Origin of the sequence: Rathayibacter sp. AY1C6, assembly GCF_002931535.1 — a bacterium.
Lineage (GTDB): Bacteria > Actinomycetota > Actinomycetes > Actinomycetales > Microbacteriaceae > Rathayibacter.
In genome coordinates, this window is the sequence record NZ_PSWC01000007.1 from 56,129 (window position 1) to 111,181 (window position 55,053).

Sequence of the window (55,053 nt, forward strand, 5' to 3'; positions counted from 1 at the left end):
GCTCTACGAGCTGCTCGAGACCGAGGTCGTGCCGCGCTACTACGAGCGCGATCACGACGGCGTGCCCCGGCGGTGGGTGCGGTCGATCCGGCACACCCTCGCGACCCTCTCGCCCGAGCTCTCCGCCGAGCGGATGGTGCGCCAGTACGTCGAGGCGCTCTACTCGCCGGCCGCCGAGGCCGGGCGCGCCGTCGCCGCCGACCACTTCGAGCCGGCCAAGGAGCTGGCGACCTGGAAGCGGCGGGTCCGCGCCGGCTGGCCCGGGGTCGCGGTCGCGTCCGTCGAGTCCGGCGGGATCGACGCGGTGCCCCAGCGCGGGGACCGGCTCGCCGTGCGCGCGGGCGTGCGCCTGGGCGAGCTCTCGCCGGCGGACGTCTCGGTCGAGGTCGTGTACGGGACGACGGCCGCTGACGGCTCGCTCACCGAGGTCCGCCACCACGAGCTCGAGGTGGTCGAGGAGTCGGGTGCCGTAGTGCCGGCCGACGCGGTCGGGCGCGTGCCCTACGCCGGAGTGGTCACCCTCGACCGCAGCGGCTCCTTCGGCTACACCGTCCGCGTCGTGCCGCGGCATCCCCTCCTGGCCCGCTCCGCCGAGCTGGGACTGGCCGCCGCCGCCGGCTGACCCCGCCCGGTCCCTCTCCGCGAGATGCCGCTCCGGTGCGCCTTCCTCGGCGTCTCGCGGACCGGAGTGGGATCTCGCGGGAGGAGGACGGCGCATGGAGCGAAACGGCGCCCGGAGGAGGACGGCGGGGGAGCAGGGGTCAGCGCGCGATGTCGGCGAGGAGGGCGGCCGTCGCGGCGACGAGGTCGGCGGGGGCGAGCTCGATGTCGAAGCCCCGGCGCCCGCCCGACACGAGCACCGTGTCGTGGAGCTCGACGGTCTCGTCGATCACGGTGCGGTGCAGCGTCCTCTGCCCGAGCGGCGAGATGCCGCCGAGGACGTAGCCGGTCCGGCGCTGGGCCAGCACGGGGTCGGCCATCGCCGCCCGCCTGCCTCCGACCGCGGCCGCGAGCTCCTTCAGCCCGAGCGAGCCGGTGACGGGCAGGACGCCCACCACGAGCTCGCCGTCCACATCGACCATCAGGGTCTTGAACACGCGCTCCGGCTCGACGCCGAGCGCCTCGGCCGCCTCGAGCCCGTAGCGCGACGTGGCCGGGTCGTGCCGGTACTGGCGGGGAGTGAAGGGGACGCCCGTCGCCGTCAGCGCGACGGTCGCCGGGGTCCCCGGCCCGCTCCGCGCCATCAGGCGTCCTGCTCGGCCGCCGGCCCGTGCGCGGCGAAGAGCTGCATCGAGGTGCCGGCCACGCGGATGACCTGCCCCGGCTCGAACGACTCGCCGTGCTCCAGCGGCTCCGGCTCCTCGCTGTTCCACAGGCGCGTGTAGCCGGTGACCCCCTCGCCGTCGGCGAGCACGACCGTGGTGTCCTGCTCGACGCCGTGCACCACCAGCAGGACACGGTCCGGCTCGCCCTCGACCGGCGTCGAGGCCGCGAGGTACTGCAGCGTCCGGTTGGCGGCGGAGGTCCAGTCGTGCTCGCTCATCCCGCGCCCGTGGGCGTCGAACCACGTCATGGTCGTGGCGCCCGGCTCGCTCGCGTCGCCGCTGCCGTAGCGGGAGGGGCGCAGCGCCGGGTGCTCACGCCGCAGGCGCAGCAGGGTGCGCGTGTGCGCGCGGAGCGCGAGCTGCCAGTCGGCCAGGCCCTCCCAGCGCACCCAGGTCAGGTCCGAGTCCTGGCAGTAGGCGTTGTTGTTGCCGCGCTGGCTGCGCCCGGTCTCGTCGCCCGCCGTGATCATCGGCACGCCGGCCGACAGCAGCAGGGTGCCGAGGAGGTTCCGCATCGCCTTGCGCCGCGCCAGCGTGATCCGCTCGTCGGTGGTGGGGCCCTCGAAGCCGTGGTTGAAGGAGCGGTTGGTGTCGGCTCCGTCGCGGTTCGACTCGCCGTTGCCGATGTTGTGCTTGACGTTGTACGAGACCAGGTCCGCCAACGTGAAGCCGTCGTGCGCGGTGACGAAGTTGACCGAAGCGAGGGGTCCCCGCTCCGCCGAGAAGGTGTTGGAGGAGCCCGAGAGCCGGGTCGCGAAGCCGCCGATGCCGACGGGGGCCGTGCCGGCGCGGCGGGCGTAGTCGATGTCCGAGAGCCAGAAGTTGCGGGCGCGGTCGCGGTAGCGGTCGTTCCACTCCGACCACCCGGCCGGGAAGTTCCCCGTCTGCCAGCCGCCCATTCCCACGTCCCAGGGCTCGGCGATCATCTTCACGCCGGCCAGCGCCGGATCCTCGACCGCGGCCCGCAGCAGCGGGTGGTCGCTCCGGAAGTGCGCGATCTCGTCCCGGCCGAGGGTCGCGGCCAGGTCGAGCCGGAAGCCGTCGATCCCGACCTCGCCCGACCAGTAGCGCATCGAGTCCAGCGCGAGGCGCTGCGCCGCGGGCCGGCCGAAGTCGATCGTGTTCCCGCAGCCGGTGACGTCCACGTAGTGGCCCTCGGGCGTCTGGCGGTACCAGCCTGCGTCGTCGATCCCGCGCAGGCTCGACATCGGCCCGCCCGGCCCCTCCTCGGCGGTGTGGTTGTAGACCACGTCCAGGATCACCTCGAGGCCGGCCTCGTGCAGGAGCTTCACCATCCCCTTGAACTCGCGGAGCACCGCGGTCGGTCCGCCGCGCTGCGCGGTGGAGGAGGCGTACGCGGCGTGCGGGGCGAAGAAGTTCAGGGTGTTGTAGCCCCAGTAGTTGGTCAGCCCCTGCCGCAGCAGGCGCTGCTCCGACACGAACGCGTGCACGGGCAGCAGCTCGACCGCCGTCACGCCCAGATCGAGCAGCGCCGAGACCGTCGACTCGTGCGCCAGGCCGGCGTAGGTGCCGCGCAGCTCCACGGGGAGCGCCGGGTTCAGCCGGGTCAGCCCCTTCACATGCGCCTCGTAGATCACGGTGCGGTCCATCGGGGTGCCGGGCCGGGAGGAGGAGCCCCAGTCGAACGCGTCGTCCACGACGACGGAGCGCCACTCGTTCTCCGCCACCCGGTGCAGGCCGCGGGAGTACGGCTCCAGTAGGGCCCGGCGGGGGTCGAACCGGTGTCGGGGGCCCGTCGGCCCGTCGACGCGCAGGGCGTAGCGGCGGCCGGGGGCCAGCAGATCGGAGCGCGCGGACCAGACCGCGGCGTCGTCGCGCGCCAGCGGGACCGTGCGGGTCACCCAGGTCGGATCCTTCTCGTCGTACAGCAGCAGATCGACGGCGCTCGCGCTCTCGGACCAGACCCGCAGCTCACCGCCCTGATCGTCCACGGTCACGCCGAGCCGGGCCAGGGGATCGTGAGAGGTCATGCGACTTACAGTAGTGACGGGCACCGGCTCCCTCCGTGCCCCCGACGCGGGACGAAGGGCTGCTGTGATCTACCTCGACCACGCCGCGACCACCCCGCTGCGCGCCTCGGCGCTCGCCGCGTTCGCGGAGGCGTCCGCCCACGCCGGCAATCCCTCCTCCGTCCACGGCTCCGGCCAGGAGGCGCGCCGCCGGCTGGAGGACGCCCGGTCGGCGCTCGCGGGGGTGCTCGGCTGCGAGCCGATCGAGGTGATCCTCACCGCCGGCGGCACCGAGGCGGTCAACCTCGGGATCAAGGGCCTCTACTGGCAGCGCCGGAGCGAGGACCCGGCCCGCGTCCGGGTCCTGGTCGCCGAGGGGGAGCACCACGCGACGCTCGACTCCGCCGCCTGGCTCGCCGAGCACGAGGGCGCCGTCCTCGAGTCGCTGCCTCTCGACGACGAGGGCACCCTGCGGCCGGAGGCGCTCGCCGCGGCGCTGGAGGAGGACCCCGGATCGGTCGCCCTGGTCACGGTGCTCTGGGTCAACAACGAGATCGGGACGATCAACCCGATCGCCGAGCTGGCGGCCGCGTGCGCCCGCGCCGGCGTCCCCCTCCACGTCGACGCGGTCGCCGCCCTTGGACACGTGCCGCTGCGGATCGCCGAGATCCGCCGCGCCTCCGGCTCCGGGCGCGGCGCGGGACTGGCCGCCGTCAGCGTCTCGGGTCACAAGGTCGGCGGGCCGATCGCGACCGGTGCCCTCGTGCTCGCCCGCGACGCCCGCGTGGTCCCGGTGCTGCACGGAGGCGGACAGCAGCGAGGCGTCCGCTCCGGCACCCAGGACGTGCCCGGCGCCGCGGCCTTCGCCGCCGCCGCGGTCGAGGCGGACGCCGAGCTGTCGGCGGAGGCGCTGCGCCTGGCCGCCCTGCGCGACCGGCTCGTCGCGGGCATCCTCGCCGCCGTGCCGGGGGCGACCCTGACCGGGCCCGCCCTCGACTCCGGACGCCGGGTCGCCAACAACGCGCACCTCGCCTTCCCCGGTGCGCAGGGCGACTCCCTCCTCTTCCTCCTCGACACCGCGGGCGTCTCCGTCTCGACCGGATCCGCCTGCACGGCGGGGATCCCGGAGCCCTCGCACGTGGTCCTCGCGCTCGGCCGGAGCGAGGACGAGGCCCGCGGGGTGCTCCGGATGACGCTCGGCCACACCTCGACCGACGCGGACGTCGACGTCCTCCTGGCCGCGCTGCCCAGCGCCTACGCCCGCGCCGCCCGAGCCGGACTCTCGAACCGCGCGGTGCTGCCCGCCTGAACCCCTGCCGGCCGCGCCCGCGGGAAACGTAGACTCGCACGGTGAAGGTTCTGGCGGCGATGAGCGGTGGAGTGGACTCGGCGGTGGCCGCGGCCCGCGCGGTGGAGGCGGGGCACGACGTGGTGGGCGTGCACCTCGCCCTGAGCAGGATGCCCGGCACGCTGCGCACCGGCAGCCGGGGGTGCTGCACGATCGAGGACTCGATGGACGCGCAGCGCGCCGCGAACGTCCTCGGCATCCCGTACTACGTGTGGGACTTCTCCGAGCGGTTCAAGCTGGACGTCGTCGACGACTTCGTCGCCGAGTACTCGGCGGGCCGCACCCCGAACCCCTGCATGCGCTGCAACGAGCGGATCAAGTTCGCCGCCCTGCTCGAGAAGGCTCTCGACCTCGGCTTCGACGCGGTCTGCACCGGCCACTACGCCTCCCTCCGCACCGCCGCCGACGGCTCCCCGGAGCTCCACCGCGCGAGCGACGAGGCGAAGGACCAGTCCTACGTCCTCGGCGTGCTGACGGAGCAGCAGCTACGGCACTCGATGTTCCCGCTCGGCTCCACGCCGTCCAAGGCGATCGTGCGCGCGGAGGCGGCCGAGCGGGGCCTCAGCGTCGCGAGCAAGCCCGACAGCTACGACATCTGCTTCATCCCCGACGGCGACACCCGCGGCTGGCTCGCCGAGCGCGTCGCCCCCGAGACCGGAGCGGTCGTCGATCGGGACGGCGCGGTGGTCGGCTCCCACGAGGGCGCTCACGGGTACACGGTGGGCCAGCGCCGGGGCCTGCATCTCGGCGTCCCCGCGCCCGACGGTCGGCCGCGCTTCGTCCTGGAGGTGCGGCCGGTGAGCAACGAGGTCGTCGTCGGTCCGCGCGAGGCGCTGCGCATCGGCGAGATCGCCGGCGAGCGGTTCACCTGGGCGGGCGCCGCTCCCGAGGACGTGGACGCGCCCTTCCGCTGCGACGTCCAGATCCGCGCGCACGCCGACCCGGTCCCCGCCTCCGCGATGGTGTCGCACGTCGATGGCAGGGTGGAGCTCGTGATCACTCCGGACTCGCCGCTCGACGGCGTCGCCCCCGGCCAGACGGCCGTCGTCTACCTCGGCACCCGCGTGCTGGGCCAGTGCACGATCGACCGCACGGTCGCGGCCGACGCCGCGGTGCTCCGGTGAGCGCCGTCGAGCCCGCCGCCCGCGTCGAGGAGCTGCGGGCGCGGATCCGGTCGGCGAGCGACGACTACTACGCGGCCGACTCCTCGCCGCTGTCCGACGCCGAGTACGACGCCCTGGTGCGCGAGCTCGCCGCGCTCGAGGCCGAGCACCCCGAGCTCGCCGCCGAGGACTCGCCGACGCGGACCGTCGGCGGGATCGTCGGAGCGGGCCTCGCCCCGATCGACCACGCCGAGCGGATGCTCTCCCTCGACAACGTGTTCTCGGCCGAGGAGCTGCGCGAGTGGTGCGAGAAGACGGTGGCGTCGGCCGACCGCCCCGTCGCCTGGCTCACGGAGCTCAAGATCGACGGGCTCGCGATCTCCCTCCACTACGAGGACGGCCGCCTCGTCACGGCGGCGACCCGGGGCGACGGCCGCACCGGCGAGGACGTCACCGTCAACGCCCTCCGCGTCGCGGGGATCCCCGAGCGCCTCTCCGGCGAGGGCCACCCGGCACTCGTCGAGGTCCGCGGCGAGGTCTTCATCCCCGTGGCCGCCTTCGCCGAGCTGAACGCCCTCCAGGAGACGCTGCGCGACGAGGCGGTCGAGGAGGCGCGGACCCGCTGGTCGACCCGCCCGGCCGCCACCCGAGGCGTCTTCGAGGAGGAGAAGGCGCGCACGAGCGCGCTGCGGCGCTTCCCGACCTTCGCCAACCCGCGGAACGCGGCGAGCGGCGGCCTCCGCCAGCAGCTCGACAAGAAGTCGGGTCTCGACCTGCGCGCCGGCGAGGCGCGCGTCGGCTCCCTCGCGCTCTACGTGCACGGCATCGGCGCCTGGCCGGACCCGCCGGTCGCGACCCAGTCCGAGGTCTACGGGCTCCTCTCCTCCTGGGGACTGCCGGTCAGCGGCCACAACCGCGTCTCGGCCTCGGTGGAGGAGGTGCTCGCCTTCGTCGAGCGCTACGGCCGCGAGCGGCACTCGGTCGAGCACGAGATCGACGGCGTGGTCGTGAAGGTGGACGAGCTCGAGCTGCACGACGAGCTCGGCGCCACCAGCCGGGCGCCGCGCTGGGCGATCGCCTACAAGTACCCGCCCGAGGAGGTGCACACGAAGCTCCTCGACATCGTCGTGAGCGTCGGGCGCACCGGCCGCGCGACGCCGTTCGCCCAGATGACCAAGGTGAAGGTCGCGGGGTCCGAGGTGCGCCAGGCCACGCTGCACAACGCCGACGTGGTCAAGGCCAAGGGCGTGCTCATCGGCGACACGGTCGTGCTGCGGAAGGCCGGGGACGTCATCCCCGAGGTGCTCGGCCCGGTGGTGGAGCTCCGCGACGGCTCCGAGCGCGAGTTCGTGATGCCGACGCAGTGCCCCGAGTGCGGCACCACGCTCGCTCCGGCCAAGGAGGGCGACGTCGACCTGCGCTGCCCCAACGCGGAGTCCTGCCCCGCGCAGGTCCGCGGACGCGTCGAGCACATCGGCAGCCGCGGCGCGCTCGACATCGAGGCGCTCGGCGAGGTCAGCGCCGCCGCCCTGACCCAGCCCCTGGTGCCCGCCGAGCCGCCGCTGCGGACCGAGGCCGGCCTGTTCGAGCTCACGGTGGCCGATCTCTTCCCGATCGAGGTCGTCGTCCGCGACTCCGAGACGGGTCTGCAGAAGCTCGACGCGAAGGGCGATCCGAAGGTCGTCACGCCCTTCAAGCGCAAGCGGCAGCTCGCCAAGGACGGCGCCTTCGACCCGGAGGCGGGAGCCTTCGCGGGGGACGCCGCCTCCGTGCCCTCCACCAACGCCCTCCGGCTGATCGAGAACATCGAGCGGGCGAAGACCAAGGAGCTGTGGCGTCTGCTGGTCTCGCTCAGCATCCGGCACGTCGGCCCGGTCGCCGCGCGCGCGCTGGCGGGCTACTTCGGCTCGCTCGACGCGATCCGCGTGGCGAGCCGCGACGAGCTCGCCGCGGTCGACGGGGTGGGCGGGATCATCGCCGACGCTCTGATCGCCTGGTTCGAGGTCGACTGGCACGTCGAGATCGTCGACCGCTGGGCCGCGGCCGGAGTGCGCTTCGCCACGCCCGGCCACCCCGGTCCCGGTGCCGCGGACGCCGCCGGCGGGGTGCTCGCGGGTCTCACGGTCGTGGCGACCGGCAGCCTGGAGGGGTACTCCCGCGAGGGGGCGCAGGAGGCCATCCTCGCGGCCGGGGGCAAGGCCGGCTCGAGCGTCTCCAAGAAGACCGACTACGTCGCCGCCGGTCCCGGCGCCGGCAGCAAGCTCGGCAAGGCCGAGGCCCTGGGGCTCCGGATCATCACCGCGGCCGAGTTCCACCTCCTGGTGACGGAGGGACCGGACGCGATCGCGCTGCCGGAGGAGGCGTCCGCCGACGCTCCGGAGGAGGCCGCTGCCGGCCCGGACGGGGACGTCGCCGGCGCATCGCGCTCCGACGCCTCGCCGGAGGACGACGCCGTGCCGGAGACCGACGCCGTCCCGGACGCGGCCGCCCCGAGCACGGAGGAGCCGACCGGGCCCGATGCCTGACTCGGGCGGCGGGGAGCGGCGTGCGTTCCTGCGCCGGTCCCTCGCCGACGCGGCGTCGCTCGCGCTCGACGCCGCGGCTCGGCCCACCGCCGCCGAGCGTCGGACCGCCGAGGCGCTGGGCCGGATCGACCACCTGGTCGTGCTCTCCTTCGCCGGCCGCAGCCGCGACCAGGTCCTCGGCGCGCTCGACGATCCGGACGGCCCGGTATTCACCGGTGATACGGACGCCGTGATGACCGCGCCCGGCCCGGACGATCCTCCGGGCGCGCGCTTCGCCCCCGAGATGCTGCCGGTGCACGCGCTCCTCGCCACGGCCTTCGCGCGGGCCGACCACTGGCGCGCCGACGGCCGCGATCCGCTGCCGGCGGCCCTGCGCGCGGCCCGGGAGACCGGCACAGGCTGGGCTCTCGCGGTCGACGAGCGGCAGGGCGTCTCGATCACGCTCCTCGCCGATCCGGAGTGGCCCCACCGCGATCCGGGCGCCGCCGGCTCCCGCGGCGGGCGCCTCCTTCCCATCGACGCGCTGGCCGCCGAGGCCGCAGCCGGCACCCTGCCTCCGCTCGTCCTGGTCGAGCCGCGGTCCCTCGTCGATCCGGCCGACTTCGCCGACGCCGCAGCCGCCGGCACCGATCGATCCGCTGATGCGCGCCTCGCGGAGCAGCTGCTGCACGTCGTGTTCGACGCCGTCCGCGACGGGGAACGGGCGGGGCGGCGGATGCTGCTCCTCGTCACCGCGCGGGGGAGCGCGGAGCGGCCCGGCACGGTGCCGGCGCTCGTGCTCGCCTCGGCCGTCCCCTCGGGTGCACGGATCGGCGTGCCGCTCGGTCCGGAGACTCCCGCGCAGCTCGTCCGCGCCCGGGCGGGCGGGCGCCGGGCCCTCGTCGATCCGCAGGTCCGAGAGCTGGCCGCACTCCTCGGCGGTCCCGACCGGTCCCTCGCGCGCTGGCCCCGCACGGCGCCGGCGTTCGCGCCGCCCGCGCCGGTCGGGCGGCGCCTCCGCGACGCGGCCCGCCGCGCGCACGTCGACCCCGAGCCGGAGGCCGGACTGCTCGCCCGCGTTCGAGCCGCCGTCCCGGGCGCGTCGCTACACTCCGAGCAGGCGCAGGCGGCGCAGGAGAGGCGGCGGAGATGACCAGCGAGCGGACTCCCTCGGAGCACGACGACGGAGCTCCCCGCTCCCGCTCGCGCCGCCGCTTCCTGGCCGGCACCGCCGCCGCCGGAGTCGGAGCCGGAGCCCTCGCCGGCGGCGCGATCGGCGCGGCCGTCGCCTCCGGCCCCCGCCGCGAGGAGGAGCCGCGACTGCCCGCCCGCACGGAGCCGGGCTTCGACCACGTCGTCGTGATCATGTTCGAGAACCGCTCCTTCGACAACGTCCTCGGCCGCCTCTACGGACCGGACGATCTGCCCGCGGGCGAGAGCTTCGAGGGCCTCCTCCCCGACGAGCGGACGAACACCAGCGCCGGCGGACTGACCGTCGGCACGCACGTCTACGAGGGCGCCACCGACTCCGTGATGCGCCAGCCCGACCCGGACCCGGGCGAGGAGTACCCGCACGTCAACACCCAGCTCTTCGGCACGGTGGATCCGCCCGAGAACGCCGGCCGCACCGTCGGCGCCATGACCGCGCCCTTCAACGCGCCCGCCGACGCCGCCGCCCCGACGATGAGCGGCTTCCTCGAGGACTACGTCCAGCACCTGAGGGTGATGAAGAAGGGGCAGGAGCCCACGGCGGAGGAGGCGCGGACGATCATGGGCGGCTTCTCGCCGGAGATGCTGCCCGTCTTCTCCACCCTCGCCCGCGAGTTCGCCGTCTTCGACCAGTGGTTCTGCGCCGTCCCCTCCCAGACCTTCTGCAACCGGTCCTTCCTGCACGCGTCGACCTCGCACGGCTTCGTCACCAACAAGCAGGGCGGCGGCTACGAGAAGTGGCTCGCGGACGACCTGGCCGACGCGCCGACGGTGTTCAACCGCCTCGAGGAGGCGGGGAGGACCTGGCGCGTCTACTTCGACGCGCTGCAGGTGGTCTCCTACACCGGCTTCCTGCACGCGCCGGTGCTCGAGAAGTACTGGAAGACCCACTTCTCGACGATGGACCGCTTCTACGCCGACGTGGAGAACGGCGAGCTGCCCGACTACGCCTTCCTCGAGCCGCGGCTCGTCTTCGACCACAACGACATGCACCCGCCGACCGGCGTCCTCCACGAGGACGAGGTCGACGGCACGCCCGTCTACGACAGCGCGCTGTCCGACGTCCGCGCCGGCGAGCTGCTGCTGCACCAGGTGTACTCGGCGATCCGGGAGAGCGCGAGCACGACCGGCTCGAACGCGGTGAACACGCTCCTGCTGGCGACCTTCGACGAGCACGGCGGCCTCTACGACCACGTCCCCCCGCCGTCGGCGACTCCGCCGGGCGACGGCCGCGAGGGCGAGATGGGCTTCGCCTTCGACCGGCTCGGCTGCCGCGTGCCGGCGATCGCGGTCTCGGCGTACACGAGGGCCGGCACGATCGTGCACGACGAGCTGCACCACGGCGCCGTGATCCGGACCCTCAGCGCCCTGCACGGCCTCGAGCCGCTGACCGCTCGCGACGCCTCTGCCCCCGACCTCTTCGGGGTGCTGACCCTCGACGAGCCGCGGCAGATCGGCGACTGGCCGACCACGGTGCCGCAGTACCTGCCCCCGAACCCCGAGGCGGCGCCCGCGCATCCGGCGCACGTGAACCGCGACAAGCCGCTGAGCCCGCCCGCCGTCGGCCTGATGGGCCTGCTGCTGGCCCGGTACGGCGAGCCCGGCGAGGACCTGCCGACCACCTACGAGGGGGCGTACAACGCACTCCTGAAGCACGGCGCCAGCCTCTTCGGCGGCTCCTGACGGGCGGGCGGCACGGGCGGAGGCGGTGCGGGCGCGCCGAGTAGACTGGCGGCCGGAAATCCCCCCGAACCACCAGACGGAGACGCATGTCCGAGATCACGGCCGACACGGTCGCCCATCTGGCCCAGCTGGCCAGGATCGACCTCACTTCCGACGAGATCGGGAGCCTCACCAGGGAGCTCGGCCAGATCGTCGACTCCGTGCGCGCGGTCCAGGCCGTCGCCACGCCCGAGGTGCCGGCGACCAGCCACCCGATCCCGCTCGAGAACGTCTTCCGACCCGACGTGGTCGGCGAGACCCTCACGCTCGAGCAGGCGCTCTCCGGCGCGCCCGAGCACGACGGCAGCCGCTTCCAGGTCTCCGCGATCCTGGGGGAGGAGCAGTGAGCGCGCACGGCGACGAGCTCGTCCGCCTCAGCGCGTCCGCCCTCTCCGAGAAGCTGGCCGACGGCTCGGTCTCCTCGGTCGAGGCCACCCGCGCGCACCTCGAGCGCATCGACGCGGTCGACGGAGCGGTCCACGCCTTCCTCCACGTCGCGCGCGAGGGCGCGGTCGCGTCCGCCGAGGCGATCGACCGCCGGCGCGCCGACGGCGAGTCGCTGCACCCCCTCGCCGGAGTGCCTCTCGCCGTCAAGGACGTCATCGTCACGAACGACATGCCGACCACGAGCGGCTCCCGCATCCTCGAGGGCTGGCGCCCGCCCTACGACGCGACCGTCATGCGCAAGGTCCGCGAGGCCGGGCTGGTCCCGATCGGCAAGACCAACATGGACGAGTTCGCGATGGGCTCGACCACCGAGCGCAGCGCCTACGGCCCCACCCACAACCCGTGGGACCTCGACCGCATCCCCGGCGGCTCCGGCGGCGGATCCGCCGCGGCCGTCGCGAGCTACGAGGCGCCCCTGGCCCTCGGCTCGGACACCGGGGGATCGATCCGCCAGCCCGCGCACGTGACCGGCACCGTCGGCGTGAAGCCGACCTACGGCGGCGTGTCCCGCTACGGAGCGATCGCGCTCGCCTCGAGCCTCGACCAGATCGGCCCCGTCTCCCGGACGGTCCTCGACTCCGCGCTGCTGCACGACGTCATCGCGGGCCACGACCCGCGCGACTCGACGTCGCTGCGCGACTCCTGGCCCTCCTTCGCCGACGCGGTGCGCCGCGCCGACGTGACGGGCCTCCGGATCGGCGTGGTCAAGGAGCTCGACGGCGGCGAGGGCTTCCAGCCCGGCGTGCTGGCGCGCTTCCACGAGGCGCTCGAGATCCTGCAGGGCGCCGGAGCCGAGGTCGTCGAGGTGAGCCTCCCGAGCGTCGAGCACGCGGTCGCCGCCTACTACCTGATCCTCCCCGCGGAGGCCTCCAGCAACCTCGCCAAGTTCGACTCGGTCCGGTTCGGCCTCCGCGTCACGCCGGAGGGCGGCGGCACGGTCGAGCAGGTCATGTCCGCGACCCGCGAGCAGGGCTTCGGCCCCGAGGTCAAGCGCCGGATCATCCTCGGCACCTACGCCCTCTCGGCCGGCTACTACGACGCCTACTACGGCAGCGCGCAGAAGGTCCGGACCCTGGTGCAGCGGGACTTCGACGCGGCCTTCGCGGACGTCGACGTGATCGCCTCGCCGACGGCGCCGACGACCGCCTACCGCCTCGGCGAGAAGCTCGACGACCCGCTGGCGATGTACCGCGGCGACGTCGCGACCATCCCGGCGAACCTGGCCGGCATCCCCGGCATCTCCGTCCCCGCCGGCCTCGCCGACGAGGACGGGCTGCCCGTCGGCATCCAGTTCCTCGCTCCCGCCCGGGAGGACGTGCGCCTCTACACCGTGGGCGCCGCGCTCGAGGCGCTGCTCGAGGAGAAGTGGGGCCGTCCGCTCCTCGCGCAGGCCCCCGACCTGACCCACTCCGTGCTCTCCGCGACCGAGGAAGGTGCCGTCTGATGGCCTCCGCGCACACGTCCGCTCCCGAGCTGATGGACTACGACGAGGTCTTCGAGACCTTCGAGCCGGTGCTCGGCTTCGAGGTGCACGTCGAGCTCAACACGAAGACCAAGATGTTCTCGGACGCGCCGAACGAGTTCGGGTCCGAGCCCAACACGAACGTGACCCCGGTCGACCTCGGCCTCCCGGGCTCGCTGCCGGTCGTGAACGAGCAGGCCGTCCGCTACTCGATCAGCCTCGGCCTCGCCCTGGGCTGCTCGATCGCCCCGTCCAGCCGCTTCGCGCGCAAGAACTACTTCTATCCGGACCTGGCGAAGAACTACCAGATCTCGCAGTTCGACGAGCCGATCGCCTTCGAGGGCTCGGTCGAGATCGAGTTGGCCGACGGCTCGCTCGTGCAGATCCCGATCGAGCGCGCGCACATGGAGGAGGACGCCGGCAAGCTCACGCACGTCGGCGGCGCCACCGGCCGCATCCAGGGCGCCGAGTACTCGCTCGTGGACTACAACCGCGCGGGGGTCCCGCTCGTGGAGATCGTCACGAAGCCCATCTACGGCGCGGGGAAGAGCGCGCCCGAGTACGCGAAGGCCTACGTCGCGACGATCCGCGACATCGTGCTGGCGCTCGGCATCTCGGACGCCAAGATGGAGCGCGGCAACCTGCGCTGCGACGCGAACGTCTCGCTCCGCCCGATCGGTCAGGAGAAGCTCGGCACCCGCACCGAGACCAAGAACGTCAACTCGCTCCGCTCGGTCGAGCGCGCCGTCCGCTACGAGATCCAGCGCCAGGCGGCGATCCTCGCCGCGGGCGGCACGATCACGCAGGAGACGCGCCACTGGCACGAGGACACCGGCCGCACCTCCGCGGGCCGGCCCAAGAGCGACGCCGACGACTACCGCTACTTCCCGGAGCCCGACCTGCTCCCGGTGGTGCCGAGCCCCGAGATGATCGAGGATCTGCGCGCCGCGCTCCCCGAGAAGCCCGCCGACCGCCGCCGCCGCCTCAAGCAGAAGTGGGGCTTCACCGACCTCGAGTTCCAGGACGTCGCCAACAGCGGCCTGCTGGTCGAGATCACCGAGACCGTCTCCGCGGGAGCCGCTCCGCAGGCGGCCCGCAAGTGGTGGACCGGGGAGATCGCGCGCCTCGCGAACGCGGCGGGCGAGGACCCGGCCTCCCTGGTCACTCCGGCGCAGGTCGCCGAGCTCGCCGGTCTGATCGAGAGCGGCACGCTGACCGACCGCCTCGCCCGCGAGGTCCTCCAGGGCGTCATCGCCGGAGAGGGCACCCCGCAGGAGGTCGTCGACGCCCGGGGACTCGCGGTCGTCTCGGACGACGGAGCGCTCATCGAGGCGATCGATGCGGCACTGGCCTCGCAGCCCGACGTGCTCGCGAAGATCCGCGACGGCAAGGTTCAGGCCGCCGGTGCCGTGATCGGTGCCGTGATGAAGGCCATGAAGGGGCAGGCCGACGCCGCCCGCGTCCGCGAGCTCGTGCTGGAGCGCGCGGCCGGCTGAGCCGGTGCGCGGGGAGGTACGGTCATGAGCGGTGGAACCGGCGACGCGCCCCTTCCCGCGCGGCTCGAGCTGCCGGCGGGCGCCCTCCTGCGTCCTCTCGTCTCGAGCGATGCGGACCTCCTGCACGCGGTGATCGGCGAGCAGCGACCGTGGCTCGCGGCTCTCCTCCGCGGAGACGATCCGGCCGCCCTGCCGTCGGTGTCCCTCGGTGACGACGTGCGCGGTCTCCTGCGCCTCGAGGAGGAGTCGCGTGCGGGCAGAGCGCACGCGTTCCTGCTCGTCGGCCCGGACCGCACCGAGGCGCTGGGCGCTCTGAGCGTCCGGCCCGGCGGCGGCGACTCCGCCGAGGCCTCCTGGTGGGTCGTCCCCGCCGTCCGGGGCTCGCGGCTCGAGGAGGAGCTCGACGCCTACGCGCGCCGCTGGCTCCAGCAGCACTGGCCTTTCGACACGGTCACCACGCCCGACAACCACCCCGACGATCCCGCCTCCCTGGCCGGGGCGAACATCGTGGCGCTCGTGCCCGCCGCGCCGGAGCGCACCGCCCTCCCCGACACCGACGCCGCCTCGGCGGCGCTCCTCTGGGCGGAGTACCGCTCCGCGCATCCGGGAGTCAACGAGGCGCTCCCGCCGGTCGAGGCGTTCGGCGACAGCACGGCGATGGCGGACGAGCTGCTGGGCCTCGTGCGGCGCGGAGTGAAGACGGCCACGGCGTCCCTCGCCGAGGAGGGGGCGCCCGTCGCGGGTGACCACTGGATCGTCTGCGACGGCGCGGGAGCGGCGCGTGTCGTCCTCGTGACGGACGACGTGCGGACCGGTCCGCTCGACTCCGTCGACGACGCGTTCGCCTGGGCCGAGGGCGAGGGGGACCGCACGCGCGCCTCCTGGTTCGACGGCCACCGCCGCTACTTCGCCCGCGTCTCACCGGGCGGCATCGGCGACGTGGTCTTCGAGCGCTTCCACGTGGTCTGGCCGGAGGCCGACGCCGAGCGCGCCGCCGCCTTCGCCCGCTCGGTCGGAGCGTTCCGGCCCGAGGAGCTCGACGGGACTCCGGCGCAGACCTAGGGGGTTTCCCGGATGCCCCGCTCAGGCGCCCTGCGCCAGAGTGGAGTCATGGCTACTCTCGTGCGCCCCCGTCGGGGCAGGATCATCGCCGGCGTCTGTGCCGGTCTCGCCCGCCGATTCGGCTGGAGCCCCTTCGTGGTGCGTCTCCTGTTCGTGCTCTCGTGCCTCCTCCCGGGGCCGCAGATCATCGCCTACCTCGTGATGTGGGTGGTCATCCCGAAGCAGAAATGACCGAGGCCCCCGCTCCGAGCAGCCTCTGAGAGAACGCTCAGCACCCGGAGCGACGAGGGGCCTACGGTGGCGGTGTGCGTCCGTCGGGCGCCGAGGAGGAGATCATGGGATTCCTGGACCGACTGCTGGGCCGCGACGAGCAGCCCGAGAGCGCACGCCGCTCGACGTACGCGCCGCCGCAGGCCGCGGACCGCAGGCCCGAGTACGGCTCCCCTCCGGCGACGTCTCCGCGCACCGACGATGAGCGTGCCATCGAGCGCTACCGCTATCTCCTCCGCACCGCGCCGCCCGAGGCGATCGAGCAGGTGCACCGCGAGGCCTTCGAGCAGCTGACCCCGGAGCAGCGCCAGCAGGTCTTCCGAGAGCTCAGCGAGGGGGCCCCTGTCGGCGACGCGCCGAAGGACGACGACCCCCGCACGCTCGCCCAGTCCGCCACGAGGAGCGAGCTGCGCCAGCCCGGATTCATGGAGCGGCGCTTCTCCGGCGGCGGAGGCATGGGCTTCGGCGGCGTCCTCGCCTCCTCGATGCTCGGCACGATCGCCGGGTTCGCGATCGGCTCGGCCATCGCGGGCGCGTTCCTCCCCGACGCGGGAGGCGACTACGCCGGCGGTGACGGCGGGGGAGACGCCTCGGCCGACGGCGGAGCGGATGCGGGAGGTGCGGACGCCTCCGGTGCGGACGCCGGAGACGGCGGCGGCTGGGGCGACTCCGGCGGCGGCGACTTCGGTGGCGGAGGCGACTTCGGCGGGGGCGGCGACTTCGGAGGCGGCGACTTCGGCTTCTAGCCTCGTTGCAGAGGGCCCCCGATCACGGACAGTGGTCGGGGGCCCTCGCTCGTTCCGGGCTAGTCCTCGTCGGTCAGCATCGCCTTCACCTGGCGGCGGAGGACCTTGCCGATCATGCTCCGCGGCAGCTCGTCGACGACGGTGATCCGCTTGGGCACCTTGTAGGGCGTCAGCGCCTCCCGGACGGCCTTGCGGGCGGCTGCGACGTCGAGCTGCGCGCCGGGCTCCAGGACGACCGCCGCCGCCACGGACTCGCCGCTGCGCGGATCGGGCAGGCCGACCACCGCCACCTCCTTGATCTCGGGCAGGCGGAGCAGCACCTCCTCCACCTCGGACGGCGAGACGTTGAAGCCGCCCGTGATCACGAGCTCCTTGATCCGGTCGACGATGCGCACGAAGCCGTCCTCGTCGATCGTCGCGATGTCGCCGGTGCGGAACCAGCCGTCGCCGGTGAAGGTCGCCGCCGTCTCGTCGGGCTTGCGGTGGTAGCCCCGGAACACCTGCGGACCGCGCACGACCAGCTCGCCCTGCTCGCCGGTCGCCACCTCCGTGTCGGGATCCTCGGGGTCGACGATCCGCACGTCGGTGCCGGGCAGCGGGAGCCCGACCGTCCCGGCGCGTCGCGTCGGACCGACCGGGTTGGCCATCAGGACCGGAGAGGTCTCCGAGAGGCCGTAGCCCTCGACGAGCGTGCCTCCGGTCAGCGCCTCGAACGACTCGACCAGCGCCGGGTCGAGCGGCATCGCGCCGGAGATGGCGATCTCGATGCCGCGGAGGGAGACGCCCCGCTGCTGCGCGCTGCGCGCCAGGCGCTCCGCGATCGGCGGAACGGCCGGGAGGAAGGTGGCGGGGTGCTTCTTGACGACCTTCAGCACCAGCTCCGGGTCGAACTTCGGGAACAGCACCAGGCGCGCGCCCATGCTCATCGCGAAGGTCAGGCAGAGCGTCAGCCCGTAGGCGTGGAACATGGGGAGCACCGCGTAGACCACGCAGTCGCCACGGCGGACCGTCGGCACCCAGGCGCGCGACTGGGCGGCGTTCGCCGTCAGGTTCGCGTGGGTCAGCTCGGCGCCCTTGGGCGTGCCGGTCGTCCCGCTCGTGTACTGGATGACGGCGAGGTCCTCCGCGACCGGGCGCGGGTGCGCCGGGTCGATCCGTCGCCTCAGCAGCGACTCCCACTCGATCGCGCCGCGGACCGGCCCGGTCAGCGCGGCGCGCGACTCCCGGGCCTTCTTCAGCGGCAGGCGGAGGGCTGCGCGCATCGAGGCGGGCATCGCGCGGGTGAGGTCGACGGCGACGACGGTCTCGACGCCGAGGTCGGCCGGGAGGTCCTGCACCGTCGGCACGACGCGGTTCCAGGCGATCGCGACACGAGCACCGTGGTCCTCGAACTGGTGGCGCAGCTCGCGCGGGGTGTAGAGCGGGTTGTGCTCGACCACCACGGCGCCGAGCCGGAGGACGGCGTAGAAGGCGACGACGTGCTGCGGGCAGTTCGGGAGCACGAGGGCGACCGGATCGCCCGCGCGGACGCCCAGGCGGCGGAGGCCCTCGGCGGCCCGCTCCACCTCGTCGGCGAGCTGGGAGTAGCTGGTCGAACGGCCGAAGAACTCGAGCGCGACCTGGTGGGGATAGCGCTCGGCCGACTCGGTGACGATGTCGACGAGCGAGCCGGTCGGGAGCTCGAGCTCCGTCGGCACGCCGGGCGCGTAGCTGCGGATCCAGGGGCGGGGCGGGTGGGTGCTCACCCGCCCCACTCTAGGAGGAGGTGCCGGGGCTCAGGCTCCCTGAGCCACCGCGTCCTCGATCGGGGTGGGACCGGAGACGATCTCCCACGTCTTCGCGATGGAGGTCGGCTGCGCCAGGGCGGCGATCACCGTGGCGGCGACGTCCGCTCGGGGGATGCTCCCCTTCTCGACGGAGGTGCCGAGCGTGATCGTGCCGGTGCCCTCGTCGTCCGTCAGCCCGCCCGGGCGGAGGATCGTGTAGTCGAGGCCGGAGTCGCGCAGTGCCGCGTCGGCGTCGCGCTTGGCCTCGACGTAGGCCTTCCAGCCCTCCTCCGTGTCCTCGGGGAGCGGCTCGTCCACACCGATCGCACTGACCTGCACGAAGTGCTGGACCCCGACGATCGCGGCGGCCTTCTGGCTGAGGACGGACGCCCCCAGGTCGACGGTGCGCTTGCGCTCCGGGCCCGAGTCGGGTCCGGCTCCGGCGGTGAAGACCATGCCGTCGACGTGGCCCAGCGCCTCGGCGAAGGCCTCGGGCGTCGTGTCCTCGAGGTCGTGCACGAGCGGCTCGCCGCCCAGCCGGACGATGTCCTCGGCGTGATCGGGGTTGCGGATCACTCCGACCGACTCGTGGCCGGCGTCGTAGAGCAGGTGCAGGATCTGCTGCCCCACCTTGCCGTGGGCTCCGATGACGGCGATGCGTGTCATGGACGTTCCTCTCCTCGTCGGGGCGGTCGCCCCGTGTTCGTGGTCCCCTCCATCCTGCCGCGGCGACCCTGGACGCCCCCAGGCCTTGACGGCGTTCGGGCACCGGGCAGTCAGGCGGCGAGGCGGTCGTCGCGTCCGGTGATGGCGAGCAGGCGGCTCTGGAGGGAGGCGGCGTCGTCGACCGGCACGGGCGCGGCGTAGAGGCCGCTCGCGCGCAGGGTCTCCTCCTGGGGTGCGAAGAGCTCCCAGACCGCTGCGACGAGCTCCTCGTCCAGCCGCTCGTCGCTGCCGGTCGCGCGGGCGAGGTCCCAGGCGTGGACGGTCACATCGGCCGTCTGCTCCTGCAGCAGCTCGACGGCGCTGACGGTGTCGCGCCCCAGCTGCACGGTCGCAGCCGGGTCGACGGTGCGGACAGCGTCGCGCAGGCGGTCGGTCACGCGACGCCACTCGCTCCTCAGATCGGTGGCGACGGACTCGAGGCGCAGCGCCGACTCGTCGCCCCCCGAGAGGAGCGTGTGCGCGCGCTGCTGCTCGCGGACGACGTGCAGCACCAGAGCGCGCGTGTCCCACTCGGTGTCGGGCGTGGGGGCCGACCAGTCCTCGACGGCGCTCAGCCGGAGCTCGAAGGCGCGGTGGGCGCGGTCCTGCAGATCGAGCCAGCGGCTCATCTCGGCGCCGGGGCCGGTCTCGGTGGCGGTGGGGGAGTCGGGCTGCTCGTGCGTCATGGTCTCTCCGGAGCGTCGTGGTGCTCGGGTCAACCGCGAGTGGTCGGCGCTCATTCCCGGGCGCAGCTGTCGAGCGGCCGATGTCGGTGGTGCGTGCGAGCATGTCCCGAGGCGTGGGCGAGCAGGACGGAGCGGCGTGAGCAGTCAGGACGGCGCGGCGTGAGCGAGCAGGACGGCACCGCATGAGCAAGCAGGACGGCACGGGGCGGCAGGTCACGACCGAGCCCTTCGACGACCCGCGCGCGAGCATCATGCACATCGACATGGACGCGTTCTTCGCCTCCGTCGAGCTGCTCGACCGGCCGGATCTGCGCGGGAGGCCGGTCATCGTGGGGCACCACGGAGCGCGCTCCGTCGTCACAGCGGCGACCTACGAGGCGCGCCGCTACGGCGTCAACTCGGCGATGCCCATGGCGGTCGCCCTCCGCCGCTGCCCGCAGGCCGTGGTCCTCGAGCCGCACATGGAGCGCTACCGCGAGGCCTCTCGCCGCGTCATGGCGATCTTCGACTCCTTCACGCCGCTGGTCGAGCGCCTGAGCATCGACGAGGCGTTCCTCGACGTCGCGGGTGCCCGCCGCATCTCGGGCTCGCCGTTCGCGATCGGCACCGAGATCCGCCGCCGGGTGCACGCCGAGCTCGGGCTGACCTGCTCGGTCGGGATCGCCAGCACCAAGTTCGTCGCCAAGCTCGCCTCCGGCCGCTCCAAGCCCGACGGTCTGCTGGTCGTCCCCGCCGACGGCGTCCGCGAGTTCCTCGATCCGCTGCCCGTGAGCGCGCTGTGGGGAGTCGGCGCGAGCACGGAGGAGACGCTCGTCCGCCGCGGTCTGCGCACCGTCGCCGACGTCGCGACCACCCCGCTGCCGTCGCTGGTGTCCGCCCTCGGCGAGGCGACCGGGAGGCGCCTGCACGCCCTGGCGAACGGGGTGGATCCGCGGCCGGTCGACACCCGCCAGATCGAGAAGAGCGCCGGACACGAGATCACGTTCGCCGACGACGTGGCCGACCCCGAGCTCGTCCGTCGTGAGCTGCTGCGGCTCTGCGACAAGGTCGCCGTGCGGATGCGCCGCTCGGGAGTGCGCTGCCGCACCGTCGCGGTGAAGGTGCGCTTCGGCGACTTCAGCACCCTCACCCGCTCCCGCACGCTCGTCGAGGCGACGGACGTGGCCCGGGTCCTCTACGAGGCCTCCTCCGCGCTCCTCGAGGCGGCCAACCCGATGCGGCGGCCCGTGCGGCTGATCGGCGTGCGCGGCGAGCAGCTGGTCGAGGGCGACGACGTCGCGTTCTCCCTGTGGAGCGACTCCGACGACTGGCGCGACGCGGAGCTCGCGGTCGACGGCGTGGCCGCCCGCTTCGGCTCCGGGGCCGTGCGTCCCGCCTCGCTCCTGTCCCGGTCGGCTCCTGAGTCGGCCAAGGGGATCGACCTCAGCGACACGCTCGCTACGCGGAACCGATCGTCAGACTGATCGGGCGGTGGTCGGAGCCGTTCGGCGGCAGGACCGCGACGGTCGCGGCGGTGACGCCGTCGGCGAGCGCGTGGTCGAGCGAGACGAGCGGCAGCAGGGACGGCCAGGTCGCCGGGAAGCCGACTCCGCCCGTGCGGACGAGACCCGCCTCCACCAGCACCGGAGCGAACAGGTGGTCGTCCGTCGGCGTGTTGAAATCGCCGATGACCAGTGTCCGCTCCGACGCGTCGTCTCGAAGAGCGGTGGCGAGGTTCGAGAGCATGGTGTCCCGCTCCTCGTGGTCGCCCGGCCGGAACGAGGCCAGGTGCACCACGAACAGGCGCGCGCTGCCGACCGGCGTGTCGACGTCGACGGCGAGCGCGCGCTCCCAGCCGAGACCGAGGTCGAGCGGCTCCTCGTCGGTCAGCTCGGTCCGGCTCCAGACGCCGACGGTGCTCGAGACGGACGAGTACGGGTACTCGTCGGCCAGCTCGGCGTCGACCGCGTCCACGGCGTCTCCGTCGAGCTCCTGCAGCGCGATCACGTCGGGGCCGCGGGCGGCGAGCGAGGCGGCCAGCCCACCGGCGTCGCTGCTCGTCTCGATGTTCTGGCTGACGACGGTGAACGAGCCGGAGCGCACGGCCGGCGCCGGAAGCGCGACCGGCAGCACCAGCACGCCGTAGACCATCGCCAGCACGGTGACCGCGGCCGCCGTCCGGCGCGACCGGAGGGCCGCCGCGGCCGCGATGAGGAGCAACACGACGAGCCCCGTCCACGGGATCCCGACCTCGAGGACCGACAACCAGCCGATCGGATCGGGCAGCGCGCGGTGGAAGGCGAGGAAGGCGGCGAGCACGAGGCTCGCGACCGCCACCGCGGCCGAGCGCACGGGGCGGCGGCGGCGGGTGCGGGCGGACATCCGTCGATCATGGCAGCAGGTCCCCGGAGGTCCATGGACGAGTCCTGTGCGCCCCGGCGGGCCGCTTGTCGCCGCGGAGAGCCGCGGAGTACCGTCGCACCATGCCCAACATCGCAGTCTCCCTGGCCGACACCGTCACCACCGCGGGTACCGCGACGATCTACGGCGAGCCCGTCACCGTCGACGGCGTCTCGCTCGTCCCCGTCGCCCTCCGCTGGTTCGGTTTCGGCGGAGGCAGCGGCTCCGAGGACGGCCAGGAGGGCGGCGGCGGAGGCGGCGGCGCCACGGTCATCCCGATCGGCGCCTACATCAAGGACGACCTCGGCCTGCGGTTCCAGCCGAACGTGATCTCGGTCCTCGCCGTCGGCATCCCCTTCGTGTGGGTGACCGGCAAGGCCCTCGCGCGCATCATCCGCGCCCTCAAGAAGTAGCCGGAGCGGCCCCGCGTCAGCTGGCGCGCTGCTGGCGCGCGGGGTACCACTTCTTCTTCGTCCGGCCGAAGCCGACGATCAGACGCTCGGCGTCGTCCGGCCGGCGGGGGTCGTAGATCACCGCGGCGGGCTCACCGGCCATCCACGCGTCCCCCCGCTTCAGCGGGTATTTCTGCGCGCGCTTCTCCACACCCTCGGCGGTCCGGTAGACGACCAGGAGCCTGCCCAGATCCCGTGCCGAATCGCGATCGCCGCGTGCCGGATCCGGCCCGACGACGCGCGCCGGCACCCGCGTGCCGTAGCTGAGCAGCTCGCGGCGGATCCGCGCACGGCGCTGCCAGAGCAGGGCCTGCAGCAGGACGATCAGCAGCACGGCCAGGACGACGACCACCGACCACGACATGACGTCTATGATTGCCGACGAACACGGGAGTCCGGTGCACCGGGCTGAGAGGAAGGCAGCAGCCTTCGACCGTCGAACCTGATCTGGGTCATGCCAGCGAAGGAACGTTTCGATCTCCTCTTACCAACCCGTGCCCTCCATTCGCTTCCACGAAAGGGCACGTCAGTGCAGAACACGAACGCGCAGAACACGAACGCGCAGAACACGAACGCGCAGAACACGAACGCGCAGAACCTCACCTCCTCCGCCCCGGCCCGGCGCGATCTGCGCTGGCGGGTCGTCGACATCGTGGTGGCGAGCGTCGTCGCCGTCGCGAGCGGGATCGTCTTCTGGGCCTGGGGCCTGGCGACGAACGTCCTCGGCCTCGCCTTCGAGTTCCTGCCCGGGCTCGGCGGGCTCCTCGGCGGCGGCTGGCTCTTCGCCGGCGTCCTCGGCGGCCTGATCATCCGCAAGCCCGGAGCCGCGCTCTACACCGAGCTGGTCGCCGCGGCCGTGTCGGCTCTGATCGGCACCCAGTGGGGCTTCACCGTGCTGATCTCCGGACTCGTGCAGGGACTCGGCGCGGAGATCGTCCTGGCGCTCTTCCTCTACCGCAGCGGCCGTCCGCTCGTCGCGATGCTGGCCGGTGCCGGTGCGGGGCTCGCCCTCGCGATCAACGACCTGCTGTCGTACTACGCCGTCAACGACGCGCTCTTCAAGACCGTCTACGTCGCCTCCTCGATCGTCTCGGGCGCGCTCCTGGCCGGGCTGCTGTCCTGGTTCGCGGTGCGGGGGCTCGCGGCCTCGGGAGCGCTGGACCGCTTCGCCTCCGGGCGCGAGGGCCGGACGGTCGAGGGAGCCGGCGCGGGCGCTCGATGAGCGGCGCTTACGTCCGGGCGCGAGGCTGGAGCTGGCGGCACGCGGGACGCTCCCGCGACGCCCTCTCCGGCCTCGATCTCGCGCTGGAGCCGGGGGAGCGCGTGCTGCTCCTCGGCCCCTCCGGCGCGGGAAAGAGCACGCTGCTGCACGCCCTGGCCGGCGTCCTCGGCGGGGAGGAGGACGGCTCCGCGGCGGGCGAGCTCGAGATCGACGGAGCCGCGCCGCTCACCCGGCGCGGTGTCGCGGGGCTCGTGCTGCAGGATCCGGACACTCAGGCGGTCCTGGCGCGGGTCGGCGACGACGTCGCGTTCGCCTGCGAGAACCTCGGCGTGCCGCGCGAGGAGATCCCCGCGCGGGTGCGGGAGGCACTCGGCGACGTCGGGCTCGACGTGCCGTTGGACCACTCCACCTCGGCGCTCTCGGGCGGGCAGAAGCAGAGGCTCGCCCTGGCGGGTGTGCTCGCCATGCGTCCGCGGCTCCTGCTCCTCGACGAGCCCACCGCCAACCTCGATCCGGACGGTGTACGCGAGGTGCGGGCGGCGGTGGAGCGCACGGCCGACCGCACGGGGGCGACGCTGATCGTCGTCGAGCACCGGGTCGACGTGTGGGTCGGCCTCGTCGACCGGGTCGTGGTGCTCGGGCGGGACGGCGCGGTCGTCGCCGACGGCGCTCCGGTCGAGGTCCTCGATCGAACGCACGACGTGCTCCGCGCCTCCGGCGTCTGGCTGCCCGGTGACACCCCCGCCAGGCGCGGGGCGAGCGTGTTGCCCTCGCCCGCCGCCCTGAGCGCGCACGACCTCGCCATCGGCCGGCCCGTCCTCGGGCGCCGCCGCTCGACCATCGTGGCCTCGGGGCTCGAGCTCGCCGTCGACTCCGCGCGGGCCACGGCCGTGCTGGGACCCAACGGCGCGGGGAAGTCGACCCTCGCGCTCACGCTGGCCGGTCTCCTGCCGCCGGTCGCGGGGCGGGTGACCGCCTCCGAGTCGCTCCGCGCCGGTGCGGGCCCGGAGCCGATCCGCTGGACCTCGGCTCAGCTCGCCGGACGGATCGCGATGGTGTTCCAGGAGCCGGAGCACCAGTTCCTCACCGCTCGCGTGCGCGCCGAGCTCGCGCTGGGCGCCCGCGACGAGGCGGAGCGGCATCGGGCGGAGGAGCTCCTGGAGCGCCTCGGCCTCGCGCACCTCGCCGACGCCAATCCGTTCACCCTCTCCGGAGGCGAGAAGCGGCGCCTGGCCGTCGCGTCCGCCCTCACCCGGTCGCCGTCCGTGCTCGTCCTCGACGAGCCGACGTTCGGGCAGGACCGCCTGACCTGGGAGGTGCTCGTCGACCTCCTCGCCGAGCAGCGCGACGCGGGCACGGCGGTGCTCGCCGTCACCCACGACGAGGCGCTGGTCGCCGCCCTCGCCGACTCGGTCGTCACCCTCGGCGCCCGCGAGGCGGTGTCGGGATGACGCTCCTCGACTCCGTTCCCGCGCGCAGCCGGATCGCCCGGGCCAACCCGGTCGCCAAGCTCCTCGCCAGCCTGGTCATCGCGTTCGCGCTCCTCCTCACGGTCGATGCGGTCTCCGCGGCGACGGCGCTGGCGCTCGAGTTGCTGGTTCTGCCCTTCGCGGGGCTCCGGGCGGGCGAGCTCGTGCGGCGGACGGCTCCCGTCTGGATCGCGGCTCCGCTCGCCGGCCTCTCGACTGTTCTCTACGGTCGCGACAGCGGCGCCGTCTTCGCGGAGTTCCTCATCGTCTCGGTCACAGAGGGATCCGTCGCCCTCGGGCTGGCCATCGCGCTGCGCGTCCTGGCGATCGGACTGCCGAGCGTGGTCCTCATCGCCACCACCGACCCGACGGACCTGGCGGACGGCCTGGCGCAGATCCTGCGCCTGCCCTCGCGCTTCGTGCTCGGCGCTCTCGCCGGCATGCGGCTCGTCGGTCTGCTCGTCGACGACTGGCGCACCCTGTCGATGGCCCGCCGGGCCCGCGGGGTCGCCGACGGCCACGGGCCCGTCGAGGCGCTCCGCAGCCTCGCGGCCCGCACGTTCTCGCTGCTCGTGCTGGCCATCCGGCGGGGGAGCAGGCTCGCGACGGCGATGGAGGCGAAGGGCTTCGGCTCCGGCGTCCCGCGCACCTGGGCGCGGCAGTCGCGCCTCGGAGCCGGCGACCTCCTGCTGCTCGCGGGCGGAGTGCTGATCGCTGCCGTCGCCGTGACCGCCGCCGTCGTCACCGGCTCCTGGAGCTTCGTCCTGCATGGCTGAGCGGATCCTGCCGCTGACGGATCGGACGGCGGGCGACCTCGCCCGCTCCGTGATCGCGCGGCGTCGTCGGACGGTGCTGCTGGACGGACCGAGCGGCTCCGGCAAGTCGACGTTCGCGCGCGCGCTGGTCGAGCAGCTCCGTCTCGCGCCGGCGGCATCGTCGGTCGCGCTCGTGCGGATGGACGATCTCTACCCCGGCTGGACGGGCCTGGACCGGGCGTCGCGGGAGACGGCCGCGACGCTCGTCCGCCCCCACGGCCTCGGCCTCGCGGCGCACTGGCGGCCCTGGAACTGGGCCGCGGGGACGACGGCCGGGCGCCGCGTCGTCCGCGAGCCGCTTCTCGTGCTCGAGGGCTGCGGATCGGCCGGCGCCGCCGCGCGCCGCCACGCCGATCTGGTGGTCTGGCTCGAGGCCGACGACGAGGTGCGGCGCGTGCGCGCGCTCGAGCGCGACGGCGAGCTCTTCGCTCCGCACTGGGACGCCTGGGACCGCGACTTCCGCTCCTACTGCGCTCGGGAGCGGCCCCGGGAGAACGCCGACCTCGTGCTGGACACGGGCGGCGGGGGAGCGGTGCGCGGCTGAGGGGTCCACTCCGAGCGCTGCGACGCGCGGATGCCGGTGAGAGGCTCGCCCTCGGCGGTGATCAGGCCCAGCCGAGCTCGTGCAGCCGGTCGTCGTCGATGCCGTAGAAGTGGGCGATCTCGTGGACGAGCGTGACGTGGATCTCGTCGCGCAGCGCGTCCAGATCGTCGCACGCGGCGAGGTGCGGCTCGCGGAACAGCACGATGCGGTCGGGCATCTCGCCGAAGCCGTAGCGCTCGCGCTCGGTGAGGGCGACGCCGTCGTAGTAGCCGAGCAGATCCAGGGTCCCGTCCTCGGGCCGGTCCTCCACGACGAACACGACGTTGTCGAGCCCGTCGACCATGTCGTCCGGGAGCGCGTCGAGCTCGGAGATCACCAGGGCTTCGAAGGCGTCCTCGTCCAGCTCGAGCATCCGGGACCTCTCTGCGTCGGCGATCGCTGCCGGTCGCCGGATGTGCGAAGAGGCCCGGAGTCGGAACTCCGGGCCTCTTCCGCTGCATGCACAGCCACTGGGGTGAGTAACGGGGCTCGAACCCGCGACCTCCTAGACCACAACCAGGCGCTCTGCCAACTGAGCTATACCCACCAGGAGCGTGTTCCGGCGGGGTGACCCGCCGAAGCAACTGTACGAGAGTACTACATCCGCGAGGCGAACTCGTCCACGACGGCGGCCGACACGGCCTGCACCTCGGCGGTGCTCGGCCCCGGCTGCTCCACGAACACGGCACGGCGGTAGTACTGCAGCTCTCGGATGCTCTCGAGGATGTCGGCGAGAGCGCGGTGTCCGCCGTGCTTCTTGGGCGCGTTGAAGTAGATGCGCGGGAACCAGCGCCGTGCCAGCTCCTTGATCGTGCTGACATCGACGTTGCGGTAGTGCAGGTGGCCGTCGAGGCGCGGCATGAACTTCGCGAGGAAGGCGCGGTCGGTGCCGATCGAGTTGCCGGCGAGGGGGGCCTGCTGGTCCGCCGGGACGTGCTTCAGCACGTACTCCAGCACCTCGTACTCGGCCTCCGCGACGCTGACGCCGGAGGGGATCTCGACCAGCAGCCCGGAGGTCTCGTGCATCGACCGGACGAAGTCGCCCATGTTCTCGAGCGCGGTCGCGTCGGGCCGGATGACGAGGGAGAGCCCCTCGTCGAGCGGGTTCAGCTCGAAGTCGGTGACGACGACGGCGATCTCGACGAGCTCGTCGACGGAGAGGTCGAGCCCCGTCATCTCGCAGTCGATCCAGACAAGACGGTCGGGGGCGCTACTCATGCGGGGCAGTCTATCGGCGGCCGCCGACACCCGGTCCGGCCGTCCCGCTCCTCCTACACTGGACCCTCGTGATCACGCTCGCCTGCTGCCTCCTGATCGTCAACGCCGTGTGGAACGCGATCGTCTGGCCGCCCTTCCTCCGCCGCGTCCGCAAGGACCCGCGGGCGCGCGACGCGGACGGCCGCGCGACGACCTTCCTCCGCGTGCACACGGTGCTCATCGGCGTGTCGCTCGCCCTCGCCGTGGTCTCCCTGGTCGTGGGAGTGCTGGGACTCGTCCGGGGCGCCTAGGCCCCGGCGGGCGCGGCCTCTGCGCTTCGGTATCGTGGTCGCAGTCCGCCCCCGTAGCTCAGCGGATAGAGCAGGAGCCTTCTAATCTCTTGGTCGCAGGTTCGATTCCTGCCGGGGGCACCATCGGATCGGGAGCGCGCCGGTCGCCGTCCCTAGTCTTGTCCCGGTGGCGTGCGGATCAGCGTCGACGCCTCGCGCCCGTCCTTCGACCGCGTCGCGGCCTCCCCTCGGGCGGCGCTGCGCTCCTCCGAGGAGTGACGCCCGGCACCCACGGGGTTTTCCTCCGCTCCGGTGACCCTCGGACGAGGACTCGCGGTCGCTCCACCAGTAACACACCGGCAAATCGGAGGCAACACCGGCGTGTTTCCCACCCGAAGTCGTTTGAGTGTCATTCAGGCACCTAGTCTTGGGGTGTCCGGAATTACAACGACGTAACGAACGGAGGTACGACCATGCTGCTCCTCGCCATCCTCGGTGGAATCGCCGTCGCGTGGACGATCGTCGCGGCGCCCCTCGCCGTACTGGTCGGCCGAGTCGCCCGTGCACGTGATGCACACAGCTAGTCAGTACACGCACCGCCCGCACCACGGAGAAGGCCCCGATCGCACTCGCGATCGGGGCCTTCTTCTCGTGGTCGGGAGCACTCAGACCGAGCTGCGCTCCTGGCCTCGGTCGTCGTCCGAGGCGGACCGCTCGAACCGGGCCTCGTCCGCCCGGACGAACGCCTCGTCGTCGGCCGGCACGCCGTCGCGGTCTCCGTCGGCCGGAGCCGACGGCGTCGCGTCGTGCTCCGCGTCCGGCTGCGGCTGGGCGGCAGGAGCCGAGCGCTGCGGGTCGACGGGCGGCAGCTCCTCCACGGGACGCTCGCGCGACGGCACCTCCAGGCGGTCGACGTCGGCGAGCAGGCGGCGGGTCTCCTCCTGCGAGGCGTCCCCGGCCGACGCGGGGAGGACGATCGTGGGCGTCTGCGGGGCTGCAGAGCCGGAGGCGGAGCCCGCGCCGACGACGACCGGTGCGACGGCGGTCGGTGCGGCGGCCGGGGGAGCGGTGCGCTGGGGAGCGGCCTCGGCGGTGCTCGCGGCCCGATCGGACGACGGAGCGGACTCGGCGGAGCGGTCTCGACCCGTCTCCGAGAAGCGCCAGCGCTCGAGGTCGGCGAGGAAGGCCTTCCGGGCGCGCCCGGGCTTGTCCCGCCACTGCACGAGGCGGTCGCGGAACTCGCCCACGCTCGCCTGCGTCTGGTAGCCGCCGGTGCTCGACGTGTGCTTCAGCTCGGCGAGCTCGTGAGCGGCCCAGTTGGCCGCGACTCCGGAGCCCTTGACGGGCAGGAGGCGCAGGTGCGTCTCGGCCTGCGCGGAAGCGCGGTCGCTGAGGACGCGCTCCGGGCTGCTGAGGACGTTCCAGGCCGAGGCGTCGACCGCGGCGTCGACGAGCGTCGCGATGACCGCGTTCTTCCGCTCGTGATCCTGCTGACGGATGAGGCGCGCGATGGACGCTCGGAAGACGGAGGCGATCACGATCGCTCCGACCACCACGGCCAGCAGGACCACAGCGGCCGTGAAGACCGCCTGGTGTCCGTCGCTCGTGCGGATCCAGGACATGAACTCGTTCCACCACTGCATGGGGCGAACGCTATCCGGGGCGGTCGCCGCGGCCCGGTCGGCACGCCGCCGACCGGGCGGATCGGCGCGTCAGGCGACGCGGAAGACCTCGATCGCGTCGTCGACGCTCCAGAACTCGCCGAGCTCAGCGCCGGCGGGCATGCCCGCCCGCAGCAGCCGGGCGCGGTACCGCTCGCCGAGCGGATCCTCGACCAGCTCGATGTGGCCGACGACGGCACCCGAGCCGGTGCTCACGCGCCACAGCCGGGCGTTGACCCGGGTGAGCGTCGGCGGGGTGCGGGTGGCGTGCAGCGTGGACAGGGACATCGGTTCCTCCTGCTCGAGTCTCGGAGCACCCACCGGCCGAGTGCTGTCGCAGACTACGGCCGACCACCGACATCCCCGCCGGGGCGTCAGCGAAGGGTCGTGCCGTGCACAGCGAACTCCTCGATCGCGTCGATCTCCTCCTGCGAGAGGGGGCCGGCGTCCAGCGCGGCGACGTTCTGCTCGAGCTGCGCGACGCTCGACGCTCCGATGATGGCGCTCGTGACGGTGGGCACCCGGAGCACCCAGCTCAGGGCGAGCTGGGCCAGCGACTGGCCGCGCTGCTGCGCGATCGCGTTCAGGCCGCGGGCGCGCGTCAGGTACGCCTCGTCGATCCGGTCGGAGGAGAGGAAGCGCGACGTCGCCGCACGGGACCCCTCCGGCACGGTGCCGTCGAGGTAGCGGTCCGTCAGGAGCCCCTGCGCCAGCGGCGAGAAGACGATGCAGCCGGTGCCGAGCTCGTCGAGCACGGGGAAGAGGCCGTCCTCGGGTCCGCGGTCGAAGAGCGAGTAGCGGGGCTGGTGCAGGAGGAGCGGCACTCCGCTGCCAGCCAGTGCCGCCTGCGCGGCCCGGGTCTGCTCGGGCGAGTAGTTCGAGATGCCGGCGTAGAGCGCCTTGCCCGACTCCACCGCCGAGACGAGAGCGCCCATGGTCTCCTCGATCGGAGTCTCCGGGTCCGGCCGGTGCGAGTAGAAGACGTCCACGTAGTCGACGCCGATCCGCTGCAGGCTCTGGTCGAGCGAGGAGAGCAGGTACTTGCGCGAGCCGCCGTCCCCGTACGGGCCGGGCCACATGTCGTATCCGGCCTTGGACGAGATGACGATCTCGTCGCGGTACGGGCGGAGGTCCTCCGCGAGGATGCGGCCGAAGGCCGTCTCGGCGGCGCCGTAGGGCGGTCCGTAGTTGTTCGCGAGGTCGAAGTGGGTGACGCCCAGGTCGAACGCGCGGCGGAGGATCGCGCGCTGCGTGTCGAGGGAGCGGTCGGATCCGAAGTTGTGCCAGAGGCCCAGCGACAGGGCGGGCAGCAGCAGGCCGCTCCGTCCGGTGCGTCGGTAGTCCATCCGGTCGTAGCGGGCGGGGGCGGCGTCGTAGCTCACGCCGCGACTCTATTGCAGGGGGCGGATCCGCGGAATGCAGGGGGCGGTGAGCGTGTTGGACCGACTGACGCCTCCGGCACCCCGGACGCGTCGACGCGACAGGAAGTGAGTCACACGCAATGCGCACATTCGTACTCGCCGGAGGATGCTTCTGGTGTCTGGACGCCGTCTACCGCGTCCTCGACGGCGTGACCGACGTCGTCTCCGGCTACACCGGCGGCCGCACGACCGAGCCCGACTACGAGGACGTCTGCTCCGGGCGCACCGGCCACGCCGAGGCCGTCGCCGTCACCTTCGACCCGGAGGTCATCCCCGAGGAGGTCGTCCTCGACGTCTTCTTCACCCTTCACGATCCGCGTCAGCTGAACCGCCAGGGCAACGACGTCGGCACGCAGTACCGCTCGGCGATGTTCTACTCCTCCGACGAGGAGAAGGAGCTGTTCGAGACCGCGCGCGACCGTGCGTCCGAGTGGTGGGACGGCCCGATCGTCACCGAGATCTCGCCGCTGGGCGTCTACTACCCCGCCGAGGACTACCACCAGGACTTCTTCGCGAAGAACACGGGCCAGGGCTACTGCATGGCGGTCGCACTGCCCAAGGTGAACAAGATCCGCAAGTCCTACTCGAGGTACATCACCGCGTCGTAACGCTCCTCCACAGGGGACGATCCGCTCGTCCTCTCCCCAGAAGGGCCCGCCTCCACCTCGGAGGCGGGCCCTTCGTCGCGACACTGGCCCTGCGGCGCCCGAGCGGTACCAGCCCCCTCCGCCCGGGCGCCGTGCCCGTCGCAGCCGTGGCGGGGCAGGAGTAGAGAGGACACGACCATGACCGACACGCTGACCGTCATCGGGACCATCGGCACCGAGCCCCGGAGCATCGACACCTCCAGCGGCACCGCGATGACCAGCTTCCGGCTCGCCTCGACGCAGCGGCGCTACGACCGCTCGGAGCAGCGCTGGGTCGACGTCTCGACCAACTGGTACACCGTCACCGCGTTCAACGGCCTGGCCGGCAACGCGCTGTCCTCCCTGTCGCGCGGCGACCGGATCCTCGTCACCGGGCGGCTCGGGGTGAGGGCCTGGGAGGCGGGAGGCAAGGCCGGTACGGATGTGGTCCTCACGGCCGAGGGCATCGGGCACGACCTCGCCTGGGGGACCAGCAGCTTCACGAAGACCGTCGGGCGCGCCTCTGCTCCCGCCCCTGCCGCCGAGCCCGCGTGGAGCGAGGAGGCGCCGCGCGAGGGCGCCGCGGCGGGGGACTGGGGCGCGTCGGGCCATGACCGCGGTGATGCCGCGCCCGAGCCGCCGGTGGCGGCGGGCGTCGGCGGAGGCGCTCCCGGTCTCTCGGTAGGATCCGGGGAGACCCCGTTCTGATCCGGGGGACCGGAGCGAGAGCCGTCCCGGTCGGGAGGAGCCGGGCGTGACACGGAACCGAGCGGCCCGCATCGCGCTCGTGCTCGGCGGTCTCGCCGTCTGCCTCTCCGGCTGCACGTCGCCGTCGTCGCCGGACCCCGTGGTGTCCTCCTCCGCGGCCGAGGCGCCGGCACCGGCGGAGTCCGCCGCACCCGTCGCCTTCGTGCCGGGCGGGACGACGGAGCAGAACCTCCCCGTGTTCGAGCAGACCCTTCGCGCGGCGGCCGAGCCCGATCCGGAGGTGAGCGGCTCCAGTGTGGTCGACGCGCTCGTCGCGGCGGGGTTCTCCCGCGAAACGATGCAGCTGACGGCCGACGAGACCTCGGTCGGGCTCGACGCGGACTCGGTGCAGGTCTCCGTCAAGCTCGGAGAGTCGTGCCTCATCGGCCAGTACGGCCCGAAGAGCGGCGGGGTGCGGGCGGTGATCGCGGCTCCGATCGCGACCGGCGCCTGCCTGGTCGGCCGGACCGTCCCGATCCAGGGCTGACGCGCTCGCTTCGACCGGGAACCGCTCCGCCATGAGCCCCGGTCGGGGTCGGAAAGGACGAAAGGATCCTCGACAAGGCCCCTCGCCCGTCGAGTCCGAGAGAGCCCGGTGTTCGCCCGTCGCTCCTGCAGGACCACTCCGACCGGTACGGATCCGAGCGTGAGCACCGCCTCGTGCGAGCGGACCGGTCGGCGATCCCGGTGGTCGGCGGCGCCCTCCCCTCCCCGGGACGCCGCTCCGCACGGTTAGGCTGCCCGGACCGACACGTGTGCCCCAGCGCGGGCACCGCGACGGACGTGCCGACGGGAGTGCTCGGCACGAGGACCACGACGAGGGGGAACTCGCCATGACCACATCCCGACCGCAGACGACGACGCGAGCGAGGTGGAGGCGCGCCGCCATCGCGGTCGCGAGCACGGCAGCCGTCGTCCTCGGAGTGACGACAGGAGCCGGAGCGGCCGCCGCCGAGCAGGAGCGTCTGTCCGCGCAGGTCAGTCCCTATAACTGGTCGACGACGGAGACCTTCTCGGCCGCCCAGACCGCTGCCGTCGCGGGCGACGTCACCGGGCTCGACGTCACGCTTTCCGACTCCGCTCGGCCGACGGGACCGTACCCGGCGTTCACGACCTACAACTGGGCCATCGGGGACTACGACCTCGCCGGGTCGGCGACCCTCGCGTCCGGAAGTCGCAGCTTCCGCATCGACCTGAAGCAGCCCCTCGCCTCGTTCGGCAGTGGAACCGTCGCTCTGCAGATCACTGCGCAGAAGCAGCCGATCAAGAACCCCGAGGAGCCGATCGGCCAGCCGGTCGACAGCGGCTACGAGCTGACTACGTCGGCCACCCTCTCCGTCGCCGAAGCCTCCGGGAGCGGCGGCGTCGGCGGGGTCGACCTCAGCGGGACCGCGCAGACGCTGCAGCGGAGCGCCGCGTACTTCGCGTACAAGAAGTACGTCGACGTCGTGGAGGTCAAGGGCGGCGACACCGTCGTCCTCGAGTCCAACCGGGACGGCTTCTACGACCTCCAGGGGCTCGCCGCCTACGTCGGTCCCAGCAGGACCGAGCGGATCCCCGCCCAGGTGAGTACGAACAGCAGACGGTCCGCGGTCACCGTGACGATCCCGTCCAGCGCCTACGACGCCTACAAGGACCGCGTGAGCAGCCTGCTCCAGGTCACCGGCATCAGCAACGGCAGGGTGGAGCAGCCCCGCGGAGCGACCATCACGTCGGACGCCGCGGTCCGCGTGACAGGAAGCGGCGCCACCAACCCGCCGGTCACGCCGACCCCGACGGCCACCGCGACCACCCCGCCGGTCACGCCGACCCCGACCACTCCTCCGGTCACGCCCACGCCGACCGCAACGCCGACCGCCCCGCCCGCTGGCTCGCCGGCCGTCTCGCGCATCTCGGGCACCGACCGTCAGGGCACCGCGGTCGAGGTGTCCAAGCGCACCTTCCCGGCGAACGTCCCCGTCGTCTACGTCGCCACCGGGCAGAACTTCCCGGACGCGCTCAGCGCCGGACCCGCCGCGGCCAAGGCGGGCGGGCCGCTGCTCCTGGTCGACCGCGACTCGATGAGCCAGGTCGTCCGCACCGAGCTGACGCGTCTCAAGCCCGCGAAGATCGTCGTCGTCGGCTCCGAGCTCAGCGTCGGCAGCCAGGTCTACAACGACCTGGCCGCGTATGCGCCGAAGGGGAAGACCACGCGCATCGGCGGAGTCGACCGCTACGACACCTCGAAGCTGGTCCTCCAGGACGCCTTCAGGGGCGGCTCCCCGATGGCCTGGCTGGCCACGGGCGAGAAGTTCCCCGACGCCCTGAGCGCCAGCGCCGCAGCCGGCGCGAATCGCGCTCCGGTGGTGCTGACCAATGGAACCGGCTCCACGGTGGACCCCCTCACCCAGCAGATCATCAGCGGCCTCAAGGTCAGTAGCTTGACGATCGCGGGCTCGACGCTCTCGGTCAGCGCCGGCATCGAGCGCTCGATCACGGGCCCCGTGATCACCCGCATTGGCGGGACCGACCGGTACGACACCTCGGAGAAGCTGAACAAGGCGGCCTTCACCTCGGCGACGACCGTCTACCTCGCGACCGGTGAGAAGTTCCCCGACGCCCTGGCCGGAGCCACGGCGGCGGGCTACACCCGGAGCCCGCTCTTCGCGGTCCAGCCCACCTGCGTGCCCCGGGCGGTCCTCGCCGACATCACCGCGTCCAAGGCGACGCAGGTGATCCTGCTCGGCAGCACGGACACGCTGTCCGAGGCGGTGGAGCGCCTGACGCCCTGCAGCTGATCCGCACCGTCGTCCGCTGACGCGATCCGCCCTCCCCACCGGCCCGGCCGGAGCGGAGGGCGGTCCGCGTTCAGGCGCTCCCTCCGACGCGGACCGGCGAGTTCCCGTTATCCTCGACTGGTGCGGACGGTCCCGCGGCCTGCGCTCCGCGTCGGCCGGGGCCCGGCGTCCCGCCCCGGTCCGAGCCTCCGTCAGCGCCTCCGCGCGGAGCAGGGGACCGGCGGGCGACCCGACTCCGCGCAGACCGACAGACTTGAGGACTGGGCATGGCTGAATACATCTACTCGATGGTGCGCGCGCGGAAGGCGGTCGGCGACAAGCTGATCCTGGACGACGTCACCATGTCGTTCCTGCCGGGAGCGAAGATCGGCGTGGTCGGGCCCAACGGCGCCGGCAAGTCGACGATCCTGAAGATCATGGCGGGGCTGGACACGCCGAGCAACGGCGAGGCGCGGCTCAGCCCGGGCTACACCGTCGGCATCCTTATGCAGGAGCCCGAGCTCGACGAGACCAAGACGGTACTCGAGAACGTCCAGGAGGGCGTGGGCGAGATCAAGGGCAAGATCGACCGCTTCAACGAGATCTCCCTCGCGATGGCCGACCCGGACGCCGACTTCGACAGTCTCCTCGCCGAGATGGGGACCCTGCAGGAGGCGATCGACGCCGCCGACGCCTGGGACCTGGACTCGCAGCTGGAGCAGGCGATGGACGCGCTGCGCACCCCGCCGGGGGACTCCCTCGTCACCAACCTCTCGGGTGGCGAGAAGCGCCGCGTGGCGCTCACCAAGCTCCTCCTGCAGAAGCCCGACCTGCTGCTGCTCGACGAGCCCACCAACCACCTCGACGCCGAGAGCGTGCTCTGGCTCGAGCAGTTCCTCTCGAAGTACCCCGGCGCCGTGCTCGCCGTCACCCACGACCGGTACTTCCTCGACAACGTCGCGGAGTGGATCGCCGAGGTCGACCGCGGCCACCTCTACCCCTACGAGGGCAACTACTCGACGTACCTCGAGAAGAAGAGCGCCCGCCTGGAGGTCCAGGGCAAGAAGGACGCCAAGCTCGCCAAGCGGCTCACCACCGAGCTCGACTGGGTGCGCAGCAACGCCAAGGGCCGTCAGGCCAAGTCGAAGGCGCGCCTGGCGCGCTACGAGGAGATGGCGGCCGAGGCCGAGAAGACGCGCGTGCTCGACTTCGAGGAGATCGTCATCCCGGTGGGCCCACGTCTCGGCTCCCAGGTCATCGACGCGAAGAAGCTGCACAAGCAGTTCGGCGAGCGCGTCCTCATCGACGACCTCAGCTTCACGCTGCCCCGCAACGGCATCGTCGGCGTCATCGGCCCGAACGGCGTCGGCAAGACAACGCTCTTCAAGACGATCGTGGGCTTCGAGCCGCTCGACTCGGGCGACCTGAAGATCGGCGAGACGGTCGACATCTCCTACGTCGACCAGAGCCGCGGCGGCATCGACCCGCAGAAGAACCTGTGGGAGGTCGTCTCCGACGGGCACGACTACATCACCGTCGGGAAGACCGAGATCCCCTCCCGCGCCTACGTCTCGCAGTTCGGCTTCAAGGGCCCGGACCAGCAGAAGAAGGCCGGCGTCCTCTCCGGTGGCGAGCGGAACCGCCTCAACCTCGCGCTGACGCTCAAGCAGGGCGGCAACCTGCTCCTGCTCGACGAGCCCACCAACGACCTGGACGTCGAGACCCTGGGCAGCCTCGAGAACGCGCTCCTCGAGTTCCCGGGCTGCGCCGTGGTGATCACGCACGACCGGTGGTTCCTCGACCGCATCGCGACCCACATCCTCGCCTACGAGGGCACCGAGGAGGATCCGGCCAACTGGTACTGGTTCGAGGGCAACTTCGAGGCGTACGAGGAGAACAAGATCGAGCGCCTCGGCCCGGACGCGGCGAAGCCGCACCGCTCCGCGTACCGCAAGCTCACCCGCGACTGATGCGCCTGCACGTCGCCATCCCGTTGCGCTGGTCGGACTTCGACGCCTACGCGCACGTGAACAACGCCGAGATGCTGCGCCTGCTCGAGGAGGCGCGCATCCAGGCGTTCTGGAAGCCGGACTCGCCGCAGCCCGGCGGGATGGCGACGGCGGTACTCGACGCACGCCCGGGCGCCGAGTCGATCAGCCTCATCGCCCGGCAGGAGATCGAGTACCTCGCGCCGATCCCGTACATGCGCGCGCCGATCGACGTGGAGCTGTGGATCGGGCGGATCGGCGGGGCGAGCCTCGAGGTCTGCTACGAGCTCTACTCGCCCGCCGGCGTCGTCCCGCGGGTGCTCTTCACGAGGGCGGCCACCACTCTGGTGCTGGTCACGGCCGCGACGGGCAGGCCCCAGCGAATCCCGGAGGAGCTCCGCGAGGCGTGGGGCCCCTACGTCGAGGAGCCCATCACCTTCTCGAAGCGGGGCTGAGCTCAGCCCAGGGGGACGCGGACCATGCCCTCCTGGGCGACGCTCGCCACGAGCACGCCCTCCTGCGTGTAGATGCGCCCGAGCGAGAGCCCGCGTCCGCCGGACGCGCTCGGCGCCTCCTGCACGTAGAGGAGCCACTGGTCCACGCGCGCGGCGCGGTGCCACCACATCGCGTGGTCGAGGCTCGCGATCCGCAGGCCCGGCGTCGTCCACGCCGCACCGTGCCGGCGGAGCGTGGATTCGAGGATCGTGTAGTCGCTCGCGTAGGCGAGGGCGGCGCGGTGCAGCATCGGATCGTCCGGCAGCGGTCCGAGCGAGCGCATCCACACGCTCTGGTGCGCGACCCGCTCGGGGTCGGCCCGGAGGTACACCGGCTGCTCGACGTGCCGCACGTCGAAGGGGCGCTGCGTGGCCCAGAAGCTGCCGACCGGGTGGTCGACCCCCGCGAGGATCTCGGCGGTGCTCGGCAGCGACTCCGGGTCGGGGATCCCCTCCGGCATCGGCGCCTGGTGGTCGAGGCCCTCGTCCTCGGTCTGGAACGAGGCGATCATCGAGAGGATGGGGCGTCCGTTCTGGTAGGCCTGCGTCCGCCGCGTGCAGAAGGAGCGGCCATCGTGGATCCGGTCGACCGAGAACGTGATCGGCAGGGAGACGTCCCCGGGGCGGAGGAAGTACCCGTGCATCGAGTGCACGGAGCGCCCCTCGACGGTGCGACCGGCCGCGATGAGCGACTGCGCGAGGACCTGGCCGCCGAAGACCCGCCCCTCGGGCATCCACTGCGAGGGACCCGTCGAGATGTCCTCGCTGGTGCGGGCGCCGGTGTCCGTCAGGTCGAGCGCGGTGAGGAACGAGGACAGGGGATCGGGCACGGTACCTCCGGGGTGTCGGGCGGTGGGGCGAGCGGCCTCGGGTAAGTTTATCGACGCGATGAGTTCGTCCTTCTCCCTGGCGGATCCGCCCAGCCTGTCGGATCTGCGCGTCTTCCTCGGCCGTTCGGCCCGGGTCGAGGACGGTGCGGTCCGGCTTATCGCCGACGACCACGTGCTGGCCGCCTACACCGCGATCCTCCAGCCCCGCGGTCTGCTCGACCGCTCCGCGACCGTGCTGGGCCTGCGCGTCTTCGCGCTCGACGAGCCCGCCGGCTTCGACCGGGTCGTGCCGATCCGTGCGCTGTCGGACCGCCTCGCCCGCCTGCAGTGGGAGCCGGGCGGAGCGGACGGCAAGCCGGTCGTCCTGCCCGACGGCGACGACGCGACGGCGGGGCCCTGGGCGGGCGTCTCCCCGCCCCGCGGCGGCTGGACCCGGCGCGAGCCCGTGGACCCGGGCTTCCTGGAGCGCGTCGCGCGCGAGGGGATCGACGAGATCGCGGCGGCCGTCGGCTCCGAGACGGGCGAGCAGATCGTCGGCCGCGTGCGGTCGAGCGTCTGGGGCCGCCCGCTCGACGGCCTCAAGTACGTCCCGGCGGGAGCGGCGTTCGCCCTCTTCGCGCTCGGGTTCCTCGGCGCCGACGACCCGGTCGCCCTGCTCGAGAGCGGCGCCTGGCGCCGCCTCACCTCACGGCGCGGACACGTGCTGGTCCGCACCCCGGGCTGAGCGGCTACTCCTCGAAGGTGTTCACCATCGCGTGGGCGGCGCGCTCCAGGTAGTCCCAGAGCAGGGCGTCGTCGGCCGGAGCGAGCTCGAGATCGTCGACGGCCGTCCGCATGTGCTGGAGCCAGTGGTCGCGGGCCTCGGGGTTGATCCGGAACGGCTGGTGCCGCATCCGCAGGCGCGGGTGGCCGCGCTCCTCGCTGTAGGTGCCCGGGCCGCCCCAGTACTGCTCGAGGAAGCCGGTCAGCCGCTGGATCGCGCCCTCGAGGTCGTGCTCGGGGTACATCGGCCAGAGGACCTCGTCCTCGCGGACGCCCTCGTAGAAGCGGCGGACCAGGCGCTCGAACGTCGGCCGGCCGCCGATGTGCTCCCAGAAGCTGCGCAGCGGAGGCGTGCCGCCGATCTGCAGGCCGCTCACGAGCGCGCTCCCGTCGGGCCGGAGGTGCCGCCGCCGTCCTGGGGCGGCGTCCCGCTCCCGCGCCGCAGCGCGCGGGGGAGCCGCACGGGCTTGCCGTGCTCGGTGCTGATCGTGGGGGAGGGCGTGGTCCGCGGCGGTTTGGCGCCTCCGACGCTCGTCGCCCCCTCGAAGCCCTCGAGGACGACGGTGGCCAGCGAGGGGAGCTTCACGTCGAGCGCGTCGAGCGACTTCTTCAGGCGCAGGCGCAGCTCGCGGGCGACGTCGTCCTTGGCGGTGGTGCGGGTCTTGACCACGACCCGGATGACCAGGGCGTCGTCGGCGATGGACTCCAGGCCCCAGAGCTCGGGCTTGTCGAGGATCCGGGCCCGCCAGCGGCTGCTCGCCGCCAGCTCGTTCGCGGTCGCGAGGACCGTTGACTGCACCTGCTCGAGGTCCGTCTCATAGGGCACGGCCAGGTCGACGATGACGCGCGACCAGCCCTGTGACATGTTCCCGACCCGGACGATCTCGCCGTTGCGGACGAACCAGAGGGTGCCGTTGACGTCGCGGATCTGCGTCACCCGGACGCCGACCGACTCGACCACGCCCGTCGCCTGCCCGGTGTCGACGACGTCGCCGACCCCGAGCTGGTCCTCTGCGACCATGAACAGCCCGTTCAGGACGTCCTTGACGATGTTCTGCGCGCCGAAGCCGAGGCCCGCGCCGAGGGCGGCCGTCAGCAGGGCGAAGGAGCCGATGAGGTCCTTGTCGATCGTCGTCACGATCATGACCAGGGCGATGACGACGATCAGGATCGAGCTCAGGTTGTTGAGGATCGACCCGAGCGTGCGCGTGCGCTGCACCACCCGCACGGCCGCGAGCGGCGACGCGGCGATCGACTGGGTGTCCTCGACGCGCTGTCGGCGCTTCACTCCCGACACGATCTGGTCGACGACGCGGCCGATCACGAAGCGGGCGATGACGCGCACCAGCAGCGCGCCCAGCACGATCCCGAGGATCGCGACCACCTTCCAGAAGGGCTCGGACTCGAAGAAGGAGACGGTGGCGGCGACAGGGTCCGGGGTGGAGGTCTGAAGAAGCAGCATGACCGCTCCAGGCTACGGGACGCCTCCCTCCGAGACGGGTGCACGAGCTCCGCGCGCGTATAGATTCGAGTCGGGTCCGCTCGGATCCGGACACCGCCCTGGGAAGGACGCCCGATGCTCCACTCCACCCGGACTCCCGCCGAGAAGCGCCGCCTCTTCCGCGAGCGCCTCGCCTCGGGCGAGCTGCTGCAGCTGCCCGGCGCGTTCACTCCGCTCTCCGCGCGCCTCATCGAGGCGAAGGGCTTCGACGGGATCTACGTCTCGGGCGCCGTGCTCTCGGCCGAGCTGGGGCTGCCGGACATCGGGCTCACCACGCTCAGCGAGGTGGCCGGCCGCTCGCAGCAGATCGCGCGCCTGACCGACCTGCCGGTCCTCGTCGACGCGGACACCGGCTTCGGTGAGCCGCTGAACGTCGCGCGCACGGTGCAGATGCTCGAGGACGCCGGAGTCGCGGGGCTGCACATCGAGGACCAGGTGAACCCCAAGCGCTGCGGGCACCTCGACGGCAAGGCGGTCGTCGACGAGGCGACCTCGGTGCGGAGGATCGCGGCGGCCGTCGACGCGCGCCGCGACTCCGATCTGGTGATCATGGCCCGCACCGACATCCGCGCCCTCGACGGCCTGCCGGCCGCGATCGACCGCGCCAAGCGCCTCGTCGACGCCGGAGCCGACGCGGTGTTCCCCGAGGCGATGCGCGACCTGTCCGAGTTCGAGGCCGTGCGCGCCGCGATCGACGTGCCGATCCTCGCCAACATGACCGAGTTCGGCAAGAGCGAGCTGTTCACCGCGCAGCAGCTCGCCGACGTCGGCGTGAACGTCGTGATCCACCCGGTCTCGCTGCTCCGGATCGCGATGGGCGCCGCGATGCGGGCACTCGACGCCCTCAAGGCGGAGGGGTCGCTCCGCTCGGAGGTCCCGGGCATGCAGACGCGCGCCGAGCTCTACGAGCTCCTCGACTACGCCTCGTACAGCCGCTTCGACGAGGGCGTCTTCGACTTCTCGCTCGCCGACCACTACGGCGCCTGAGCGCGCCGACCCGCATGAACCGGCGGCGCTCCCCGGCGCCGCCGCCCGCCTCTCGCGAAGGAGCGAAGGATGAGCACGACCGATCAGGACATCCGCAAGGGACTCGTGGGGGTCGTCGTCGACACGACGGCCGTCTCGAAGGTCGACCCGGCGTCGAACTCGCTGCTCTACCGCGGCTACCCCGTGCAGGAGCTCGCGGCGGGGACCTCGTTCGAGGACGTGGCCTGGCTGCTCTGGCACGGCGAGCTCCCCACTGCGGAGGAGACGGCCGGGTTGGCCGCCGTGGAGCGGGCCCACCGCGCCCTGGCCCCCGAGGTGCGCACCGTGATCGACCTGCTGCCGCTGTCGGCGCACCCGATGGACGTCGTGCGGACGGCGGTGAGCGTCCTGGGCGCGCTCGAGGAGGATCCGGACGCCGACGCTCCCGAGGCCGTGCTGGAGCGCTCCGTGCGGCTCTGGGCGGCACTGCCGGCGATCGTCGCCTACGCCCAGCGCCGCCTGCGCGGCCTCGAGCCGATCGAGCCGCGCGACGACCTCGACTACTCCGAGAACTTCCTCTGGACGACCTTCGGCGAGGTGCCGGAGCCGGTCGTCGTCGACGCGTTCCGCGTCTCGCTGGTGCTCTACGCCGAGCACTCCTTCAACGCCTCGACCTTCACGGCCCGCGTCGTGACGTCGACGTTGTCGGACGTCCACTCCGCCGTGACCGCCGCCGTCGGAGCGCTCAAGGGACCGCTCCACGGCGGGGCGAACGAGGCCGTGCTGCACGTGCTCGACGAGGTCGGCACCGGACCGGAGGCGGACCGGCGGTCCCGCGAGTGGCTCGCCGAGGCTCTCGGACAGCGCCGGAAGGTCATGGGGTTCGGCCACCGGGTCTACAAGTCGGGCGACTCGCGGGTGCCGACCATGGACGCCGCTCTCCGGCGGCTCGCCGAGCACGAGGGGGCCGGCGAGATGATGGAGCTGTACGACGCTCTGGCCGCGGCGATGGCCGAGCGGACGGGCATCCTGCCGAACCTCGACTACCCGTCCGGCCCCGCCTACCGGCTGATGGGCTTCGACACCGGGATCTTCACTCCGCTGTTCGTCGCCGCGCGGGTGGTGGGCTGGACGGCCCACGTGATCGAGCAGCGGGGCTCGAACGCGCTCATCCGGCCGCTGTCCGCCTATGACGGGCCGGAGCGCCGCTCGGTCCCGCAGCGCTAGGCGCCGGGAGCGGGGAGAGCCGCCCGGTCCCGCAGCGCCGAGCGCCGGGGGACCGGGCGGCTCGCTGTCAGCCCCGGGTGTCGCGCTCCTGGGCGCGGAGCGCACGCTCCACGCCGGCCAGGTTCTCGATCACGAGTCGGCGCAGCGCCGGGACCTCCGGGTTCGCGTCGAGCCAGGCGCGGGTGGCGTCGACGATCTCCTGCGAGGGCGTGGCGGCCGGGTAGAAGCCGACGACCAGGTACTCGGCGATCTTGTAGCTCTTCGACTCCCAGAGGGAGCGGAGGGCGTCGAAGTAGACCGGGACCATCGCGTCGAGCAGGCGCGGGTCGGCGGCGCGCTGGAAGCCCAGGCCCGTCGAGCGGACGATCGTGTTCGGTGCCGAGTCGTCGGCCGTGACGGAGTCCCACGCCGCGCGCTTCGCCTCCGCGGTCGGCAGTGCGGCACGGGCGTGCGCGGCCGACTGCTGGCCGGTCGCCGTGTTGTCCGAGGCGAGCGCCGCGTCGATGTCGTCCGCACCGGCCCGCCCGCCGGCGACGAGAGCGATCAGCAGCTCCCAGCCGAGGTCGGTGTCGATGTCGAGGCCGTCGAGAGCGGTGGAGCCGTCGAGCAGCGCCTGCACGGCCTCGAGGTGCGCCGGGGTGGACGCGATCGCGGCGAAGAACTTCACGAACTGGAACTGCGCGTCGCTGCCCGGCTCGGCGCTCTGCGCGAGCGTCCACAGCTGATCGCCCGCCTCCTCGACGACCTCGGCCCGGTACTCCGGAGCGACGTACTGGGTGGCGGTGGCGACGAGCTGGTTGAGCACCGTCCGCAGGGTCGTGGACTCGGTCTCGGTCGCGACGTTGCCCAGGACGAGGCGGACGAAGTCGCGCGGCGCCGACTCGGCGTCGCGGGTCGAGTCCCAGACCGAGCCCCAGACCAGCGAGCGGGCCAGGGGGCTGTCGATGCTCGCGAGGTGCTCGACGGCCACGGCGAGCGAGGCGTCGTCGAGGCGGACCTTCGCGTAGGCGAGGTCGTCGTCGTTGAGCAGCACGAGCGCCGGACGGGTGCGGCCGATCAGCTCGGGCACCTCGGTGCGCTCCCCGTCGACGTCCAGCTCGAGGCGCTCGACGCGGACGAGGCGCTCGCCCTCGAAGTCGTACAGGCCGATCGCCAGGCGATGCGGGCGGATCGTCGGGTACTCCTCGACCGCGGTCTGCAGGATCGCGAAGGACGCGATCGCTCCGCTCTCGTCGACCGCGATCTCGGGGCGGAGCGTGTTCACGCCGGCTGTCTCGAGCCACTGCGCCGACCACTCGGTGAGGTCGCGCCCGCTGGTGGCCTCCAGCTCGACCAGCAGGTCGCGCAGCTCCGTGTTCGAGAAGGCGTGCTTGACGAAGTACTCGTGGACGCCGGCGAGGAACTCCTTCTCGCCGACCCACGCGACGAGCTGCTTGAGCACCGAGGCGCCCTTGGCGTAGGTGATGCCGTCGAAGTTGACCTGGACGTCCTCGAGGTCGTTGATGGTCGCGACGATCGGGTGGGTCGAGGGCAGCTGGTCCTGGCGGTAGGCCCAGCTCTTCTCCATCGCGGCGAAGGTGGTCCACGCCTCGGTCCACTCCGTCGCCTCCGCGGTGGCGAGGGTGGAGGCGTACTCGGCGAACGACTCGTTGAGCCAGAGGTCGTTCCACCACTTCATCGTGACCAGATCGCCGAACCACATGTGGGCGAGCTCGTGGAGGATCGTGACGACCCGGCGCTCCTTGATCGCGTCCGTCACCTTGGAGCGGAACACGTAGGTCTCGGTGAAGGTCACCGCTCCCGCGTTCTCCATCGCGCCGGCGTTGAACTCGGGGACGAACAGCTGGTCGTACTTCGCGAACGGGTAAGGGACGCCGAACTTCTCCTCGTAGAAGGCGAAGCCCTGCTTCGTCTTCTCGAACACGTAGTCGGCGTCGAGGAAGGGCGCGAGCGAGGCCCGGGCGAAGACCCCCAGCGGGATGGTGCGGCCGTCGGAGGAGACGAGCGAGTCGGTCTCGACCACGTAGGGTCCGGCGACGAGGGCCGTGATGTAGGAGGAGATGCGCGGGGTGGGCTCGAAGCTCCAGGTCGCGATCCCCTCGCCCGCCGGGACCGGCTCGGGAGTGGGCTGGTTCGACACGACCTGCCACTGCGCGGGCGCGGTGACGGTGAAGCGGAACTCGGCCTTGAGGTCCGGCTGCTCGAACACCGCGAAGACGCGGCGGGAGTCGGGCACCTCGAACTGCGAGTACAGGTACACCTCGCCGTCGACGGGGTCGACGAAGCGGTGCAGGCCCTCGCCCGTGTTGGTGTAGAGCATGTCGGCGACGACGGAGAGCTCGTTGTCCGCGGCCAGGGCGTCGAGGCGGATGCGGACGCCGTCGGCGACGTCGGCGGGGTCGAGCTCCGCGCCGTTGAGGGTGACGGAGTGGACCGTGCCCGTGACGGCGTCGATGAAGCTCGAGGCGCCCTCGGTGGCGGAGAAGCGCACCGTGGTCGTGCTGAGGAAGGTCTCGGCTCCCCGGGTCAGGTCGAGGGCGATGTCGTAGTCGTGGACCTGGATCAGCGAGGCGCGCTCCTGCGCCTCGCTCCGGGTGAGGTTGTCTCCTGGCACGGGGGTGCTCCATCCGTTCGTCTCGGGCGCTGCCGCGGGCGCCGGGGTGCGGGCGCCGCCGATCCACCCTAGAGCTGCCGGGACCCGCCATGGAGCCCCGTGGCGCCGATCCTGCGGAGCCGCCGGGGAGCGCGGACGCGGCCGCGGCGAGCGGCGTAGCGTGTCCCCATGACCTCTGTGGACTTCTGGTTCGACCCCTCCTGCCCGTGGGCCTGGATGACCTCGCGATTCGTGGACGAGGTGACCCCCGCGCGCGACCTCGACGTGCAGTGGCACATCATGAGCCTCGCCGTCCTCAACGAGGACAAGGACGTGGACGACTCGTACCGCGCCTTCCTCCCGCGCGCGCTGCGATACACCCGCCTGGTCGCAGCCGTCGCCGAGCGCGAGGGCCGCGAGCACGTCAAGCCGCTCTACGACGCGCTCGGCACCCGGATCCACCCGGGCGGGCGCACCGACGTCGACGCGGTGATCGCCGAGTCGCTGGCCGAGCTCGGCCTGCCCGCGGAGCTCGCCGCCCACGCCGACTCGGACGAGTACGACGAGCCGATGCGCGCCTCCCACTTCGACGGGATCGAGCGGGTCGGCCAGGACGTCGGCACCCCGGTCATCGCGATCGGCGACGTCGCCTTCTTCGGCCCCGTCATCTCGCCGATCCCGAGGGGCGAGCAGGCGCTGACCCTCTGGGACGGCATCGTCGCCGCCGCCTCCTTCGACGGCTTCTTCGAGCTCAAGCGCTCGCGGACCCGCGACCCGCAGTTCGACTGAGCCGACCCGCGGTACTCTGGCTCCCGGCCCGGGCACCGCGGGCCCCAGACGGCTCTTCCGGAGGAGTTCTCTCGTGCGCATCCACATCGCCACGGACCACGCAGGGCTGGACTTCAGCCGTCACCTGATCGAGCACCTCGGCGCCGCCGGTCACGACGTGATCGACCACGGCCCCACGTCCTACGACCCGCTGGACGACTACCCGTCCTTCTGCATCAACGCCGCCGCCGCGGTCGTCCGCGATCAGGAGGCGGGGGTCGAGGCCCTCGGCGTCGTCTTCGGCGGCTCGGGCAACGGCGAGCAGATCGCGGCGAACAAGGTCGCGGGCGTGCGCGCGGCGCTCGTGTGGAACCTGAGCACCGCCGTGCTGGCCCGCCAGCACAACGACGCGAACGTCATCTCGATCGGGGCCCGCCAGCACTCCGTCGAGGAGGCCACCGGCTTCATCGACGCGTTCGTCGCCGAGCCCTTCACCTTCGAGGAGCGGCACGAGCGCCGCATCGCGCAGCTCGCCGAGTACGAGGCCACCGGCGACATCGCCGGCCGGGTCGTCGACTCCGCCGCGAAGGAGCGCTGAGTGCCCGAGGGGCACTCCGTCCACCGGATCGCCCTGCAGTTCGAGCGCGACGTCGTCGGGCACCGCGTCGCGACCAGCAGCCCCCAGGGCCGCTTCACCGAGGGAGCCGCGCTCCTCGACGGGCGCGAGGTCCTCGAGTCCACGGCCGTCGGCAAGCACCTGCTGCTGCGCTTCGAGGGCGACCTGACGCTGCACGTCCACCTCGGCCTCTACGGCGCGTGGGACTTCCTCGGGCACGTCTCGCCGCTGTTCCCGGACGGGAAGGCCGGCAGCAGCATCGGCGCTCCCCGGCGCCGCCGCGCCGTGCGCCTCTCCGAGACGGAGCACGAGACCGACTCCGATCTCAACGAGTTCCCGCCGCCGCCCGTGGGCGCGGTGCGCGTGCGCATCATGACGGACGAGACCGTCGCCGACCTGCGCGGCCCCACCGCCTGCGAGGTGATGGACCCCGCCCAGGTGGAGGCCCTCCTCGCCCGCCTCGGTCCGGATCCGGCCGACGACGACTCCGACGAGGCGCGCGACCGCTTCGTGAACCGGCTCCGCAGGACGGCGACGCCGGTCGGGCTGGTGCTGATGGACCAGTCCGTGGTCAGCGGCATCGGCAACATCTACCGCGCGGAGCTGCTCTACCGCGCCGGCCTCGACCCGCACACTCCCGGCAAGCAGGTGCCGCTGGAGCTCGCACAGGAGCTGTGGCGGGACTGGGCGGACCTGCTCGAGGACGGCATCCGGACCGGGATGATGATCACGCGCCGCGGCCTGACGGAGACCGAGCGCTCGAAGGCCGTCCGCAGCCGCGCCGAGCGCAACTACGTCTACAAGCGCGAGGGTCTGCCCTGCCGCGTCTGCGGCACGAACGTGCTGCTCGAGGAGATCGGCGCGCGCAAGCTCTACTGGTGCCCGGTGTGCCAGTCGTGAGCGCCGGTGGAGAGACGCCGGCCCGGTCCCGCGCCCGCCGAGCCGTCCGCCCCGCGCTCCGCGAGGCCGCCCGATGACCGGCGGTCTCCTGCTCCGGGGCGCCCGCCTCCTCGGCTCGTCCCGAGCCGGTGCCGTGCTCCTGCGCGACGGCCGCGTGGAAGCGGTCGGACCGGACGCCGCCGCCGCCCCGGGCGACGAGGTGCGCGACCTCGACGGGCGCTGGGTGCTCCCCGGCCTCTGGGACGAGCACGTCCACTTCTCCCAGTGGGCGATGACGGCACCGCGCCTGGACGTCTCGTCAGCCGACTCGGCCCGCGGAACGGCGGACGCGGTCCGACGTCGCCTGGCGGAGGAGCCCGGTACCGGCACGCTGATCGGCTTCGGCTTCCGCGACGGCCTCTGGCCGGAGCCGCCCACGACCGCGCTCCTGGACGAGGTCTCTCCGGAACGGCCCGTCGTGCTGATCAGCGGCGACCTGCACTGCGCCTGGCTGAACTCCGCCGCGTACCGGCGCTACGCCGTCGCTCCCGAGCCCGAGCTGCTGCGCGAGGACGCTTGCTTCGAGCTCGTCACCGCACTCGGCGCCCTCGGCGACGACGAGCTCGACGCACTCGCCGACGCGGCGGCGCGGCGGGCTGCGGCTCGCGGGGTGGTCGGCGTCGTCGACCTCGAGATGCGCTGGAATGTGGGGGACTGGCCCCGTCGCGTCGCTGGCGGAGCACGCTCCCTCCGCGTCGACACCGGCGTCTACCGCGACCACCTCGACCGCGCCCTCGCGGAGGGACTGCGCACGGGCGACGAGCTCGACGGCGGTGACGGCCTGCTGCGGATGGGCCCGCTCAAGGTCCTGATCGACGGCTCCCTCAACACGAGGACCGCCTACTGCGCCCACCCCTACGCCGACCACGACGGCAACGGCGTCCTCACCGTGGAGCCCGCCGAGCTGGACGAGCTGCTCGCCCGCGCGGCCGCCGGGGGCATCCGCTCCACCGTGCACGCGATCGGAGACGCCGCGGCAACGCTGGCTCTGGACGCGCTCGGCCGGGTCGGCGGGGGCCGGATCGAGCACGCTCAGCTACTCGCGGAGACCGACCTTCCGCGGTTCGCCGCGCTCGGCGTGGAGGCCGGAGTGCAGCCCGCGCACGCGCTCGACGACCGCGAGGTGGCGGAGCGGTACTGGCCGGGACGCACCGGCCGGGCGTTCCCGCTGCGCTCGCTGCTCGACTCCGGGGCCCGCGTGGTGCTCGGCTCGGACGCTCCGGTCGCTCCGCTCGACCCGTGGGTCGCGATCTCGGCCGCGGTCGCGCGGGCGCTGCCGGGCGACGAGCCCTGGCATCCGGAGCAGCGGGTGAGCGTCGAGGAGGCGATCGTCGCCTCGACCCGGGTGCGCCGGCTCACGCCCGCGGCCGGCGATCCCGCCGATCTGGTGGTGGTCGACCGCGATCCGCTCGCCGCCGATGCAGGAGCCCTCCGATCCATGCCGGTCGCCGCGACCCTCCTGGCGGGCCGCTTCACGCACGGCGGCTGACCCGCGCCAGTCGCGACTCCGGCTGCTCCGGATCGCGCGGACGGGCCCGGGAACGACGACGGCCCGCGGGATCCGAGGATCCGCGGGCCGGTCGAGGCGTGGTGCTCAGCTCTCGCTGACGTGGGCGAAGAGGAACCAGCGGTCCTTCTCGAGGCCGCGGCCGATCTCGATCGCGACGTCCTGGCTGCTCGCGTCGATCTCGGCGAGCTCGGCGATCGCCGTGTTGACGGTCGCGATGGCGACGTCCATCTGGCGGATGATCTCGACGATCGCGTTCTCGGAGCGCTGGAAGCCGGGGGTGAGGGGTTCGGACCGCGTCGCCGAGGCGACGGTCTGGATGCGGGCGTCGACCGGGAGGCCGAGGGCGACGACGCGCTCCGCGGCGAGGTCGGCCCACTCGATGGCGCGGCCGACGATCGCGTCGAGCAGCTCGTGGACGCCGATGAAGTTGGCGCCGCGGACGTGCCAGTGCGCCTGCTTGCCGTTGACAGCGAGCGCGGTCATCTCGATGACGACGGGGCTGAGGAACTGAGCGACTCCGGATGCGACATCCGGGTTCGACGAGGTGAGCGACGTGACGGACGTGGTGGACATCGTCTGGTCCTTTCGAGAGGGGGTGACTGATCGTCAACAGTACGCAGATCCCTCGGCGCCGCAAGGAAGCGCAGGCTCGGCTCAGTCCGGTGAAGGACAGGCTCACCTCGGTCGCGGAGGGGCGTCACGGGGGCTTCCCCCCGGGTGCCCGGAGCCGTGCCGCCGGTACGCTCGACCGGGTCGCGGCGGCGGCGGGAGCGGACAGGAGGCGCGGATGAGCGGAGCATCGACGGCCTTCGGCGAGGCCTCGCGCGCCTACCTCCGGCTCTGGCGCGGACTGCCCCGGGAGGTGGTCGCACTGGTGGCCGCGATCCCGGTCGCGCTCCTCGGCGCCTTCTGCGCCGGCGTCGCGCTGGCCGTCGCGCTCGGGCTCGTCGGAGTCCTGATCGGCCTGGTGTTCCTGCCCGCCGCCCTCTACACGGCGCGCTTCTTCTCGCGGGCCGCCGTCGGCCTCGACGTGCTGGCCGGACGGCCCGCCGTCCCCCGGCCGCAGTGGCGGCGACCGCCCTCCGCCGTCATTCCCTCGACCTTCGCCCTCTACGGTCCGGTGATCGACGGGCACTACTGGCTCGCTCTCCTGCACACGCTCGTCGTGGCTCCGGTGCTCGCGCTGCTGTCCGGACTGCTCCTCGCGCTGTGGACCTGGGCGGGCCCGGGCACGGTGGCCGCCGCGCTCACGGGGGCCCCCGGTCCGGCCCGCCTGCTGGCCGAGAGCGGAGCCGCTCTGCTGGGCGCCCCGCAGCCTCCGGCGGGACTGGTCGCCGCGGCGACGGTCGCCACGACCGTCCTCTTCGTCTCGACCCTGCCGTTCGCCACCCGCGGCCTCTCCCTCCTGCACTGGCTGGTCGACCGTCTCCTGCTCGGCCCGTGGGAGTCGGAGGCGCTCCAGCGCGAGGTCGCCGAGCTGAGCGCCTCCCGCGGCGCAGCTGTCGCCGCCGAGGACCGCGCGCTGCGCCGGCTCGAGCGCGACATCCACGACGGCCCGCAGCAGCGCCTGATCCGGGTCCAGATGGACCTGGCCTCGGCCCGCAACCGACTCGCCGCCGACCCGGAGTCCGCCGCCCGCCTGGTCGACGAGGCTCGCGAGCACGTGCGCGCCGCGCTCGACGAGCTGCGCGCCCTCTCCCGCGGAGTGGCGCCGCCGATCCTGCAGGACCGGGGCTTCGAGGCGGCGGTGCACTCGCTCGCCGAGCTCAGCCCGGTGCCGGTCGAGGTCCTCACCGAGCACCCCGTGGCGGACGTGCCGCCCGAGGTCGAGCGCAGCGTCTACTTCGTCGTCGCCGAGCTGCTCGCCAACGTCTCCAAGCACTCCGGTGCCCGATCGGTGCGGGTGCACCTCGACACCCGCGACTCCGGCGCTCCGGGGGAGCGCTGGCTCGACGCCTGGGTGGTCGACGACGGAGTCGGCGGGGCGTCGCCGGTCGCCGGTCACGGTCTCGAGGGGGTCGGCGGGCGCGTCCGGGGCCTGCGCGGGATCCTGAGCGTGGAGTCGCCGGTCGGCGGGCCGACCACGGTCGGGGTGCACGTCCCGTACCGCCCGGCCGTCCTATCCTGAGGGCGTGCCCGTGATCCGCGTCGCCATCGCCGAGGACTCGGTCCTCCTGCGCGAGGGCCTGGTCCGCCTCTTCGAGGACGCGGGGTTCGCCTCCGTCGGCGCCTTCGGGGACGCGGACGCCCTGCTCGCCGATCTGGCGCGGGACCCGGCCGGCGTCGACGTCGCCGTGCTCGACGTCCGGATGCCGCCGACCTACCGCGACGAGGGCGTCCGCGGGGCGCTGGAGATCCGCCGGCGCTACCCGCAGGTGTCGGTCCTGCTGCTCAGCCAGTACGTCGAGGTCACCTACGCGCAGGAGCTGCTCGGCTCCGGCGACGGCGGACTCGGCTACCTCCTGAAGGACCGGGTCGCCTCCGTGGAGGAGCTGCGCGACGCCGTCGAGCGCGTCGCGGCGGGCGGAACCGTCCTCGACCCGCAGGTCGTCGCCTCGCTCCTGCAGCGCAACCGCGACCCGCTCGCCTCGCTGACCCCGCGGGAGCGGGAGGTGCTGGAGCAGATGGCCCAGGGGCGCACGAACGCGGGCATCGCCTCCGCTCTCTTCGTCGGCGTGGGCGCCGTGGACAAGAACGTGACCGCGATCTTCCAGAAGCTCGGGCTCGAGGACTCGGGCTCCGACCACCGGTCGGTGCTGGCGGTCCTCGCCTTCCTGCGCGCCGGGCGCTGACCACCGGAGAAGAGGAGAACCCGATGCCGTCGAGTCCTGCGGAGGGCGCCCGCGTCCTCGCCCTGACCGGGGGACGCGCCCCGGAGATCGCCGACACCGCGTGGGTCGCTCCGGGCGCCACCGTGATCGGCTCCGTGCGCCTGGGGGAGCGGGCGAGCGTCTGGTACGGCGCCGTCCTGCGCGCCGAGCACGCGCGGATCGAGCTCGGCGCCGGCAGCAACCTCCAGGACGGCGTCGTCGTCCACGTCGACGCCGACTACGACGCGGTCATCGGCGCCGGAGTCTCGGTCGGGCACAACGCCGTGCTGCACGGCTGCACCCTCGAGGACGACGTGCTGGTCGGCATGAGCGCGACCGTCCTGAACGGGGCCGTCATCGGCACCGGCTCGCTGATCGCCGCGGGCGCCGTCGTCCTCGAGGGGACGGTCGTCCCGCCGGGCTCGCTCGTGGCGGGCGTCCCCGGGAGGGTCCGGCGGGAGCTGACGGAGGAGGAGCGCGAGGGCATCCGCCGGAACGCCGCCTCGTACCTCGCCCTGACGGAGGAGCACCGCGGCGCGGTCGGCTGAGCACGCCCGGAACGCCTCGGAACGACGAAGAGCCCCGGACGTCCGGGGCTCTTCGAGAGGAGAGGGGCTGACGAGAATCGAACTCGCATCATCTGTTTGGAAGACAGAGGCTTTACCACTAAGCTACAGCCCCGAATCAGCGGTCTGACGACCGCGAACCGGTGCGACCGGGTCTCTCGACCGCGCACCAGGACAGCGTAGTACATCGCGCGTGCACCGTGGACACCCCGGTCGTCCTCCGCCGCGCGGTTCCGGTCGCCGCTGCCGCGGTGCAGTACACTTGCGAAGGCCATTTCGGCGTGTCGCGCAAGCGCACGTGCGGGGACGGCTCGACGAGAGTCTCACGCACGGTGCCCAGGCCCGCGCATCCGGGGCGTAGCTCAGCTTGGCTAGAGCGCCCGCTTTGGGAGCGGGAGGTCGCAGGTTCGAATCCTGTCGCCCCGACCACGAGTACTCATCGTGACGACATCGACCCGTGACGACCGTCATCCGGCGCCGACACCAACCAGCACAGGAGATCCCCTCACGTGAAGACCACGGTAGAACAGCTGAGCCCGACCCGCGTGAAGCTCGCGATTTCGGTCACCCCGGACGAGCTCGGCCCCAGCATCACGCACGCCTACGGCCACATCGCCGAGCAGATCAACGTCCCCGGCTTCCGCAAGGGCAAGGTCCCGCCCGCCATCGTCGACCAGCGCGTCGGCAAGGCCGCGGTGCTCGAGCACGCGGTCAACGAGGGCCTCGACGGCTTCTACCGCGAGGCCGTCCGCGAGACCGAGGTCCGCCCCCTGGGCCGCCCGCAGGCCGACATCGTCGCCTGGCCGAGCGACAAGGACTTCACCGGCGACCTCGAGCTCGCCATCGAGGTCGACGTGCGCCCCGAGATCACCGTCCCGGACTACGACGGCATCGAGCTCACCGTCGAGGCGGCCGAGGTCACCGACGCCGACGTCGACGCCGAGCTGGACAAGCTCCGCAGCCGCTTCGGCACCCTGGTCACCGTGGACCGCCCGGCGAAGACCGGCGACTTCGCGCAGATCGACCTGGTCGCCTCCATCGGCGGCGTCGAGGTCGACACCGCCAACGCCATCTCGTACGAGCTCGGCTCGGGCGAGCTGATCGAGGGCATCGACGAGGCGCTCGACTCGCTCACCGCGGGCGAGAGCACCACGTTCACCGCTCCGCTGCTCGGCGGCGACCACGCCGGCGAGCAGGCCGAGATCGCCGTCGCGCTCACCGCCGTCAAGGAGCGCGAGCTCCCCGAGGCCGACGACGACTTCGCGCAGATCGCCAGCGAGTTCGACACCATCGCCGAGCTGCGCGAGTCGCTCAAGGAGCAGGCCGCTCAGCAGAAGACCTTCGGCCAGGGCGGCGAGGCCCGCGAGAAGCTCGTCGAGGCGCTGCTCGCCCTCGTCGAGGTGCCCGTGCCCGCCGGTCTCGTCGAGGACGAGGTGCACCGCCACCTCGAGGGCGAGAACCGCCTCGAGGACGACGAGCACCGCGCCGAGGTCAAGGAGGCCAGCGAGAAGACCTTCAAGACGCAGATCCTCCTCGACCACGTCGTCGAGCAGGAGAAGGTCCAGGTCAGCCAGGACGAGCTCACTCAGTACCTCATCCAGGGTGCGGCGCAGTACGGCATGGAGCCGAACGAGTTCATCAAGATCCTGTCCGAGAACAACCAGATCGGCCAGATGGTCGGCGAGGTCGCCCGCAACAAGGCGCTCGCGATCGTCCTCGGCAAGGCGAAGGTCACCGACACCGAGGGCAACGCCGTCGACCTGACCGCGTTCACCGCGGTCCCCGGTGACGACGAGGCCGTCGAGGCCTCCGACGAGGCCGTCGAGGCCTCCGACGAGGCCGTCGTCTCTGACGAGACCGAGGTCGTGGAGGAGGCTCGGGCCGCCGCCGACGCCGAGGTCCCCGCGGAGCCCGTCGCCGAGGAGCCCGTCGCCGAGGAGGAGCCCGCCCCGGCCCCCAAGAAGAAGCGCGCGCCGGCCAAGAAGAAGGCCGCCGCTCCCGCCGAGGAGACCCCGGCCGCGGAGTAGTCGCCGCGAGCACGTCA

General features: G+C 72.9%; 53 protein-coding genes, 4 tRNA genes and 1 riboswitch (1 of these 58 running past the window's edge). Of the genes, 38 read left to right on the forward strand and 19 right to left on the reverse strand.

Features of this window, described 5'->3' with window-relative positions; genetic code table 11:
• Positions 1-622, forward strand: partial view of an alpha-glucan family phosphorylase gene (glgP, locus tag C5D36_RS06370; RefSeq protein WP_104295452.1) — the 3' portion only. It extends 1,952 nt beyond the left edge of the window; 622 of the gene's 2,574 nt are visible here — the last part of the coding sequence; its start codon lies off the left edge, out of view; its stop codon occupies positions 620-622.
• A 139-nt stretch (positions 623-761) separates the two neighbouring features.
• Here glgP and ybaK read toward each other — a convergent pair whose 3' ends face one another.
• Together ybaK and glgX are read right to left on the reverse strand one after the other, a co-directional pair.
• Positions 762-1,244 carry a Cys-tRNA(Pro) deacylase gene (gene ybaK / locus C5D36_RS06375; protein ID WP_104295453.1) on the reverse strand — a complete coding sequence of 161 codons (483 nt, stop codon included), beginning with the start codon at positions 1,242-1,244 and terminating at the stop codon, positions 762-764.
• Positions 1,244-3,316 carry a glycogen debranching protein GlgX gene (glgX, locus tag C5D36_RS06380; protein WP_104288331.1) on the reverse strand — a complete coding sequence of 691 codons (2,073 nt, stop codon included), beginning with the start codon at positions 3,314-3,316 and terminating at the stop codon, positions 1,244-1,246. The genes ybaK and glgX overlap by 1 nt, the downstream gene beginning before the upstream one ends.
• Here glgX and C5D36_RS06385 point away from each other — a divergent pair.
• The 11 genes from C5D36_RS06385 (at position 3,315) to C5D36_RS06435 (ending at position 16,664) form a co-directional block, all read left to right on the forward strand.
• Entirely contained in the window at positions 3,315-4,604 is a 1,290-nt protein-coding gene (locus tag C5D36_RS06385; RefSeq protein WP_104295454.1) for a cysteine desulfurase family protein, read from the forward strand. The two genes, glgX and C5D36_RS06385, sit on opposite strands and share 2 nt — an antisense overlap.
• A gap of 41 nt (positions 4,605-4,645) precedes the next feature.
• Positions 4,646-5,767, forward strand: coding sequence for a tRNA 2-thiouridine(34) synthase MnmA (mnmA, locus tag C5D36_RS06390; protein ID WP_181072794.1), 1,122 nt, complete (start codon positions 4,646-4,648; stop codon positions 5,765-5,767).
• Positions 5,764-8,271 (forward strand): NAD-dependent DNA ligase LigA, encoded by a 2,508-nt coding sequence (ligA, locus tag C5D36_RS06395; protein WP_104295456.1) that lies wholly within the window; start codon positions 5,764-5,766, stop codon positions 8,269-8,271. Before mnmA ends, ligA begins: the two co-directional genes overlap by 4 nt.
• A complete protein-coding gene (locus tag C5D36_RS06400; RefSeq protein WP_104295457.1) occupies positions 8,264-9,403 on the forward strand; it encodes a hypothetical protein in 1,140 nt (379 codons plus the stop codon). Before ligA ends, C5D36_RS06400 begins: the two co-directional genes overlap by 8 nt.
• Positions 9,400-11,142: an alkaline phosphatase family protein gene (locus tag C5D36_RS06405; RefSeq protein ID WP_104247610.1), complete on the forward strand. Its 1,743-nt coding sequence runs from the start codon at positions 9,400-9,402 to the stop codon at positions 11,140-11,142. The genes C5D36_RS06400 and C5D36_RS06405 overlap by 4 nt, the downstream gene beginning before the upstream one ends.
• A gap of 86 nt (positions 11,143-11,228) precedes the next feature.
• Positions 11,229-11,528 carry an Asp-tRNA(Asn)/Glu-tRNA(Gln) amidotransferase subunit GatC gene (gatC, locus tag C5D36_RS06410; protein ID WP_104226848.1) on the forward strand — a complete coding sequence of 100 codons (300 nt, stop codon included), beginning with the start codon at positions 11,229-11,231 and terminating at the stop codon, positions 11,526-11,528.
• Complete coding sequence (gene gatA / locus C5D36_RS06415; RefSeq protein WP_104247609.1) at positions 11,525-13,072, forward strand: Asp-tRNA(Asn)/Glu-tRNA(Gln) amidotransferase subunit GatA; 1,548 nt, start codon at positions 11,525-11,527, stop codon at positions 13,070-13,072. The genes gatC and gatA overlap by 4 nt, the downstream gene beginning before the upstream one ends.
• Entirely contained in the window at positions 13,072-14,586 is a 1,515-nt protein-coding gene (gene gatB / locus C5D36_RS06420) for an Asp-tRNA(Asn)/Glu-tRNA(Gln) amidotransferase subunit GatB (RefSeq protein ID WP_104295458.1), read from the forward strand. Before gatA ends, gatB begins: the two co-directional genes overlap by 1 nt.
• Before the next feature lie 24 nt (positions 14,587-14,610).
• Entirely contained in the window at positions 14,611-15,648 is a 1,038-nt protein-coding gene (locus C5D36_RS06425; RefSeq protein ID WP_104295459.1) for an ASCH domain-containing protein, read from the forward strand.
• 48 nt (positions 15,649-15,696) lie between these two features.
• A complete protein-coding gene (locus tag C5D36_RS06430) occupies positions 15,697-15,879 on the forward strand; it encodes a PspC domain-containing protein (RefSeq protein ID WP_104223873.1) in 183 nt (60 codons plus the stop codon).
• Between the two features lie 104 nt (positions 15,880-15,983).
• Positions 15,984-16,664: a hypothetical protein gene (locus C5D36_RS06435; protein WP_104232676.1), complete on the forward strand. Its 681-nt coding sequence runs from the start codon at positions 15,984-15,986 to the stop codon at positions 16,662-16,664.
• A 59-nt stretch (positions 16,665-16,723) separates the two neighbouring features.
• Here C5D36_RS06435 and C5D36_RS06440 read toward each other — a convergent pair whose 3' ends face one another.
• The 3 genes from C5D36_RS06440 to C5D36_RS06450 all read right to left on the reverse strand — a co-directional run bounded on the left by C5D36_RS06440 (position 16,724) and on the right by C5D36_RS06450 (position 19,821).
• Positions 16,724-18,409: a long-chain-fatty-acid--CoA ligase gene (locus C5D36_RS06440; RefSeq protein ID WP_104254939.1), complete on the reverse strand. Its 1,686-nt coding sequence runs from the start codon at positions 18,407-18,409 to the stop codon at positions 16,724-16,726.
• 30 nt (positions 18,410-18,439) lie between these two features.
• Positions 18,440-19,096 (reverse strand): SDR family oxidoreductase, encoded by a 657-nt coding sequence (locus C5D36_RS06445; protein WP_104223727.1) that lies wholly within the window; start codon positions 19,094-19,096, stop codon positions 18,440-18,442.
• Between the two features lie 110 nt (positions 19,097-19,206).
• Positions 19,207-19,821 carry a TIGR03086 family metal-binding protein gene (locus C5D36_RS06450; protein ID WP_244229430.1) on the reverse strand — a complete coding sequence of 205 codons (615 nt, stop codon included), beginning with the start codon at positions 19,819-19,821 and terminating at the stop codon, positions 19,207-19,209.
• Between the two features lie 182 nt (positions 19,822-20,003).
• On the opposite strand from C5D36_RS06450, the gene dinB reads away from it, so the two are divergent.
• A complete protein-coding gene (gene dinB / locus C5D36_RS06455; protein WP_104295460.1) occupies positions 20,004-21,284 on the forward strand; it encodes a DNA polymerase IV in 1,281 nt (426 codons plus the stop codon).
• On the opposite strand, the gene C5D36_RS06460 is transcribed toward dinB, so the two are convergent.
• The gene (locus tag C5D36_RS06460; protein ID WP_104295461.1) at positions 21,259-22,182 is read right to left on the reverse strand and encodes an endonuclease/exonuclease/phosphatase family protein; all 924 of its coding nucleotides are present in this window, start codon (positions 22,180-22,182) and stop codon (positions 21,259-21,261) included. The two genes, dinB and C5D36_RS06460, sit on opposite strands and share 26 nt — an antisense overlap.
• Positions 22,183-22,283: 101 nt before the next feature.
• On the opposite strand from C5D36_RS06460, the gene C5D36_RS06465 reads away from it, so the two are divergent.
• Positions 22,284-22,613, forward strand: a complete 330-nt coding sequence (locus tag C5D36_RS06465) for a hypothetical protein (RefSeq protein WP_104223724.1) — start codon at positions 22,284-22,286, stop codon at positions 22,611-22,613.
• A 16-nt stretch (positions 22,614-22,629) separates the two neighbouring features.
• On the opposite strand, the gene C5D36_RS06470 is transcribed toward C5D36_RS06465, so the two are convergent.
• Positions 22,630-23,016 (reverse strand): DUF3592 domain-containing protein, encoded by a 387-nt coding sequence (locus C5D36_RS06470; RefSeq protein ID WP_104223723.1) that lies wholly within the window; start codon positions 23,014-23,016, stop codon positions 22,630-22,632.
• A 14-nt stretch (positions 23,017-23,030) separates the two neighbouring features.
• Positions 23,031-23,138, forward strand: a riboswitch (TPP riboswitch).
• 43 nt (positions 23,139-23,181) lie between these two features.
• Here C5D36_RS06470 and C5D36_RS06475 point away from each other — a divergent pair.
• Genes C5D36_RS06475 through C5D36_RS06490 form a run of 4 tightly spaced genes read left to right on the forward strand, consistent with a single transcriptional unit; the run spans position 23,182 to position 26,702 of the window.
• Positions 23,182-23,874: an ECF transporter S component gene (locus C5D36_RS06475; protein WP_374953318.1), complete on the forward strand. Its 693-nt coding sequence runs from the start codon at positions 23,182-23,184 to the stop codon at positions 23,872-23,874.
• Positions 23,871-25,325 carry an ABC transporter ATP-binding protein gene (locus C5D36_RS06480; protein ID WP_104292171.1) on the forward strand — a complete coding sequence of 485 codons (1,455 nt, stop codon included), beginning with the start codon at positions 23,871-23,873 and terminating at the stop codon, positions 25,323-25,325. Before C5D36_RS06475 ends, C5D36_RS06480 begins: the two co-directional genes overlap by 4 nt.
• Positions 25,322-26,119 carry an energy-coupling factor transporter transmembrane protein EcfT gene (locus tag C5D36_RS06485; protein ID WP_104295462.1) on the forward strand — a complete coding sequence of 266 codons (798 nt, stop codon included), beginning with the start codon at positions 25,322-25,324 and terminating at the stop codon, positions 26,117-26,119. Before C5D36_RS06480 ends, C5D36_RS06485 begins: the two co-directional genes overlap by 4 nt.
• Positions 26,112-26,702 carry an AAA family ATPase gene (locus C5D36_RS06490; RefSeq protein WP_219812582.1) on the forward strand — a complete coding sequence of 197 codons (591 nt, stop codon included), beginning with the start codon at positions 26,112-26,114 and terminating at the stop codon, positions 26,700-26,702. The genes C5D36_RS06485 and C5D36_RS06490 overlap by 8 nt, the downstream gene beginning before the upstream one ends.
• A gap of 61 nt (positions 26,703-26,763) precedes the next feature.
• On the opposite strand, the gene C5D36_RS06495 is transcribed toward C5D36_RS06490, so the two are convergent.
• The 3 genes from C5D36_RS06495 to orn form a co-directional block, all read right to left on the reverse strand.
• On the reverse strand, positions 26,764-27,114 hold the full coding sequence (locus tag C5D36_RS06495) for a metallopeptidase family protein (RefSeq protein ID WP_104223719.1): 351 nt from the start codon (positions 27,112-27,114) through the stop codon (positions 26,764-26,766).
• A 98-nt stretch (positions 27,115-27,212) separates the two neighbouring features.
• Positions 27,213-27,288, reverse strand: a tRNA-His gene (locus C5D36_RS06500).
• 50 nt (positions 27,289-27,338) lie between these two features.
• The gene (gene orn, locus C5D36_RS06505) at positions 27,339-27,959 is read right to left on the reverse strand and encodes an oligoribonuclease (protein ID WP_104257371.1); all 621 of its coding nucleotides are present in this window, start codon (positions 27,957-27,959) and stop codon (positions 27,339-27,341) included.
• Between the two features lie 68 nt (positions 27,960-28,027).
• On the opposite strand from orn, the gene C5D36_RS06510 reads away from it, so the two are divergent.
• Together C5D36_RS06510 and C5D36_RS06515 are read left to right on the forward strand one after the other, a co-directional pair.
• Positions 28,028-28,249 carry an SCO4848 family membrane protein gene (locus C5D36_RS06510; RefSeq protein WP_104223717.1) on the forward strand — a complete coding sequence of 74 codons (222 nt, stop codon included), beginning with the start codon at positions 28,028-28,030 and terminating at the stop codon, positions 28,247-28,249.
• A 47-nt stretch (positions 28,250-28,296) separates the two neighbouring features.
• Positions 28,297-28,372, forward strand: a tRNA-Arg gene (locus C5D36_RS06515).
• 521 nt (positions 28,373-28,893) lie between these two features.
• On the opposite strand, the gene C5D36_RS06520 is transcribed toward C5D36_RS06515, so the two are convergent.
• The 3 genes from C5D36_RS06520 to C5D36_RS06530 all read right to left on the reverse strand — a co-directional run bounded on the left by C5D36_RS06520 (position 28,894) and on the right by C5D36_RS06530 (position 31,271).
• A complete protein-coding gene (locus tag C5D36_RS06520) occupies positions 28,894-29,871 on the reverse strand; it encodes a hypothetical protein (protein ID WP_104295463.1) in 978 nt (325 codons plus the stop codon).
• A 69-nt stretch (positions 29,872-29,940) separates the two neighbouring features.
• Positions 29,941-30,177: a hypothetical protein gene (locus tag C5D36_RS06525; protein WP_104223715.1), complete on the reverse strand. Its 237-nt coding sequence runs from the start codon at positions 30,175-30,177 to the stop codon at positions 29,941-29,943.
• Between the two features lie 86 nt (positions 30,178-30,263).
• Entirely contained in the window at positions 30,264-31,271 is a 1,008-nt protein-coding gene (locus C5D36_RS06530; RefSeq protein ID WP_104223714.1) for an aldo/keto reductase, read from the reverse strand.
• Positions 31,272-31,390: 119 nt separating this feature from the next.
• Between C5D36_RS06530 and msrA the strand changes: the two genes are divergently transcribed.
• The 6 genes from msrA to C5D36_RS06560 all read left to right on the forward strand — a co-directional run bounded on the left by msrA (position 31,391) and on the right by C5D36_RS06560 (position 37,882).
• The gene (gene msrA / locus C5D36_RS06535) at positions 31,391-31,918 is read left to right on the forward strand and encodes a peptide-methionine (S)-S-oxide reductase MsrA (RefSeq protein WP_104295464.1); all 528 of its coding nucleotides are present in this window, start codon (positions 31,391-31,393) and stop codon (positions 31,916-31,918) included.
• 177 nt (positions 31,919-32,095) lie between these two features.
• Entirely contained in the window at positions 32,096-32,644 is a 549-nt protein-coding gene (locus C5D36_RS06540) for a single-stranded DNA-binding protein (RefSeq protein WP_104232526.1), read from the forward strand.
• A gap of 46 nt (positions 32,645-32,690) precedes the next feature.
• Positions 32,691-33,170: a DUF6993 domain-containing protein gene (locus C5D36_RS06545; RefSeq protein WP_104295465.1), complete on the forward strand. Its 480-nt coding sequence runs from the start codon at positions 32,691-32,693 to the stop codon at positions 33,168-33,170.
• 346 nt (positions 33,171-33,516) lie between these two features.
• Positions 33,517-35,460 carry a cell wall-binding repeat-containing protein gene (locus tag C5D36_RS06550; protein ID WP_104295466.1) on the forward strand — a complete coding sequence of 648 codons (1,944 nt, stop codon included), beginning with the start codon at positions 33,517-33,519 and terminating at the stop codon, positions 35,458-35,460.
• 266 nt (positions 35,461-35,726) lie between these two features.
• Positions 35,727-37,409 carry an energy-dependent translational throttle protein EttA gene (gene ettA / locus C5D36_RS06555; RefSeq protein ID WP_104223708.1) on the forward strand — a complete coding sequence of 561 codons (1,683 nt, stop codon included), beginning with the start codon at positions 35,727-35,729 and terminating at the stop codon, positions 37,407-37,409.
• Positions 37,409-37,882 (forward strand): thioesterase family protein, encoded by a 474-nt coding sequence (locus C5D36_RS06560; RefSeq protein ID WP_104257376.1) that lies wholly within the window; start codon positions 37,409-37,411, stop codon positions 37,880-37,882. Before ettA ends, C5D36_RS06560 begins: the two co-directional genes overlap by 1 nt.
• A 2-nt stretch (positions 37,883-37,884) precedes the next feature.
• On the opposite strand, the gene C5D36_RS06565 is transcribed toward C5D36_RS06560, so the two are convergent.
• Positions 37,885-38,751 carry an acyl-CoA thioesterase II gene (locus C5D36_RS06565; RefSeq protein ID WP_258062880.1) on the reverse strand — a complete coding sequence of 289 codons (867 nt, stop codon included), beginning with the start codon at positions 38,749-38,751 and terminating at the stop codon, positions 37,885-37,887.
• Positions 38,752-38,809: 58 nt separating this feature from the next.
• Here C5D36_RS06565 and C5D36_RS06570 point away from each other — a divergent pair, with 58 nt between their 5' ends.
• The gene (locus C5D36_RS06570; protein WP_104295467.1) at positions 38,810-39,475 is read left to right on the forward strand and encodes a hypothetical protein; all 666 of its coding nucleotides are present in this window, start codon (positions 38,810-38,812) and stop codon (positions 39,473-39,475) included.
• Between the two features lie 4 nt (positions 39,476-39,479).
• Here C5D36_RS06570 and C5D36_RS06575 read toward each other — a convergent pair whose 3' ends face one another.
• On the reverse strand, positions 39,480-39,890 hold the full coding sequence (locus tag C5D36_RS06575; protein ID WP_279630823.1) for a globin: 411 nt from the start codon (positions 39,888-39,890) through the stop codon (positions 39,480-39,482).
• On the reverse strand, positions 39,887-40,975 hold the full coding sequence (locus C5D36_RS06580; RefSeq protein WP_104295468.1) for a mechanosensitive ion channel family protein: 1,089 nt from the start codon (positions 40,973-40,975) through the stop codon (positions 39,887-39,889). The genes C5D36_RS06575 and C5D36_RS06580 overlap by 4 nt, the downstream gene beginning before the upstream one ends.
• Positions 40,976-41,089: 114 nt before the next feature.
• Between C5D36_RS06580 and prpB the strand changes: the two genes are divergently transcribed.
• Positions 41,090-42,001 (forward strand): methylisocitrate lyase, encoded by a 912-nt coding sequence (gene prpB / locus C5D36_RS06585; RefSeq protein WP_104223704.1) that lies wholly within the window; start codon positions 41,090-41,092, stop codon positions 41,999-42,001.
• Positions 42,002-42,070: 69 nt separating this feature from the next.
• A complete protein-coding gene (locus tag C5D36_RS06590) occupies positions 42,071-43,207 on the forward strand; it encodes a bifunctional 2-methylcitrate synthase/citrate synthase (protein ID WP_104267232.1) in 1,137 nt (378 codons plus the stop codon).
• 67 nt (positions 43,208-43,274) lie between these two features.
• On the opposite strand, the gene pepN is transcribed toward C5D36_RS06590, so the two are convergent.
• Positions 43,275-45,821 carry an aminopeptidase N gene (pepN, locus tag C5D36_RS06595; RefSeq protein ID WP_104295469.1) on the reverse strand — a complete coding sequence of 849 codons (2,547 nt, stop codon included), beginning with the start codon at positions 45,819-45,821 and terminating at the stop codon, positions 43,275-43,277.
• A gap of 168 nt (positions 45,822-45,989) precedes the next feature.
• Here pepN and C5D36_RS06600 point away from each other — a divergent pair, with 168 nt between their 5' ends.
• The 4 genes from C5D36_RS06600 (at position 45,990) to C5D36_RS06615 (ending at position 49,612) form a co-directional block, all read left to right on the forward strand.
• A complete protein-coding gene (locus C5D36_RS06600) occupies positions 45,990-46,589 on the forward strand; it encodes a DsbA family protein (RefSeq protein WP_104223701.1) in 600 nt (199 codons plus the stop codon).
• A gap of 73 nt (positions 46,590-46,662) precedes the next feature.
• Positions 46,663-47,166 (forward strand): ribose-5-phosphate isomerase, encoded by a 504-nt coding sequence (locus tag C5D36_RS06605; protein ID WP_104295470.1) that lies wholly within the window; start codon positions 46,663-46,665, stop codon positions 47,164-47,166.
• A complete protein-coding gene (locus tag C5D36_RS06610; RefSeq protein WP_104295471.1) occupies positions 47,167-48,084 on the forward strand; it encodes an Fpg/Nei family DNA glycosylase in 918 nt (305 codons plus the stop codon).
• Positions 48,085-48,157: 73 nt separating this feature from the next.
• Positions 48,158-49,612: an amidohydrolase gene (locus C5D36_RS06615; RefSeq protein WP_104295472.1), complete on the forward strand. Its 1,455-nt coding sequence runs from the start codon at positions 48,158-48,160 to the stop codon at positions 49,610-49,612.
• Positions 49,613-49,717: 105 nt separating this feature from the next.
• Here the strand turns inward: C5D36_RS06615 and C5D36_RS06620 are convergent, their stop codons facing one another.
• Complete coding sequence (locus tag C5D36_RS06620) at positions 49,718-50,206, reverse strand: Dps family protein (protein ID WP_104223697.1); 489 nt, start codon at positions 50,204-50,206, stop codon at positions 49,718-49,720.
• A gap of 214 nt (positions 50,207-50,420) precedes the next feature.
• Between C5D36_RS06620 and C5D36_RS06625 the strand changes: the two genes are divergently transcribed.
• From C5D36_RS06625 to C5D36_RS06635, 3 genes are read left to right on the forward strand one after another with little or no spacing between them, the layout of a single operon-like run.
• Complete coding sequence (locus tag C5D36_RS06625) at positions 50,421-51,761, forward strand: histidine kinase (protein ID WP_104295473.1); 1,341 nt, start codon at positions 50,421-50,423, stop codon at positions 51,759-51,761.
• A 4-nt stretch (positions 51,762-51,765) separates the two neighbouring features.
• Positions 51,766-52,425 (forward strand): response regulator transcription factor, encoded by a 660-nt coding sequence (locus C5D36_RS06630; RefSeq protein WP_104295474.1) that lies wholly within the window; start codon positions 51,766-51,768, stop codon positions 52,423-52,425.
• A 23-nt stretch (positions 52,426-52,448) separates the two neighbouring features.
• A complete protein-coding gene (locus C5D36_RS06635; RefSeq protein ID WP_104226728.1) occupies positions 52,449-52,991 on the forward strand; it encodes a gamma carbonic anhydrase family protein in 543 nt (180 codons plus the stop codon).
• A gap of 62 nt (positions 52,992-53,053) precedes the next feature.
• Here the strand turns inward: C5D36_RS06635 and C5D36_RS06640 are convergent.
• Positions 53,054-53,124: transfer RNA gene (locus C5D36_RS06640), tRNA-Gly, on the reverse strand.
• A 236-nt stretch (positions 53,125-53,360) separates the two neighbouring features.
• On the opposite strand from C5D36_RS06640, the gene C5D36_RS06645 reads away from it, so the two are divergent.
• Positions 53,361-53,438: transfer RNA gene (locus C5D36_RS06645), tRNA-Pro, on the forward strand.
• Between the two features lie 80 nt (positions 53,439-53,518).
• Positions 53,519-55,036 (forward strand): trigger factor, encoded by a 1,518-nt coding sequence (gene tig, locus C5D36_RS06650; RefSeq protein ID WP_104295475.1) that lies wholly within the window; start codon positions 53,519-53,521, stop codon positions 55,034-55,036.
• Positions 55,037-55,053: the final 17 nt, after the last annotated feature.

What these genes read in the sequence shown, in the direction of transcription:
- ybaK (WP_104295453.1), bottom strand. Translation starts at nt 1,244, where the DNA reads ATGGCGCGGAGCGGGCCGGGGACCCCGGCGACCGTCGCGCTGACGGCG.
- C5D36_RS06385 (WP_104295454.1), top strand. Translation starts at nt 3,315, where the DNA reads ATGCGACTTACAGTAGTGACGGGCACCGGCTCCCTCCGTGCCCCCGAC.
- glgX (WP_104288331.1), bottom strand. Translation starts at nt 3,316, where the DNA reads ATGACCTCTCACGATCCCCTGGCCCGGCTCGGCGTGACCGTGGACGAT.
- C5D36_RS06400 (WP_104295457.1), top strand. Translation starts at nt 8,264, where the DNA reads ATGCCTGACTCGGGCGGCGGGGAGCGGCGTGCGTTCCTGCGCCGGTCC.
- C5D36_RS06405 (WP_104247610.1), top strand. Translation starts at nt 9,400, where the DNA reads ATGACCAGCGAGCGGACTCCCTCGGAGCACGACGACGGAGCTCCCCGC.
- gatC (WP_104226848.1), top strand. Translation starts at nt 11,229, where the DNA reads ATGTCCGAGATCACGGCCGACACGGTCGCCCATCTGGCCCAGCTGGCC.
- gatB (WP_104295458.1), top strand. Translation starts at nt 13,072, where the DNA reads ATGGCCTCCGCGCACACGTCCGCTCCCGAGCTGATGGACTACGACGAG.
- C5D36_RS06425 (WP_104295459.1), top strand. Translation starts at nt 14,611, where the DNA reads ATGAGCGGTGGAACCGGCGACGCGCCCCTTCCCGCGCGGCTCGAGCTG.
- C5D36_RS06430 (WP_104223873.1), top strand. Translation starts at nt 15,697, where the DNA reads ATGGCTACTCTCGTGCGCCCCCGTCGGGGCAGGATCATCGCCGGCGTC.
- C5D36_RS06435 (WP_104232676.1), top strand. Translation starts at nt 15,984, where the DNA reads ATGGGATTCCTGGACCGACTGCTGGGCCGCGACGAGCAGCCCGAGAGC.
- C5D36_RS06445 (WP_104223727.1), bottom strand. Translation starts at nt 19,096, where the DNA reads ATGACACGCATCGCCGTCATCGGAGCCCACGGCAAGGTGGGGCAGCAG.
- C5D36_RS06450 (WP_244229430.1), bottom strand. Translation starts at nt 19,821, where the DNA reads ATGACGCACGAGCAGCCCGACTCCCCCACCGCCACCGAGACCGGCCCC.
- dinB (WP_104295460.1), top strand. Translation starts at nt 20,004, where the DNA reads ATGAGCAAGCAGGACGGCACGGGGCGGCAGGTCACGACCGAGCCCTTC.
- C5D36_RS06460 (WP_104295461.1), bottom strand. Translation starts at nt 22,182, where the DNA reads ATGTCCGCCCGCACCCGCCGCCGCCGCCCCGTGCGCTCGGCCGCGGTG.
- C5D36_RS06465 (WP_104223724.1), top strand. Translation starts at nt 22,284, where the DNA reads ATGCCCAACATCGCAGTCTCCCTGGCCGACACCGTCACCACCGCGGGT.
- C5D36_RS06470 (WP_104223723.1), bottom strand. Translation starts at nt 23,016, where the DNA reads ATGTCGTGGTCGGTGGTCGTCGTCCTGGCCGTGCTGCTGATCGTCCTG.
- C5D36_RS06480 (WP_104292171.1), top strand. Translation starts at nt 23,871, where the DNA reads ATGAGCGGCGCTTACGTCCGGGCGCGAGGCTGGAGCTGGCGGCACGCG.
- C5D36_RS06485 (WP_104295462.1), top strand. Translation starts at nt 25,322, where the DNA reads ATGACGCTCCTCGACTCCGTTCCCGCGCGCAGCCGGATCGCCCGGGCC.
- C5D36_RS06490 (WP_219812582.1), top strand. Translation starts at nt 26,112, where the DNA reads ATGGCTGAGCGGATCCTGCCGCTGACGGATCGGACGGCGGGCGACCTC.
- C5D36_RS06495 (WP_104223719.1), bottom strand. Translation starts at nt 27,114, where the DNA reads ATGCTCGAGCTGGACGAGGACGCCTTCGAAGCCCTGGTGATCTCCGAG.
- orn (WP_104257371.1), bottom strand. Translation starts at nt 27,959, where the DNA reads ATGAGTAGCGCCCCCGACCGTCTTGTCTGGATCGACTGCGAGATGACG.
- C5D36_RS06520 (WP_104295463.1), bottom strand. Translation starts at nt 29,871, where the DNA reads ATGCAGTGGTGGAACGAGTTCATGTCCTGGATCCGCACGAGCGACGGA.
- C5D36_RS06525 (WP_104223715.1), bottom strand. Translation starts at nt 30,177, where the DNA reads ATGTCCCTGTCCACGCTGCACGCCACCCGCACCCCGCCGACGCTCACC.
- msrA (WP_104295464.1), top strand. Translation starts at nt 31,391, where the DNA reads ATGCGCACATTCGTACTCGCCGGAGGATGCTTCTGGTGTCTGGACGCC.
- C5D36_RS06540 (WP_104232526.1), top strand. Translation starts at nt 32,096, where the DNA reads ATGACCGACACGCTGACCGTCATCGGGACCATCGGCACCGAGCCCCGG.
- C5D36_RS06550 (WP_104295466.1), top strand. Translation starts at nt 33,517, where the DNA reads ATGACCACATCCCGACCGCAGACGACGACGCGAGCGAGGTGGAGGCGC.
- ettA (WP_104223708.1), top strand. Translation starts at nt 35,727, where the DNA reads ATGGCTGAATACATCTACTCGATGGTGCGCGCGCGGAAGGCGGTCGGC.
- C5D36_RS06560 (WP_104257376.1), top strand. Translation starts at nt 37,409, where the DNA reads ATGCGCCTGCACGTCGCCATCCCGTTGCGCTGGTCGGACTTCGACGCC.
- C5D36_RS06570 (WP_104295467.1), top strand. Translation starts at nt 38,810, where the DNA reads ATGAGTTCGTCCTTCTCCCTGGCGGATCCGCCCAGCCTGTCGGATCTG.
- C5D36_RS06580 (WP_104295468.1), bottom strand. Translation starts at nt 40,975, where the DNA reads ATGCTGCTTCTTCAGACCTCCACCCCGGACCCTGTCGCCGCCACCGTC.
- prpB (WP_104223704.1), top strand. Translation starts at nt 41,090, where the DNA reads ATGCTCCACTCCACCCGGACTCCCGCCGAGAAGCGCCGCCTCTTCCGC.
- C5D36_RS06590 (WP_104267232.1), top strand. Translation starts at nt 42,071, where the DNA reads ATGAGCACGACCGATCAGGACATCCGCAAGGGACTCGTGGGGGTCGTC.
- C5D36_RS06600 (WP_104223701.1), top strand. Translation starts at nt 45,990, where the DNA reads ATGACCTCTGTGGACTTCTGGTTCGACCCCTCCTGCCCGTGGGCCTGG.
- C5D36_RS06615 (WP_104295472.1), top strand. Translation starts at nt 48,158, where the DNA reads ATGACCGGCGGTCTCCTGCTCCGGGGCGCCCGCCTCCTCGGCTCGTCC.
- C5D36_RS06620 (WP_104223697.1), bottom strand. Translation starts at nt 50,206, where the DNA reads ATGTCCACCACGTCCGTCACGTCGCTCACCTCGTCGAACCCGGATGTC.
- C5D36_RS06625 (WP_104295473.1), top strand. Translation starts at nt 50,421, where the DNA reads ATGAGCGGAGCATCGACGGCCTTCGGCGAGGCCTCGCGCGCCTACCTC.
- C5D36_RS06635 (WP_104226728.1), top strand. Translation starts at nt 52,449, where the DNA reads ATGCCGTCGAGTCCTGCGGAGGGCGCCCGCGTCCTCGCCCTGACCGGG.